Source organism: Pseudomonas sp. NPDC087614 (genome assembly GCF_044743485.1).
Classification (GTDB): Bacteria; Pseudomonadota; Gammaproteobacteria; order Pseudomonadales; family Pseudomonadaceae; genus Aquipseudomonas; species Aquipseudomonas baetica_A.
In genome coordinates this window covers 1-56,149 of sequence record NZ_JBIUWN010000030.1, presented here as the reverse complement: position 1 = coordinate 56,149, position 56,149 = coordinate 1, and the positions used below count along the sequence as shown (strand labels likewise).

The window sequence follows — 56,149 nt, the reverse complement described above, 5'->3', positions numbered from 1 at the left end:
GGATCGTCGACAGGCCCAGGTGTGACGGTAATTGCTTGGGGATCTGTGTCGAGCTGTCGTACCAGTGCTGGCCGTCACTGCCATTGATGCGCAGCGACAGATCAGCCTGACGGCTCAGTTCATCGGTCAGGCGCGCTTCGCGTTGGCCGGGTTGAACATCCTGCAGGGCGCGGCGCAGGCCGATGAGCTTGCCGTCCAGCAATTGCTGATCGAGTTCGACGAAGTGCGCCTCGCTGGCGTGGTTGAACAGGACCCCGGCACACAGCGACACCACGGCGGTACAAGCAGCAAACAGCAAGGCCAGTCGCGAGCTCAAAGACAACCGGCGCATCAGGCTGATCGATCTTCAAGCACGTAGCCCATGCCGCGCACGGTGTGGATCAGTTTATTGGGGAACTCGTCGTCGATCTTCAGGCGCAAGCGGCGAATCGCGACTTCGATGACATTGGTGTCGCTGTCGAAATTCATGTCCCAGACCTGCGAGGCGATCAGCGATTTTGGCAGCACTTCGCCCTGGCGGCGCAGGAGCATTTCCAACAGGGCGAATTCCTTGGCAGTCAGGTCAATGCGTTGGCCGCTACGCTCGACCCGGCGGCGGATCAGGTCCAGGCGCAGATCCGCCAATTGCAGGCTGGTCTCCTGTGCGGTGGCGCTGCCGCGACGCAACAGGCTGCGCACTCTGGCCAGCAACTCGGAAAAGGCGAAAGGCTTGACCAGGTAATCGTCGGCACCCAGTTCGAGACCGTGAACCCTGTCTTCCACGGCGTCTTTGGCCGTCAGAAAAAGCACCGGGGTGTCGAGACCCGCACTGCGCACCGCTTGCAGGATTTGCCAGCCGTTGCGCCCCGGGAGCATGACATCGAGGATCAGCAACGCATAGTCGCCGCTCAAGGCCAGTTGCTGGCCGCTGTCGCCGTCGGCCACCAGTTGGGTATTGAATCCCGCCTCGGTCAGGCCCTGGCGCAGGTATTGGCCGGTTTTTGCTTGGTCTTCGACGATCAACAGTTTCATGGGCGACTCGGGTTGATTCGGTGTGTAGGAACGAAAGCTTTATACCGTGGGGCATCTCGGTAAGCGCGAACCTGACAAAGTTGTAATCTGCCTGTCAGGTAGATGCCAGCGCAGGCCGGCTAAAGTTTCCCACAGGCTGAACCCTCTCTTGTTGGAGTACGACCATGTTTTTGCGCAAACCCGCTTTGACCGCGTGTCTGTTGACGTTGAGCTCGCCAGTGTGGGCCGCGCCGGCACACGCCTATGCCTTCGGCGAACCCGCGCCTGCCGCCAAAGCCACGCGCAGCATCGAAGTGGTGATGGCTGACCTGTCGTTCGACCCGAAGACGATCCAGGTCAAGGCCGGTGAGACCGTTCGCTTTGTGCTGGTGAATAAAGGCCAGTTGCTGCACGAATTCAACCTGGGCGACGCGGCGATGCATGCCAAGCACCAGCAGGAAATGTTGCAGATGCAACAAAGCGGCATGCTCACGCCTACCGGCATGAAAGAAATGTCCCACGACATGGCGGGCATGGATCACGGTGCGATGAGCCATGGCATGAAGCATGATGACCCGAACAGTGTGTTGGTCGAGCCGGGCAAAACCGCTGAGTTGACCTGGACTTTCAGTAAAGCCACCAACCTGGAATTTGCCTGCAATATCCCCGGCCATTATCAGGCGGGGATGGTCGGCAAACTGACTGTCAGTCAGTAAGCACTCAAAGGTGCAAGCAAAGGCTGTTAGAATCCGCTGATTCTTCAGTCAGGTTTCCGCCATGCATCCCGCAGCCGAACACTCGCCGCTGGGTAAATCCAGCGAATACATCGCCACTTACACGCCGTCGTTGCTGTTCCCGATTCCGCGCACCGCGAAATGGGCCGAACTGGGCCTGACCGCCGATACCCTGCCTTATAAAGGTGTGGATTTCTGGAATTGCTTCGAATTGTCGTGGCTGCTGCCCTCGGGCAAGCCTGTGGTCGCGATCGGCGAGTTCAGTATCCCGGCGGATTCGCCAAACATCATCGAGTCCAAGTCGTTCAAGCTGTACCTGAACTCGCTGAACCAGACGCCGTTCGCTGATGTGGCCACGCTTGAAGCAACGCTGGCCAAAGATCTGTCCGCTGCTGCCGGCAAACCGGTGGGCGTGCGGGTTCGCAGCCTCAAAGACGTAGAAACCGAAGGCGTCGTCGCGCTGCCGGGTGCGTGCATCGACGATCTGGATATCAGCGTCAGCAACTACGAGCATCCGCGGCCGGAGTTGTTGCGGTGCGATGAATCGCGGATGGTCGAAGAGAGCGTGCACAGTCATCTGCTCAAATCCAACTGCCCGGTGACCAGTCAGCCAGACTGGGGCAGTGTGGTGGTGGAGTACCGTGGCTCGGCGCTGGATCATGCCAGTCTGCTGGAATACATCGTCAGCTTCCGCCAGCACTCGGATTTCCATGAGCAATGCGTGGAGCGGATCTTCCTCGATCTGCAGCGGTTGCTGAAGCCGGAGAAATTGACGGTATTTGCGCGGTACGTGCGTCGCGGTGGGCTGGATATCAACCCATATCGCAGCACTGAGAGTGTGCAACTGCCGAACCATCGACTGGTGCGTCAGTAAGCATCCCGTTTGGTAACAGGCTGCATTTCAAATCGCGAAAACGAAAAAGCCCTGCCATTGCTGGCAGGGCTTTTTGCGTTTAGGGCGTCAGATCCCCATGCTGCCCAACGCATTAACGATGTTGCGCAGCGTGCCAGCGATCCCGGGGTGTTTGAGTTCAAAGCGTTCAACCGCCAGGGTCACGCCGTCGGCGATGTTGGAATCCTGGGTTTTGGTTTCGAGTTCAAGTTCCGCTTCGATCTGTTGCATCAGGTCGTGCAGGTTAGCGCGCTCATCTTCAGACAGCGGTGGATTCTGCTCCAGTTGCTCGCGCAGGGTATTGAGTTGTTCTTGCAGTTCGCGGGCGGGCATGGTGGTTTCCTTTTATCGAGAGGCATTGGCATAGACCGCGGCCGCGCGCCAAAGGTCTATGGCTGGCCTTTAGATTAATCCACTCTCGGCCAGCCTGCATGATCCCGATCAGGGCTTTTCGCCTTTGAGGCGACGCAGGCTGATGTCCGCCAGACAGGTTTGGAGCTCACCCAAATGATCGATCACCGAGTGCACGCCGAGTCCGAATAACTGCATGGTCGCCTTGCCGCGCAACTGCTCCCGTTCTTTTTGGCTCAAGGCTTGCCACTCCCCCGGCGCCAGGCCGCACAACGAGCCGCAGGAGGCGAGACCGATTGTCCATAACCCGGCATTCAGGCCGGCTTGCAACAGTCGTGGCTCGCCGCTGACCAGTACGCATCCGTCCAGACTGTGGACATTCAAATCCATGAGCGCTTGCCAGCAAGCGTTGGGCGCCGGCCATGGATTGATTGTTGCTGAATGTTGCGCGGGTTTGATCCAGTTCGGTAAGGCGGCTGACAGCGATTGCGCCAGGGCAGGGGACAGCTCATCCAGCCACGCGCATGGTATCTGCTGGCGCTGCAAGCTGTGCAGGCTATCGATTGCTCCAGGGGTGGCCTCGGCGTGCTCTGGCAGGATGGCCGCCTGTCGGCGGGCACGGGCACCGAAATCCACCAGACATCCGCTGAGGCCGAACAGCACGGCGGTCAGGCCGGGCGCGCTGAGGGGCAAAGTTTCGGCATGTGACATGGCAACGTCCCTGAAATAGCGCTAAGGCTAGGACCTGCCGATGACAGTTGGATGACAGCTGCGTTAAAGCCGTTGCAGGAATCGTCCTACAGGTCGCTTCATTCGCAGACTGCCCAAAAGACCTTTTGCGCTTATACTAGCGCTCTTAACGCCTAGGCCTTGAAGCCCGCGCCAGTATAAATCCAAGGAGTTTTTCTATGCGCTGGAGCAACCCGCTCGCTCAGCTTTGTGTATATGCCGGCCTGCTGCTGGCTCCGTTCGCCACTCAGGCTGCAACGGAAGAAGACCCTTGGGAAAGCGTCAACCGTCCAATTTTCCAGTTCAACGACTTCGTCGATACTTACGCGCTGAAGCCTCTGGCGCAGGGGTATGAGTTCGTGACGCCGCAATTTCTGGAAGATGGCATCCACAACATGTTCCGCAACGTGGGTGACGTGACCAACCTGGCGAACAACATTCTGCAGGGCAAACCGGCAGCGGCGGGCGTTGATACTGCGCGCCTGATCTTCAACACCACGTTCGGGTTGCTCGGCTTCTTCGATGTCGGGACCAAGATGGGGCTGAACCGCAGCGACGAAGATTTTGGCCAGACGCTCGGCTACTGGGGGGTTGGCAGTGGCCCGTACGTGATGCTGCCGCTGCTCGGCCCAAGCACACTGCGTGACGCGCCTGCTAAATACGTCGACGGCTATACCGGTCCTTACCCTTACATCAACGATGTGCCGGTGCGTAATTCAGTGTTCGGCCTGAACATCGTCGACACCCGTGCCAGCCTGCTGTCGAGCGAGAAGCTGATCAGCGGCGACAAGTACACCTTCATTCGCAACGCTTACCTGCAGAACCGCGAGTTCAAGGTGAAGGATGGTAAGGTCGTCGACGATTTTTAATCTCGACCGATAAAATGAAGAGGGCGGCCTGTGGGCCGCCTTTTTTTGTTTGCGCTTATTTCATCTGCAGAATAGTCAAACCGAGCTTTTGGCCGCCGCCATCCTGTGCCCGGACCCAGACCACTTCGGTCTCGGCTTCAAGCCCGCTGAGCGCGGCATGTTCGGAGTCGATGCGCACGCTCAATCGGTCGCCGACCGCAAATTGCCTAGGCGCCTCTACCTGCATGCCGCTGCTGGAGAGGTCGATGCATACCGCTGACACCTGATCACCTGCGTGAATCAATACGACATCGGCATCGACCCGCATACGGATGAAATCGCGCTTTTCGCTGTAGTCCCGACCGGTTTGACTCATGGCTTCGTCCTTCCATTGGGTTACGGTTTGAGCTGTTCTTATAACTCTCTGTGATTTGACAAGTAAAGTCGTCAAGCGACCATCGGCACATGCTTGAAACACCCCGCGGATGGGAGTACCGTCTGCGCCTTAGAAGGGCACCTCTGGTGTAATCGTCGTGCAGAGCAAACGCTCGAAAGCGATGCAGCAGAGAGGCTAGAAAGCGAATCCAGTAGTCAGTGCAGGGCTGTAGCCCCGCCCGCTACGCCAACCTAATTCTGGCGCCGTTTGCCCACATGCCAAAAACCAGTGCCACGCTGCTGATAATCGATGATGACGAAGTAGTGCGCGCGAGCCTCGCGGCCTATTTGGAAGACAGTGGTTTCAGCGTCCTGCAGGCCAGTAACGGCCAACAGGGTCTTCAGGTATTCGAGCAAGACACGCCCGACCTGGTCATCTGCGATCTGCGCATGCCGCAGATGGGTGGTCTCGAACTTATCCGTCAGGTCACCGAGCTATCGCCGCAAACACCGGTGATCGTGGTGTCCGGTGCCGGCGTGATGAACGACGCTGTCGAGGCCCTGCGTCTCGGTGCGGCGGATTACCTGATCAAGCCTCTCGAAGATCTGGCCGTGCTCGAGCACTCCGTGCGCCGGGCCCTGGATCGCGCGCGTCTGCTGCTGGAAAATCAGCGCTACCGCGAGAAGCTGGAAAAGGCCAATCGCGAGCTTGAGGCCAGCCTGAGTCTGCTCCAGGAAGACCAGAACGCCGGTCGCCAGGTGCAGATGAACATGCTGCCGGAAAGCCCGTGGAGCATTGACGAGCTCAGGTTTGCTCATCAGATCATTCCGTCGCTGTACCTGTCCGGTGATTTTGTCGACTATTTCCGTGTCGACGAGCGCCGGGTCGCGTTTTACCTGGCAGATGTATCAGGTCATGGCGCCTCTTCAGCGTTTGTGACGGTGCTGCTGAAGTTCATGACCACGCGTCTGCTGTTCGAGTCCAAGCGCAACGGCACGTTGCCGGAATTCAAGCCTTCGCAGGTTCTTGGTCATATCAACCGGGGGCTGATCAGTTGTAAGCTGGGCAAACACGTCACAATGGTCGGTGGAGTCATCGACGAGGAGACCGGTTTGTTGACCTATAGCATTGGCGGCCATCTGCCTTTGCCTGTGTTGTACACGCCTGACAGTGTTCGTTACCTCGAAGGGCGTGGTCTGCCGGTAGGCCTTTTCAATGAAGCCGCCTACGAAGATCACGTACTTGAGCTGCCGCCGACGTTCAGCCTGACGCTGATGTCTGACGGTATTCTGGACCTTTTGCCAGAACCTACGCTCAAAGAAAAAGAAGCGGCTTTGCCCGAGCGGGTGAAGTCAGCGGGCGGCAGCCTGGATGGTCTGCGGCAAGTGTTTGGATTGGCCACGCTAGGGGAGATGCCGGATGATATCGCCCTGTTGGTGTTGAGCAGGAACCTTCAATGAGTACCGGTAGAATCCAGTTCGCCGAGCAGGACGGCACCTTCGTCCTGAAGTTCGTCGGTGACGTTCGCCTGACCCTGTGTTCGGCGTTGGATGCGACTATTGAGAAAATCTTCACCGCGCTGAACTTCAACGCGATCGTGATCGATTTGACCGAAACCCGCAGCATCGACAGCACCACGTTGGGGCTGTTGGCCAAACTGTCGATCCTGTCGCGGCAGAAGGTCGGCCTGCTGCCGACCGTCGTCACCACCCACGATGACATCACCCGACTGCTGCAATCGATGGGCTTCGAGCAGGTGTTCAACATCGTCAATCACCCGGTGCCATGCCCGGAGTGCCTGGACGATCTGCCTGATCAGGACCAGTCGGAAGAGGTGGTGCGGATCAAGGTGCTTGAAGCGCACAAGATCCTCATGGGGCTGAACGATTCCAACCGTGAAGCTTTCCATGACCTGGTGAATGCCCTCGAACGCCATTGATCCTCTGAAATCAGGTTGCCTGGCCAGGCCCCTTCGCGAGCAAGCCCGCTCCCAATTTTGATCTGTGTCGAGCAAAAAAAGACCTTCGGGAGTTTGCTTGCTCGCGAAAGCGTCAAATCTGACGTTACATTTGCCAGTGCTGGTGCAATGAAAAAGGGCGAACCTGTTAGGGTTCGCCCTTTTTGCATTTCACTCAGTCAAATCACAGTTTGGCTTGCAACAGCGCCTCAAGCTTCTCCTGGTCGCGAGCGAACTGACGAATACCTTCGGCCAGTTTTTCGGTCGCCATCGCGTCCTCGTTGGACAACCAGCGAAATTGCGCTTCGTTCAGGCTCAGACGTGCTTCACCGGCATTGCCTGGCGCCAGTTTGCGCTCAAGCTTGCCAGAGTCCGCCGCCAGCTTGTCGATCAGGTCCGGGCTGATGGTCAGACGGTCGCAACCGGCCAGTTGCTCAATCTGGTTCAGGTTGCGGAAGCTCGCACCCATGACCACGGTCTTGTAGTCATTGGCCTTGTAGTAGTTGTAGATGCGCGTCACGGACTGCACGCCCGGATCGTCGGCGCCGGTGTAGTCGTTGCCGTTGGCCTTCTTGTACCAGTCGTAGATGCGGCCTACGAACGGCGAGATCAGGAACACGCCGGCATCGGCACATGCCGCCGCTTGAGCGAAGGAGAACAGCAACGTCAGGTTGGTCTGGATGCCTTCCTTTTCGAGGACCTCGGCAGCGCGGATACCTTCCCAGGTCGAGGCGATCTTGATCAGCACGCGATCGCGGCCAATGCCAGCCTTGTCATACAACTCGATCAAGCGATGCGCACGCTTGAGTACACCTTGCTGATCGAACGACAGGCGCGCATCCACTTCGGTGGAGATACGGCCCGGGATAACCTTGAGAATTTCCTGGCCCACCGCGACGCCGAAACGGTCGCTGGCCAGGCCGACATCACCCTTGCAGTCGCTGACGCAAGCATTCAGCAATTGGGCATAAGCGGGGATGGCTGCCGCTTTGAGCAGCAGGGATGGGTTGGTGGTGGCATCGACCGGTTTAACCCGGGCGATCGCTTCGAAGTCGCCGGTGTCGGCAACCACGGTGGTGATTTGTTTGAGTTGTTCCAGCTTGGAAGTCATGTGTGTGCTCTGTCCTGTGGGTTTGACGACATTACCCGAGCGCTGACAGCCACTCAAGGGCGGGTGCGTGTATCGACGGCCCCTGCGGCAACAACCTGAAAACGATTGTTTGAAAGGTAGGGCGCGGTATCGATGAGTTCGATAGCGAAACCGCCCACAGGTTCAAAGCAACCGACCTGTGCACAGATCGGTTACGCCACGCCTACTGAGCATTCAAGATCGTTGCGGCGGCCGTTTTCGCCGGTTTCGGCTGACCGCCCGAGGTCAGAAAACCGAAGTTCTTCTCGCGATCGTTGCTGCCCGAATCGCTGTTCTTCCATTCGTATATTGATGTCAGCGGGATGTTGAGCTTTTTTACATCGGTGATGAACGCACTGATTTTGCTGGCTTGTCCGGCGTTCCCACCGTTGGAGGTGAGTGCCGATATACCCCACTCACTGATAACGCCCGGCAAATGGAAGTTCTGTTGAATAAAGGCCTGCGCGTTGCTGATCTGCGCCGCCGTCATGCCGTAGGGGTGATAGGAAATGGCGTTCAGGCATTTGGGGTACTCACTGACGATGCGGTTTAGCGCAACGGTCGAAGCCGATCCCGCCGTTGGCGCGCGTGCGAAGCCGTAACCGACCCGTGGCGTGGATTGGGGTTTGCCTTGCAGGGATTTGCACACCGCGCTCATGAACGGCACAAATGTTGTGTCGAAATGGCGCGTCGGCCAGTAGGTTTCGAGGTCCGGTTCATTCCAGATTTCAGTCGCGACCAGTTGCGCGCTGTAGGCGTTTTCCAGGCCCGCCAACACATTGGCAAACGAATCGCCGGCGGCCTTCAGTTGACGGGTGTTGCCGGGCGTCGCGGTCAGCGGTTTGATCGCGCGCACGGTCAACAGGACCGGCAAACCAGCGGAACCGGCCGCCGCAAAAGCATCGCTGACCTGCTGCTGATACGCCCTGGCGCTGAGACTGTCGCTCCACACACCGAAACGCACAAAGCTGAAGCCTGCGGCTTTGATGTGTGCAGCGTCGTCGGCGGAAAAGTTCTGGATCTTCACCTGAACACCGATGGTCCTGGCGGGAAGGTTGGGAAACAGATCACTGGCCTGCACGTGAGTGGCGGCACTGAGCGCCAATAACGCCGAGGCACTGAATCGTATGAGATGGGCGGATTTCATGTCTGATCTCCAATGAGAAGTGACAACGGCGAATAGTGATCTCGTGACATTCGTTTTGAAACTAACAAGAGCGCTAAGTGCGTGAGTGTTATTTTTTGTCAGCAATTCATTATCTGAAAATCACAGTTATTTTTGGTCCGGTAATTCTGGTTGGGGCGCTTTTAGGGCTGTGGTACTTAATACGCTGTATTAACAGGGCGAATCTATTTCTGAGTGCGGGAAGATCTAGCGGGTTCATTTAAACCGCTCTAGATGTTGGCAGTTTGATATTACACAGGAAAGTACACCTTGTTCAGAAAGATCCTTGTCGTCTGCGTGGGCAATATATGCCGAAGTCCGACAGCAGAGCTCATGCTGCGTAACGCGCTGGCCCCCTCATCAATCACGGTTTCCTCCGCCGGCCTCGCCGCGCGGGTTGGCGAATCCATAGAGGCCTCGGCCCGTCAGGTGCTGGAAGACCACGGGCATTGCGCCGAGGGTTTCAAGGCGCGGCAACTGACCTCGGACATCGTTAATGAATCAGACCTTATTCTGGTGATGGAAAAAGAGCATGTAAAACAAGTATTGAACATGGCCTCTCATGCGAGAGGCAAAGTGTTTTTGCTCGGTAAGTGGCAGAGCGAGCGCGAAATACAAGATCCGTACCGTCAAGGCAAGGCCGCTTTTATTCATGCCCATGCATTGATTGAAGATGCTGTCAGCTCTTGGGCACAACGTCTCGCGCGTTGATGAATATTCTTCAGATCAATGAATGGTAAGAACAGACTTATGCAGTTACCGTCAGTAATCGGCACCCGAAGCAATGATCAAGACAGTATTGATCTGCTCGGCATATTCGGCAGTCTGATTGACCAGAAATGGTTGATTGGCGCACTGACCGGCGCCTTTATGGTCACCGGCGTTGCCTATGCGGTGCTGGCCACGCCCGTGTACCTGGCGAACGCGCTGGTTCAGGTCGAGCCGAAAAAGAACGACATGCTAGGTTTCGCCGATCTCAACAGCATGCTCGGTGGGCAATCGCCGTCGGTGACCGAAATCGGCATCATCAAATCCCGCGCCGTGATTGGCAAAACCGTCGACGATCTGCGTCTGGATATCGATGTCACCCCCAAGACCTTCCCGCTGATTGGCGCTTTTCTCGCTCGCCGTTATCGCGGCGAGACGGCGTTCAGCGTGGCGCCACCGCGTTTTGGCCTGAACAGCTACGCCTGGGGCGGTGAACGCGTGGAGATCGCTCGGCTCACGCTGCCGAACGCGTTGCTGGGCAAGAAGCTCACGCTGATCGCCGGCGAACAGCAGCGTTTCCAGTTGTTCGATGATAACGACAACCTGCTGGCGCAAGGCGTGGCTGGCGAAGCCTTCGTTGAAGAGGGCGTTGAAGGGCTGATCGCACAACTCTCGGCGAACCCCGGCACGCGCTTCGAAGTGGTGCGCAACCCTCGAATCGTGACCATCCAGGGTTATCAGGATGCGCTGGATATCTCCGAGCAAGGCAAGGAGTCGGGGATTATTCGTCTGGCCCTGGCCAGCTCCGACGCGCCCGAGGCCGTAAAAATCCTCAACAAGATCGCGGCGCTGTATGTGCAGCAGAACGTGCAGCGCACCTCGGCGGAAGCGGCGCAGAGCCTGGCCTTCCTGCAGAGCCAACTGCCTCAGGTCAAGCGCGATCTGGCCAAGGCCAGTGATGCGCTCAACGCCTATCAGACCCGCGGCAAAACGGTGAACATCTCCCTGGAAACCCAATCGGTACTCGGCCAGACCGTTGCGCTGGACACGCGCATCTCCGAATTGAAAATGCAGCAGGCGGAGATGGATCGCAAGTTCACCCGACAGCATCCGGCCTACCGTGCGTTGATGTCGCAGATCGCCGAACTGACCCAGCAACAGAAGTCGCTGGAGAGCAAAGTCGGCGATCTGCCGGCCACACAGCAGGAGTTGTTGAACCTGACCCGCGATGTTGAAGTCGCCTCGCAGATCTACACGCAACTGCTGAACAAATCCCAGGAGCTGGACATCGTCCGCGCGGGTGCGGTAGGCAACGTGCGCTTGATCGACACGGCGGACGTCGACCTGACCAGTCCGGTCAAACCGAAAAAAGCCCTGATTGTGCTCATCGCCACTTTCCTGGGCGCCTTTGTCGGCGTCGCGCTGGTGTTGCTGCGCAAGTCGCTGAGTCGCGGCCTGGAAGGGCCAGAAGCCATTGAACAACTCGGTTTGCCGGTGTACGCGTCGATCCCTTACAGCACGCTGCAGCAGGAGGAGGACGGTAAGAAAGGTCGCGCGCGTGATGGCGTCGATATACCGGCGTACCTGTTGGCCCTGCGCAACCCCACGGACCTGTCCATCGAGTCGATCCGCAGCCTGCGCACCTGCCTGCACTTCGCCGGGCTGGATTCGACCAACAACCGCATCATGATTTCCGGGCCGAGCCCGCAAGTCGGCAAGACGTTCGTCTCCTCCAACCTCGCCGCAGTCATGGCCCAGAGCGGTCAGCGTGTGGTGCTGATCGATGCCGACATGCGCAAAGGGCATTTGCACAAAACCCTCAATACCCCGATCAGCAATGGTCTGTCGGACCTGCTGGTCAAGCGCTGCAGCATCGAGCAGGCGATCAATAAAATCGAAGTCGACAACCTGCACTTCATCAGTCGCGGGCAGGTGCCGCCCAATCCTTCCGAGCTGTTGATGCATGTCAACTTCCGCGAACTGCTGGCGCAACTCAGCGAGATGTATGACGTGGTGATCATCGATACGCCGCCGCTACTGGCCGTGACCGACGCGGCGATTGTCGGCCGTGAAGCCGGCATCAGCCTGATCGTCACGCGCTTTGGCGTGAACCCGGCCAAAGAGATCGAGTTGACCATTCGCCGCTTTGCCCAGAACGGTATCGAGTTGAAGGGCGCGGTGTTCAACGGCGTCGAGAAGCGCGCAGCCAGTTACTACGGCAATGGCGGCTACGGCTATTACAACTACGAATACGCGTCCGACAAATCCTGAGTTGTCCTTACATGTTTGAAGTGGGTGAGTTGTGAAGAAAATACTGCACGTAGCAGAGACGATCAAAGGTGGCGTTGCGACCGTCATTCGGACGATCTCGGCATCGCCCGAAGGCGACGCGGCGAACTACCAACGGGTTTACCTGGTCCCGCAGGATCAGGAAAAAGAATTGCACGGCATTCCCGCGCCTCAGATTCGCACCTTCGCCCGAACCGGACGCAATGTGTCGTCGCTGCTGCGTTTCGCCTGGCGTCTGGCCCAGGTGATGCTCAAGGAAAAACCCGACGTGGTGCATTTGCACAGCACTTTTTCCGGGGTGATCGGCCGTTGCGTGTGCGTGCTGTTGAGGCCATGGCGCAAGCCGAAAATCGTTTACTGCCCGCACGCCTTTTCGTTCCTGATGGAAAGTTCGCCAATCAAGCAGAAGGCCTATGCGTGGATTGAGCGCGTGCTGCAGAAGGTCACCGACGTGATCATTTGCGTGAGCCAGTACGAGCTGGATAGCGCCGCGAAATTTGGCATCGAGCGCAAGCGCATGACGCTGATCTACAACGGCATTCATCAACGCGACGAAGTACCGAAAGTCGATAGTCCGGAGCCGATTCATCTGCTGTTTGTTGGCCGTCTCGACTACCAAAAAGGCTTCGACGTATTGCTCAAGGCCTTCGCCAAGGTGCAACGCAGCGATTTGAAACTGACGGTGGTCGGCAGTGCGGTTAATGAAGATTCGGTCGAATGCCCACCGATGGACGCCGTTGAGTACCTGCCTTGGGTCACGCCCAGCGAAGTTCAGGCGCTCTACCAGAAAGCCGATGCGCTGATTGTGCCCAGTCGCTGGGAAGGGTTTGCCATGGTGCCGCTGGAAGGCATGGCCATGGGCTTGCCGGTGATTGCCAGTAACTGCACGTCACTGCCCGAACTGGTTACCAACGAGGTGTCCGGTTACGTCTTTCCGACCGGAGATCACCAGGCCCTGGCCGATGTGCTGGGGAAAATCCAGAAGCCCCGATTGCTCGACCTCGGCAACGAAGGTCGCAACATCGTGCGTGAGCGCTTCAGCGCCACGTTGATGATCCGCCAGACCTACGACGTGTATTGCGCCCCCACTTATTAAGTAGAACTCAGCTTATGAACGTAACGATTTTGCATGGCTACAGTGCGTCCAACTCCGGTGACGGCCTGCTCGTGGATCTGGCGATTGCCCTGGTGCAGCGCAACTTTGGCGACGACACGGCGATCAGTGTCGTGGCTTCCGATCCCGAGTCCTTCAGCTACCTGCCGCACCCGCGTTTTGACGCGCCAGTGATGGCGGCCAAGGGATTGGGGCGGGTCAAGCAAGCGGTGTTCCTAAATCAGTCTTACGCAGGCCTTGCTGACCTGCTGAAGAAAACCGATCTGATTGTCGGCGTCGGCGGTGGCTACATGCGCTCCAAAAGTGCCTTCGAGCACATCAAGTTGAAACTGGGCCACGCCAAGCAACTGGAAACCGCGATCCTCAGTAACGTCCCTTCGATTTATCTGCCGCAAAGCATTGGGCCCTTCCATGGCGAGAGCCGCAAGATCGTCGAGCACTACGCCAGCGCCGATGCGGTGTTCGTGCGCGACAACCGCTCCTCGGCGATGTTCGACGCCTGTGCAAACGTGTACCGCGCGCCGGATCTGGCGGTGCAGTCATTGGCCAGCAAAATCCTGCAGCAGCCGAAATTCACCCGTTGCGCGTCGTCGCCGGCAACCGTCTGCGTGGTGCTGCGCAAGCCGCCGCAGTGGAGCAAGGAAAAGAAAATCGCCTACGTGGCCAACCTGAAGTTGTTGCTGCAGCGGTTGAAGGGCAAAAGCAAAGTCGTCTGCGCCGTCCAGAGCGCCGTTCGCGGCAACGATGACGGCGCGTTTTATCGCGAACTGGGCATTACCGAAGACCTGCTGCCCTTGAAGGCGACGCTGGCCAAATATCAGCCGGATCTGGTGATCTCCGTGCGTTTGCATGGCGCCATCGAATCGCTGCTCAGCGGCGTTCCGGCGTATCACATCAGCTACGAGCGCAAAGGTTTTGGCGCCTATCAGGACATGGGCGTGGAAGACTGGGTGATCAACGGTGGCGACATCAATGTCGACACCATCCTCGACACGGTTTACGCGCCGAACGCACTGGCGAATTTTGGCAAGCGCCTGACTGACACCTGCCGCGAGATCGAGGCGAAAACCGTGGCCATGGACGACATCATCAAAGGTGTCGTTCGATGATATTTCGGCTACTGCTTCGCGGCGGAGCATTGGGCGCGAAGTTTTTGCTGGTGCTGGCCATCACCCATTTCCTCGGTTACGAGGCGTTGGGTTTTTACGGCGTGGTCATGGCGGCCTCGTTGATCGCGTCGAAGTTCTACAGCGTCGGTTTCAGTTCCGAGATCAATCGGTTGATCAGCGTGGGTGGCAGTTCGCGCCGGGTCGTCGACAAGGTCTTGCTGCTGTATCTGGCGGTGGGGCTGGTGTTGTCGCTGGTGACCGTGGGGATTTATTCACTGTTCCAGCAGGTCGAGGCGACGAGCGCGCTGATCCTCTGCGTGACGCTGGTGTTGCTCACGGAACACCTGTCGTTTGAACTCAACGCCTTCGTGTTTTCCGCGCAGAAAGCCACGGCGGGCGCGCTGCTGTTTTTCATCAAAACCGGGCTGTGGGCGGTTTTGGCGGTGGGCGGGATGATGCTCGGCTGGATCTCGGGGATTGTCAGTGTGTTGTGGCTGTGGGTTGCCGCCAACGTGCTGGTGATCGTCGCCGGTTACCTGATAGTGGTGAACGTTCACAAAGGCCGGACGAGCGGCACGCTAGCCACGGCCACCGTGTGGAAGGCCGGGTTGCCGTTTTATCTCGGCACCGGATTGATCGCGTTGAGTCAGTACGCCGAACGCTTTCTGATCATTGATCTGGAACCCTACGCCAGCCTCGGTAAATACGTGTACGCGTGGTCGGCGGCCAACACCTTGCAGGCTCTGTCTTACGCGGTGGTGGCGGTGGTGGGCATTCCGGTACTGGCCAAGCGGTTTCAGGCCGATCAACAGCCGTTCACGGTCAAGCAATTGTTCGTGAACAAATGGGTGATGCGCTCGCTGCTGGTGTCTGCGGCGGTCGCGGTGGCGATTTATCTGTTCTTTAACGTGGTGCTCGATTACGTCGCCACCCCTGTGCCGCGTCCAGACAACGCGATCCTCGTCGTACTGATTTTTTCCTTTGCGTTGCGCGCCATTGGCGACATCGTCTGGGGTGGTTTGATCGCTTCGAAGAACAGCCGCGTATCACTGCTCAGTGCAGCCATTTGCCTGTTGATTTCGGTGCCGGTCAGCTACGTGCTGATCAAGCACTATTCGATCTACGGCGCCGCGTGGGGCAACGTCTTTGCGGTCATCGTTCAGCTCGGCGTCATTGCCGTGTTGACCCGTGTGACCCGGGCGAAAAAGGCCGTGCTGTCATGGGCCTGAAGCTGCCGTGCATCGAGTTTCGTGGCAAGAAACTCGATTCGTCGATCTCGTTCCTGATTTTGTTCACCGGGTTGTTTCTGTCGGTGGCCATGCCGCTGCTGATCCCCCGCGATCCGGGGCCGGATGCGATGACGTTGTGGTCGTCCTACGCCCGTGCCGACAACTGCAATTTCTGGAACCCGTTCTCGCCGGATCGTTCGTCCTACGAATGTTCGGCGTTCCTGCTGCGGCCCACCGGGATCAACCTGACCAACGCCTGGGCCTACGGGATGTTCTGCAATTTTTTCCTCACGGCGATTCCGGTGGTGGTGTTCCGGCGCATGCCGCTGGCGATTTTCGGCACCCTGTGTCTGTGGGGCATCGTTCGCTCGTTTTTCCTGGAAAACCTGACCAAGGAAATCATCGTGTCGGTGGCCGTGTTGAGTATTTTGCTCAGCTCGTTGACGCGCAAATACCGTGGCGGGTTTTTTCTGTCGGCGGTGATCTACGGCGTGCTGATCCGGCCCTACTGGATTCTGTTTTCGCTGTCCTGGGTCGGCGTCTGCGTGATGAAGAAGTACGTCTCGCGCTTCACTTTTTTCCTGATGCTGTTCCTGTTCTACCTGGCCGTTGCGATGGCCATTCAGGTGGCGCTCGGGTTTCCGGTGTCGTCGATCCGTGCCAGCAACAACGAGTTGCGCACGGCGGGCGAGGAGGGGTCGAAATCGTTGATCGTGTCCTGGCTCAGTGGCGGTGACTTCGTCTCGCAGGCGCTGGACTCGATGATCATCTTCTTCCGGCTGTCGTTCCCGGTGGAGTTGATTCTGTTGTCCGGGCCGGGGCAGGTGATCTTCGTCGCATTGATGATCATGACCGCGCTGCTGCTGTTCAAAGTCATCACTTCGACCGACTACAAAGGTGCGCCGATCCAGACCAAACCCAAGGAGCTGATCGCGATACCGCTGGCGTTTTTGCTGGTGCAGGGCCTGTTCGAACCGGACTTCGGTTCCTTCGCCCGGCACTTCTCCATGGTGGTGCCGGTGCTGTTTGTCGGTCTGGGATTGATGCTGCGGGCCAACAAACCCGTGCAGGTCGAATCAAGAATTCTGAATTGAGGCAGGTGCTTTATGTCGAGCAAGAAAAAGTCCCTGGAGATCGAAACCCTGCGCGGCCTGGCATGCCTGCTGTTGGTGCTCTATCACGTCATCGGTCCGTTGGGCGGTGGTTTGAAAATAGACATCGGCTCGCCGTTTCGAGTGATCGCCGACTCGATGGTGTATGTGCGCATGCCGCTGTTCACCTTCATTTCCGGGTACATCTACGCCCTCTACAAAATTCGCGGCAATGACTTTTCCGCGTTCTTCGCCGGTAAGGTGCGGCGGCTGATCGTGCCGTTGTTCTGCGTGGGCGTGCCGTTCTCGGTATTGCAAGCGGTGGGGCCAGGGGTCAACAAGGACGTTGGTGTGATCGACGCGTTGTTGTCGTTCTGGGTGCCGATCAACCACTTCTGGTTCCTGCAGGCGGTGTTCATCATTTTCATGTTCGTCGGCTTGCTGGAGTGGCGTGGCTTGCTGCGTTCGGCAACGCGCTTGTACCTGCTGTTTGCTTTCGCGGCGGCGGTGTTTTTGCTGCCGCCGTTCACGTTCGATGCCTTCGGCATCAATGGCGCCCTTTACCTGTTGCCGTTTTTTGTGGCGGGGATGATTGGTCAGGCAAACGTCAGCCAGTTGAAGCAGACATTCAAGGTGATCGGCCCGCTGGTGTTCGTGCTGATTTCGCTGGCCTTGCTGTACGTGGCGGCGGAGGACCGGGCGTTGATCGTCGACCGTCGCAGCCTGATCGGGTTGACCGTCGGCTGCGTCTCTTGCTTGGCACTGTTGTCGAGTGACATGCGCTCGAAGTGGCTGACGTGGTTGGGCGGCTATTCCTATGCGATTTTCCTGTTCCATGTGCTGTTCGCCGCCACGTCGCGGTTCGTACTGGGACGGTTGGGCGTGAAGGATGAAAGCCTTCTGGTACTCGGCGGCGTTGCGTGTGGCTTGCTGGGGCCGGTGGTGCTGTCGCTGGTTTTCAGTCGATTCAACTTCACGTCTGTGCTGTTTTTGGGTGAGCGGGCGGCGGTGAAGAAACCGGTGGCGACCATCGCACCGGTTGCGCAGATCAATCGCTAGAAGCTTCGCGGGCATCTCAGACTGAAGGAATTGATCCATGGTTGCAGTCGATGACGGCCAGCCTGTTGCGGCGTCGGTGATAGAGGTCGGTGATGCGCGCGAGCGCTTTGCAAAGTGGCGAGAAGGCCAGGCCGGCAAAGTGTTGTCGGTCTCGGTGATCGGCGACAGCTACAGCGCCGGGCAGGATTTCTATCTGAACAAACTGGTGCAACGAGTAGCCGGGGAGGTCGGTTTCGCCGGGCCTGGCTACGTTGGTTTCAACCATGGCGCAGCACTGGGCGGCACGCATTTCAAATACACCCGCCGCAGTGAAAAGTACTTTGGTGGTGACTGGCGGGTGTCTGGCCTCGGCCAGGCCAGCCCGGATAGCCGCACCCTCACCGGCCGGCCCGGTTCATGGCTGCAAATAGACGCCCGCCCGACACCGGCCATCGATACCGTGATTACTCAGGCAAAGTTGCTTTACCTCGGCAACGGTCAATCCAGTGAAATCCGCTACCGCTGGACGCCATCCGAGAACTGGCGACCCTTGACGCTCGCAGGTGTCGGGGTTCAGGAGGTGCCATTGCCGGGCACACCGGCCGCGGCTGATTGGGCATTCAAACTGGAAGTGGTGAAAGGCGCGCCCACGCTGTTCGGCGTCTGGATGGGCAATGATCAGAACGGCATTCGCGTCTCCAAACTGGCCGCGTCCGGCGCAGCGTCCGCCGATTTCTATCACCGCGATCCACAGTGGCAGATGCAGTGGAAAGCCGTGGTGGCGAAGATCCCTGCCGATATTTACCTGATCATGCTCGGTGGCAACGATCAGGGCTTTGGTGTGACGCCTGCGCAGTATCTGCAGAACGTTCAGGGCCTGGTGGGGATGATCCGCGAGATTCAACCGGCGGCGAGCATCAACCTGATCATGCGGCAGGACACCACGCGCTCCAGTGCCTATCCGATGTCGGCTTACGCACAGGTTTTAGCGCCTTGGGCACGGGAACAGCATCTGGGTTACGCCAACCTGCAATGTGCGTTCGGCGCCGACGTCAAACGTTACGCCGCTACGATGATCGGCCCGGACAAGATCCATCCGCAGCCCGCCACGGGCGGCAAGGTGATTGCCGATTATTTCTACCGCTGGATCGTGGGTGGCAGGGAAGGCAGCTGCAACGAAGCACCTGCCCTGTAACCCACTTGGATCAGCTTGAAACGGAGGGTGTTCAAGCTTTTTCGAACGTGTCCAACTGACTCAACAGTTCGGCGGTTTTCTGCGGCATCAACCGCGTATCACAACGGGTTTCCACGTTGATGATGATCCCCGGATCGTTGCAGCAGATGCGTACGCGAAAGCGCCAGTCGCTGAGTATCACTTTCAGGCCATCGCGGTCATCCATCTCCAGTGCCTGCTCACCATAGATGCTTTTCAAATGCGCGAGCAGGGGATAGGGATCGGACATCGACCGGCGAATATCACCGGACGAAGGAAACATGCCGATGCGCTCAACCAGCAAAATCGTGCCCAGCCACGACTCATTGGCGCTGGGCAATGGCTGATGGCGTGACAACCAGCTCATCACCCCTTGGTTGCCCACTTCTCGTTCAATGTCTGCCGAATGTTGTGCAATGTTCATGGTTGTCTGCCTGAAGTGGAGAGTGGGCGGGGGATGTGGCCGGTTCAGCGGCCCTTGAGGTACACGTTTTCGTAGCAGAAGTTGGTCGCCTGCAGATACCCTTCGGCGTCGCCGCAGTCAAAGCGCAAACCCTTGAATTTGTAGGCCAGCACGCAACCGTTCTGCGCCTGTTTCATCAACGCGTCGGTGATCTGGATCTCGCCACCTTTGCCTGGCTGGGTGTCGGCGATCAGGTCGAAGATGTCCGGTGTCAGAATGTAGCGGCCGATGATCGCCAGGTTCGAGGGGGCGTCCTGCGGCGCAGGTTTCTCCACCATGTTGTTGACCCGGTAGATGCCATCGGAAATCAACTCACCGGCGATCACGCCGTACTTGTGCGTCTGGTCGGCCGGGACTTCCTGGATGGCGACGATCGAGCAGCGGAATTTTTTGTAGAGCCGGATCATCTGGCTGAGTACGCCGTCACCTTCCAGGTTCAGGCACAAGTCATCGGCCAGTACCACGGCGAACGGTTCGTCGCCGATCAGTGGCCGACCGCTGAGAATCGCGTGGCCCAGGCCCTTCATTTCCACCTGGCGGGTGTAGGAGAAGGTGCAGGTGTCGATCAGCGCTCGGGTGCCGGCGAGGAATTTTTCCTTCTCGGTGCCGCGAATCTGGTGTTCGAGTTCGTAGCTGATGTCGAAGTGGTCTTCCAGCGCACGCTTGCCGCGGCCAGTAACGATGGCCATGTGTTGCAGACCGGCGTCCCGCGCTTCTTCAACGGCGTACTCGATCAACGGCTTGTTGACGATCGGCAACATTTCCTTGGGCATCGCTTTAGTGGCCGGCAAGAAACGCGTGCCATAGCCGGCAGCGGGGAACAAACATTTACGAATCATAAAAGTATCCTGGACAGTCATGGAACACAGGCGACGATGGCAGGCCATAACAAATGGCTGCAAGTTTCAATGATGATTGAAGGTCTACTTTAATACCTGAGTCAGGTTGTTAATGGCAATGAATCGAGGGGGTAAAACATGGCAATGTTATGAGATGTCGGTCAGCGCGTTATTAGTTATTTTTAGTCGGTATCTGTTGATAGTGACAAGCACACTTGCAGTGCTAATAAGTACCGGGCAATAGAGTGTGACCTGCAAAGATATTTATTGCCAGTCATTGAACCAGTTTTGTTTTCGGTTGTTGTCGCCTTGTTTGTGTGGTGTACCACACAAAATCCAACAATGAGGCTTGACACGCTACTTGGCACTTATTCAATAACGGACCGCGCTATGAAAATTCTGGTAACCGGTGGTGCCGGCTATATTGGCTCGCACACCACACTTGCGCTGCTTGAAGCAGGTTATGAAGTTGTCGTGCTGGATAATCTGTGCAACAGCAGTGAAGCGGCGTTGCATGCGATAGAAGCCATCTGCGGCAAAAGTGCCTGGATGATTCGAGGCGATGTCTGTGACAGAGCCTTGCTCGACCGGATTTTCCGCGAGCACGCGATCGAGGCCGTGCTGCATTTTGCCGGGCTCAAGGCGGTGGGCGAGAGCGTGCGCAAGCCGCTTGCGTATTACGAAACCAACGTCAGCGGCAGCATCACGCTGTGCCAGGCGATGGCAGCGGCGGGGGTGTTTAACCTGGTGTTCAGCTCATCGGCCACGGTGTATGGCGAGCCTGAGCAAATGCCGATCCGCGAAGATTTCCCCACCGGCAATCCGACCAATCCCTACGGCCAATCCAAGCTGATCGTAGAGAACGTGCTGCGCGACCTGTGTCAGTCCGAGCCGCGCTGGAGCATCGCCCTGTTGCGTTACTTCAACCCGATCGGCGCCCACGACAGCGGCCATATGGGCGAGGACCCCAGCGGCATCCCCAACAATCTGCTGCCCTACATCAGCCAGGTGGCGGTCGGTAGCCTGCAAGAGTTGTCGATCTTCGGCGACGATTACCCCACCGTCGACGGCACGGGCGTGCGCGACTACATCCATGTCGTCGATCTGGCGGACGGGCATTTGAAGGCCTTGCAGTCCATCACCGGGCGCACCGGCATTCATACCTGGAACCTGGGCACTGGTGACGGTTACAGCGTGCTGCAAGTGCTGCACGCCTTCGAGCAGGCGAGCGGGCAGCCCGTTCCGTATCGGGTCATGCCGCGTCGCTCGGGCGATATTGCCGAGAGCTGGGCCGATGCCTCCAAGGCGGCGAGAGAACTGGGCTGGAAAGCCACGCGCAACTTGCAGGACATGGTCACCGACACTTGGCGCTGGCAATCGAATCATCCCAAGGGTTACTTGCGATGATGGCTATTTAACCCAATGTTATTTTCAGTCAGGTTGTTAGATAACGTCGGGAAATTACACTGGCAATGCTTATTGCAAGTCCGTAGATATAAACCTGCCGTTCGACTTTTATCAGTTGGGTAAGACTGTGAAAGAACAACGGATCTTGTTCGCGCTTTTTGCGGACTTGAACTCTACCACCTCTAGCACACACCCGATTTCGATCAGGTTGAATGTTAGAAAGGAGTTGATATGAAAAAAGTGATGGCAATTGCCCTGTTGACGATGTTGAGCAACTGGGCAGCCGCCGCTGAAGCGCCGCTGACAGCGGTAACCAATGTAGGTGGCAATGTAGCGGCTTCTCAAGCGCCTGCAGCCAGTACTGCAATGGTTGCCAGTGCTGTAGCGGCGTCCAACAGCGGTGGCAGTGCCAACGGCGGTACCACCGGTACGACGGGTACCACCGGTACCACCGGTACGCACAACTAACAGGAACATTTGTTAGTGCAGTACAAGGTCGCCCGACGTAAGTCGGGTGACTTTGTTTTTGGATTCGCCCTTGAATAGCGTAGTGCCATTATGACTCGTAGTTTTTCTCTTTTAATGTTGGCAAGTCTCGCTTTGCAAGGTTGCATGTTTTCCCCCGGCCAATACCTGAGCACCGGTGACATCACCCGCCAAGGGGCCAGTGAAAGTAGCCGGGTCGAGCTGATTCCGATCACCCCCAAACTGATTGCCATGAACCGCGCCACGCAAAAGCGTGAGCCGGTGCCGGCGGCACTGTTGGCAACGCCGTCCGAGTACCTCATCGGCAACAACGATGTCTTGTACATCACGGTGTGGGATCACCCAGAGCTGACGGCCCCGTCCGGCGCGCAACAACAGATCGACGCCAATGGCCGTCTGGTGCGTTCCGATGGCACGCTTTATTACCCCTACATCAAGGAAGTCCAGGCCGCCGGGCGAACCATTCAGCAACTGCGCTCAGACATCGAACAGCGGCTGTCGGCCTTCATCGCCGAGCCGCAAGTGGATGTCGCGGTGTTGCGTTTCGCCAGCCAGAAAGTCGTGGTGACCGGCGCGGTGACCAAGGCCGGCCCACAAGCGATTTCCACCACTCCACTGAGTGTGGTCGAGGCCCTCGGCTCAGCCGGCATCGACACCAACAACGCTGACTTGTCCGGCCTGTTGCTGACGCGCCATGGGCAAACGTATCCGCTCAATCTCGACTCGCTCAACCAGCCGGATTCCGAGTTGCAGAACGTCTACCTCAAGGGTGGCGATAAGCTTTATCTGCCGTACAACGACAACAAGCGCATCTACGTCATGGGAGAGGTCAATCAGCCCCGTGCACTGAGCTTCAAGACCGCGACCATGAACCTCTCGGACGTGCTCGGCTCGGTCGGAGGCTTGAGTCAAACCACCTCCAACGGCAACGCGGTTTACGTCATTCGCGGGGTGGAAAACCTCGATGTCGAGCCGGCGAAGATCTACCAGTTGGAGGCCCAATCGCCGACCGCCATGGCGCTCGCTTCGCACTTCCAGGTGCGTCCTCAGGATGTTGTTTATGTCGGACCTGCCAACGTGACTCGCTGGAACCGCTTCATCAGCCAATTGGTGCCATCGGCATCGATTGTCGGTACGGGCGCTTCCGCTGCGAAGAACTGGAGCGAATACAGTAACAACACCAAATAAGGCCGCCGACTGTGAACACCTTGAAAGTGGGCGTCTGCCTGATAGCGGCCACGTTGTTGTGTGGCTGCAACCCGTTGATGAGCGCTTCGTTGAACAACCTCAAAGCGGCGGTCATCGGCCCGGATGAAGTGGACGTGTCGGCGGCCGAAGTGGCCGGGGTCAATTATCCGCAACTCAAACTGACCACGCCGTCCGGCTCCGGGGTGCTGGCGCTGGTGCGCGAGCGTGAGGATCTGCAGTTCTGGGTCGCCTCCGGCAAGCAGGTGTTGCTGCTTCGTAACGGCCTCGCCGTGCGCAGCGTTGGCCTGGGCTTGGAGGGCGATTTGGATGGCATGCGTCAGTCCGACGATTCGCCGTTCAAACAAGGCCTGCATCAGGTTGCGGACGGCTACACCACGCGGCGCTGGATCGACCTCTACAAAGGCCAGGAGGTTGGCGTCATCGTCAACAGCCGCTTCTCCCGCCGATCCACGCAAACCCTCAGAATTCTTGATAAGGACTACACCGTGCTGCGTGTCGATGAGCAGATTGATGCCCCGGCCATCGGCCTGCGGGCGACCAATCGTTATTGGGTCGATCCGCGTGACGGTTTCATTATGCAGAGCGAGCAACAACTGACCTCGCAGTTACGCGTGAAGATTGTGCAACTGACGCCTGACCGCAGGCACATCCCGTGAAGCGGCTCGGTATGTTATCGGCGAGTCTGATGTTGATCAGCGCAATGAGCCACGCCGCCGTCACCGTCAGTGGCGATGTCGCCAATCCCGGGCCGGTCGAGTTGCCGGCGAATGGGCGCTTGCTCGATGTGATCAACGAGGCCGTGCCCAATGCCGAGGGTTATTGGCTGGCGGGTGTGCTGCTGCGTCAGTCACTGCTGCAAGAGCAGGCGCGGCTCAAGGCCGGTGTGCTGTTTGATCTGGATGTGTTGCGGCGTATGGCCTTGCTCTTCGATCGACCGGGTCGCGCAGCGCTGGCTGCGCGGTTGATCGAGGACGTCCGGCAGATGCCGGTCACTGGCCGGCAGATCGCCGATCTCGATCCGGTGGCATTGGAAGTTGGCTTTGCGCGCAACATTCGTCTCGACAACGGTGATCGGCTGATCTACCCGAAGCGGGTCGACGAAGTTGAAGTGCTTGGTGCAGTCGCCGAGCCTTGCCACTTGCCGTATCAGCCCTTGCAGGAGGCTCGCGACTACCTGCAAGACTGCACGATTCTGGCCGATGCCGAGGCCGACTATCTGTGGCTGATCCAGCCCAACGGCACTTCGCGGCGCGTTGGCATTGCCCACTGGAATCGCGAAAGCGGCCAGCTTCCCGTTGCCGGCAGCAAGATTTTTGTACCGGTAAAAAATGATGATCTTGATCCGCCTGTTCCTGAGCTGAATCAGCAGTTGGCTGAATTGATTGCCACGCAGTTGGTTGAGGTGGTTCGTTGAATTTACGGTTTGCAGCTGTGTTGTTATTGCCATGCGGGTTGGTTCATGCCGAGCCGCGCATTACCCAGAATGACTTCGGTGGCACGGGGCTGTTGCAAACGCCGACGGCGCGCATGGCGCCGGCCGGCGAGTTGAGCGTCAACGCCAACCGCACCGAGCCTTACAGCCGCTACAGCGTTTCGTTGCAGCCGCTCGATTGGCTCGAAGGTTCCTTTCGCTACACCGCAATCACCAACCGGCCATACGGCTCCGAGGCGCTGAGTGGCAGCCAGAGCTATAAGGATAAGGCGGTCGACGCCAAGGTCCGGCTGTGGCAGGAGAGTCATTGGGCGCCCGAAGTGGCGCTGGGCTTCCGGGATATCGGGGGTACGGGTTTGTTCTCCAGTGAGTTTTTCGTCGCCAACAAGCGCTACGACAACTTCGATTTCAGCGCCGGTATCGCGTGGGGCTATATCGGCAATCGCGGCGACTTCGACAACCCGTTGGGCTACGCCGATGACCGTTTCAAAACCCGCCCGGCAACTGAAGGTACTGGTGACGTCAACGCCGGTTCGTACTTTCGCGGCAGCCCCTCGCTTTTTGGCGGCGTGAGCTACCAGACGCCCTGGGATCGCCTCAGCCTGAAACTCGAATACGAAGGCAACGATTACAAAAGCGAACCGAAGGACAACGTGATCAAACAGGACTCGCCGATCAACCTCGGTGCGGTGTTCAAGGTCACCGATTCGATCGACCTCAGTGCAGCGTGGGAGCGTGGTAATACAGCGATGTTTGGCGTGACGTTCCACACCAATTTCGTCAGCCGCAAAGCCCCGGCCAAAACGTACGATCCCACTCCAGAGCCGTTGCCGGCAAAAATGCCGACCACGTCGATGGAACAGGTCAATTGGGCCGACGTGTCGCAACGCCTGCAGCAGAATGCCGGCTATAAGGTCGAGCGCATCAGCCAGCGCGATCGCGAGTTGATCGTGTATGGCGAGCAACAGCGCTACTTCCATTCGTCCAAGGCGGTCGGCCGTGCGAGCCGGGTTCTCGACAACAGCGTCAACGACGACATCGACTGGTTCACCCTGGTCAACAAACGCTACGACCTGCCGCTGGAAGAAACCAGCGTACCGCGCCAGACCTTCCGTGAAGTGATCAACAACGAAGAGCCGCTGGAGTCGTTGCACCGCACCACCGAGATCAACCCGGCGATGCCGCGCAACGAGAAGACTCTCTACACCGAAGCACCGCAGCACTTCAGTTATGGCGTTGGATTGGGCTTCAAACAGAACGTTGGCGGCCCCGATGGTTTGCTCTATCAGTTCAGTGCCGATGCGGACGCCGAATACCGCTTCAACCGCAACACCTGGTGGAGCGGCCTGCTCAGCGCCAACCTGGCGAACAACTTCGACAAGTTTTCCTACGATGCGCCGAGCGGCTTGCCGCGCGTGCGCACGGATTTACGTCAATACCTGACCACCTCCGAAGTGACCATGCCGTTGTTCCAGGTCAGCCATGCCGAACAGTTGGATAAAGACCTGTATGGCATGGTGTACGGCGGGTATCTGGAGTCGATGTTTGCCGGGGTTGGCGGGGAAGTACTGTTCCGTCCGACGGGTGAGCGTTGGTCGGTGGGAGCGGATCTCAACTACGTGCGTCAGCGCGATTTTGATCAGGGCTTCGCGCTGCGTGACTACTCGGTAGTGACCGGGCACATCACGGGCTACACCGACCTGCCCTACGACACGCTGGCGGCCGTCAGCGTCGGCCGATACCTGGCCGGCGACTGGGGCGGCACGCTGGACATCTCGCGTGAGTTTTTCAACGGCGTACGCTTTGGGGCCTGGGCGACGATCACCACCGCCGGCAGTGCCGAGTACGGTGAAGGTAGCTTCGACAAAGGCATCTACCTGTCCATTCCGTTCGACGAAATGATGAGCATGTCCACCATGCGCCGCGCCAACCTGGTGTGGGCGCCACTGACTCGTGACGGTGGCGCAAGGCTCAATCGCAGCTATCAATTGCACTCAATGACCGATAGCCGGGAAGGGGACATGTTCTATCGCAACTTCGAGAAGATCACCGAGTAACCCTCGCTAAACCGGTGGGACCCCCTGTGGAGCAGGCTTGCTCGCGACGGCGTCGGCACATCCAGCATTAATGTTGCCTGACCCACCGCCATCGCGGGCAAGCCACGCTCCCACCGTGTTATCTGCCGAACCCCGACCCCGCTGCCCGCCGAGACTCCCTGTGGGAGCGGGCTTGCTCGCGAAGGCGTCGGCACATTCAACATCGATGTCGCCTGCCCCCCCCAAAAAAACAACAGGCACAAAAAAGGGGACTTTCGTCCCCTCGCGGTGTTAAGCCCTCAACCTCAGTAAATATCCTTCGACAGCAGTGTAAACGGTGTCTTCACCAGGATCTTCAGATCCAGCCACAATGACCAGCTATTGATGTATTGCAGGTCGATCTCAACACGCTTTTGCATCTTGTCGATGGTGTCCGTCTCGCCTCGGCAGCCGCTGATTTGAGCAAGCCCGGTGATCCCCGGTTTAATCCGGTGACGCGCCATGTAGGCAAGGATCTTCCCCGAGTAAAAATGGTTGTGCGCGACAGCATGGGGACGCGGCCCCACCAGGGCCATATGCCCTTGCAGCACGTTGAACAATTGCGGCAACTCGTCCAGCGATGTGCGACGGATAAAGCGGCCGACCGCCGTAATACGCGAGTCGTTACGGCTGGCCTGTTTCACTTCATGGTCATCGTGCATACGCATCGAGCGGAACTTCCAGACCTTGATCACCTTGCCGTTCCAGCCATGGCGATCCTGCTTGAAGAACACCGGGCCGGGCGAGTTGAGTTTGACCGCCAGCGCAATGACCAGTAGCACCGGACTCAGCAGGATGATGGCCAGCAGCGCCACACTTTTCTCCATCAGGCTTTTGCTCAGGGCCGCCGTCGGGCGGCTGGTCAGCGGGCTCTCGTTCAGGTAGATCGCCGGCAGACCGTCCACGACTTTCACCGAGTGATTGAGCAGCGTCAGGCTGTTCAGATCCGGCACCCAGACAACGTCCACGTTGGCCCCCAGTAAATCGACATACATCGCTTCGATTTTCGCCGCTTCGCACAGCGGCAGCGTGATGTACAAGCGGCGGATGTCATGGGCCTCGATCAGCGTCAGCAACTCTTCCTGAGCGCCGACGATGCGCGGTGCGTCCGAGTCCAGGGCCGGCAGATCACCGTTGCTGACCAGACCCACCAACGGCAGGTTCTCCAGTTGGTTGAGCTTCTTCGCCAAGCCCAGTGCCAGTTCGCCTGTTCCTACAATCAGGGTCTTGTGCTCGCTTTTACGCGAGCGCTGATAGAACTTCGAAAACGCATGCAGCGGCGCGTACAGCAGTGCCTGACCCAGGAAGCCATACACCGCCCAACTCAGAATCACCTGTCGTGAGAACAGTTCATCGGCCTTGCAGACAAAGGCGATGAAGGCCAGCGCCGCCATGGTCATGGACCAGCCCATCAACAGCCGACCCAACCCGGTCAGGTAATTGTCGCGTTTGCGATAAACGCCGCTAAACGTGTAAGCCGGGACCGAGGCCAATACCGCCAGCGTTGCGCACATTCGGTAGTAGAACGCCACGGTACCGGTGTGCTGTTCAGCGAGCATGAACAACAGCGTTACAACAAAGCCCTGTGCCAGCGCCCATTGGCCCCAAAAGGTCAGTCCTTTGAGGCCTGCGCTTCGATTGATACTAAGAGAAAGATCCATACGATATCCCCAAAAGACGTCCATTCAGGTTTCAACAGTTGAAAACCGAGTTGTTAGTCAGAGTTATTGTTTTTGTTTTAACGAGTGTCCTGAGGTAACAACGTCGATAGGCCGAACTGTCGTCAATCAATAGACTAAGTTATTGTCGGGGATGGTGTCTGACGAGTTCTAACAAGGTGGCATAGTGCCAACTTTTTAATAATTAAATAGAGGGGTGTTAGAAAAGGTCGTGGAGGAGGGGGTGAATAGGTGATGTCGTTTTTGTTACTGTTGTCGGGTGGAGGCAGGGATGTCTTATTTGGCGAAGGGAGGTAAAGTCAAACAGAGTGCTCTTCTTGTTTTTGTAATCGCACTGTTATCTGTTTGCTTTGTATGGAGCGGTCGCCGTGTTTACGCGACGATTTCCTGGATGAGGCAATAACCGCGATTTCTTACGGCACGGAACAATCGCTCACCCTTGCTGGCGCTTTTGAATTTGTCTTGCAGGCGACTCAGGCACATTTCCAGGCCGCGATACTGCTCCGGCTCTCGGCCGATGCTGAGGATCAGGTCATCGCGACTGACAACACGCTCTTCATGGTTAAGCATTTTCTTGACCAATGTTGTTTCCAGGCCAGTCAGACTGATTTCGACGCCTTCTTTGCTCAGTGCGCCCTGATCATCAAGATGCCAGGTTTCGCTGCAAGGCGTGTCGTCCATGATGACTGGAGGCGTGTTTGCCGGAACGCTGTGAAATGGATTCGCCGACTGTGCAGCCAGCCATTCGGACTCAAGAGTGGCCAATATTCGCTGTGTGTCATGTTCAATCGTGCGGGCGACGTTTCTTCGGGTGCCGTTTGCGTAGGTGAACTCCATCAGCATGGGGGCGGAAGAGGGCGAAGTAGCACCTTCAATAAACATTTGTGCCTGAGACGTACCAAACGAATTGAAGCGCTTGCTGGACAGCATGCTCTCAAGTTCACGCTGAGAACTTGTACTGTGAGTCACGACAACAAAATATTTTCTTGGGAGGGTTGTACTAGTTTCCATGTCTCTCTCCTAAATACACACCAAAAATGGCTAAAAGATAAATCGGCAGGCGAGCAATGACTTCCTTGGAAGTAATCGATAGGCAGGGTCTGGGCCCAATGATAGCTCTCGATGAATTCCACTCGATCTGCTGCTATGTTGTTGAATTTATTATTATGTTGGCGTGCTCATTCAAGCGCTTTGTTATTAGTAGGCGTGAGGTATAACTAGAGCTATATGGTTGCATCAGACGATCCTTCGTAAGTATGCAAAAGGGAGGGTGCCCTTGAGTCAGGCAGTCGATATCAGACCGCGCATCAGGCGATAGCCGTAGCCGCGGATGCTCTGAATCGCGTTCGTACCATACATGTCCTTGATTTTTCCACGCAAGCGGCTGATTGATTTTTCCAGCGCCCTGGGATCGTAGAAATTGGTATTGAGCCCCATGATATCGGCGATTTCATCGTGGCTGAGGATGTGATTACTGGTTTGCGCAAAGGCTTCCAGGATCTTCATTTCAGCGAAAGAAATATCCAGCTTCTTGCTGGTATCCATCAGGCAGATACGAGTGGGGTCGAGTGTCAGATTGACTTCTCTTTGCCATTCTTCACTGTTGAAGAATTCGCCAAGTGACTCGGCGCCATCGTCGCAAGGAGTGTTGACCTTGATACAAAAGTCCGCCCCGGCTAGAAAATACTTGATCTTGTTGAAGGCGCCGCGACCGGTGATGACCGCACAAATGATAGGTTTCAAGTTGTCGGTGCGCAGGCTCTCCACCAGCGCAAGATTCTCTTCAAGAGCCTGGGGGCTGTCGATGACAATGAAGATGGCTCGATACGAACCAGGGTGTTCATTCTGCTCATATAAACTAGTGTAGGCGTTGGCATCCAGTGCCATATCGCTTCGTATGTGCCGGGCGATCAGCGCTCTAAAGTGTTCAGCCACGCCACGGGTTCGACCCAGAGTGAGAACGCCGGGTTCGTCGTTTGTCGGGCGCGGACTTCTAGTCGCCAAGTTCCCTGAGAGCATCATGCATTGACTCGAATTAAGTGCTGACATCGGGATGTTAAAGCACTAATTCTCATCTGTGACTGACAATTGGTAACATTCACGCGATTTTTAGACGTGGCTCCCGAGTTTTATAACAATAATTAAGCATTCCATGCTTTTAGTTGATTTTCTCGAGGTGCTGAACTAGCTGCCAGATGGTGGCAATATGAAATTGTGCCACTATTTTGAATCAGTGGCCATTACTGGCTTGTGTCCTTTTGCCATTATCTAGCCATCGAAGAGAGTGTGATATTGATCACACTTTTCCCGGTTGGCAAACTTTTTCTATTAAAGTGCCTGAATATTTTTCGAGTAGTTCGTACGCGGACGATTACTAACATGGCTTGAGTGTGTCTTTTGATAAGGCATATTCTGCGTCGCCTACTCAGCAATGGGGCGATAAGGCAATTGTTTCAATACCGATACTCAATTTCTGAGTGCAGTTTTAACGGGTCGCTCGCCACGAGCACTCTGACGGAGGATTAATGGATTTCTGGACCCTTTTCCAGGTGTTGATATTAGGTGCGGTAGAGGGCCTGACCGAGTTCCTGCCTATCTCAAGTACCGGCCACCAGATTATCGTCGCCGACTTGCTGGATTTCGGCGGCGAACGTGCGATGGCCTTCAACATCATTATTCAACTGGGGGCCATTCTTGCCGTCGTCTGGGAGTTCCGGCCGAAGATCTTCGCCATCGCCAAAGGATTGCCCACTGAGCGTAATGCTCAGCGCTTCACCCTCAACTTGTTGATCGCCTTTCTCCCCGCCGTTGTACTGGGAGTATTGTTCGCTGACAAAATCCATCAATACCTGTTCAACCCCATCACCGTCGCTGTGGCTTTGGTCGTCGGCGGTGTTGTGATGCTGTGGGCCGAACAGCGTAATCACGTCGTGAGTGTCGATCACGTCGACGACATGCACTGGTCTGACGCGCTAAAGGTCGGTTTCGTACAATGCCTGGCGATGATTCCAGGCACCTCGCGCTCCGGCTCGACCATCATCGGCGGCCTGCTGTTCGGTCTGTCGCGCAAAGCCGCCACCGAGTTCTCGTTCTTCCTCGCCATGCCGACCATGGTCGGCGCCGCCGTGTACTCTGGCTACAAGTACCGCGACCTGTTTCAGCAAAGTGACCTGCCAGTCTTCGCCCTCGGCTTCGTTACTGCGTTTGTTTTCGCGATGATCGCTGTGCGCGGCCTGCTCAAGTTCATCGCCAACCACAGCTACGCCGCGTTCGCCTGGTATCGGATCGCGTTTGGCTTGCTGATACTGGCAACGTGGCTGTTCGGCTGGGTGAACTGGACGGCGGCAGCGGCGGGATGAGGATCAAGCCAGGCGAATCAGCTCGCCTGGCCAGTTTGAGGGGAGGGCATCAACGGCCTTCAAGCAACTCCGCCGCCTGATCCAGCAACGCCAGCGGATCCTTGGCCTTGTGAATATCCACCGACAACAACTGACGAAACTTGCGCGCCCCCGGGAACCCGGTGCCCAAGCCCAGCACATGCCGCGTGATGTGATGCATCGAGCCACCGGCTTGCAAATGCTCGGCAATATAAGGCCGCAACTGCGCCAGCGCCTCAGCGCGGCTGATCACCGGCGCTGAACTAGCAAACAACTGCTGATCCACCTCCGCCAGCAAATACGGATTGTGATAAGCCTCACGCCCTAGCATCACCCCGTCGAAGGTCTGCAAATGCTCATGGCAAGCCTCTATCGTCTTGATCCCGCCGTTCAGCACAATCTCCAACTCCGGAAAATCCGCCTTCAACTGTGCGGCAACGTCATAGCGCAACGGCGGGATGTCGCGATTTTCCTTCGGCGATAACCCCTCCAGAATCGCAATCCGCGCATGCACTGTAAAACTGGTACACCCGGCATCCCGCACCGTCCCGACGAAATCACACAACTGCTCGTAACTGTCGCGCCCATTGATCCCGATCCGATGTTTCACCGTCACCGGAATCGACACTGCATCGCGCATCGCCTTCACACAATCGGCCACCAGTTGCGGATGCCCCATCAGGCACGCACCGATCATGTTGTTCTGCACACGATCGCTTGGGCAGCCGACATTGAGATTCACCTCGTCATAACCGTGTTCCTGGGCCATCCGCGCGCAAGCGGCCAGATCCAGCGGAACGCTACCGCCCAACTGCAACGCCAGCGGATGCTCGGCTTCGTTGTGACGGAGGAAACGTTCGTGATCGCCGTTAAGGAGCGCGCCGGTGGTGACCATCTCGGTGTAGAGCAGGGCGTTCTTCGACAGCAGGCGTAGGAAGAACCGGCAATGGCGGTCAGTCCAATCCATCATCGGCGCAACGGAAAACCGCCGAGATAGCGCAGGGCTTGAGTTTACTGGGCTGGAGTGGGTGTTTGGTACCATTTGGCTCAACGTATTTATAGCGTGTTTTTAGGCGTTTTCAGGCGTTTTTTCGATGACGCTGGTACAATGTACCAATCACTTTCGGAATTGTACCAGTCGACTATGGCAACGATCAGAGCACGAAAACGCACCGATGGCTCAGTCAGTTACACGGCACAGATACGCCTGTTTCGCGATGGAGCGCAAGTCTACCAAGAGAGCCAGACCTTCGCCCGGAAACAGGCGGCACAAGCGTGGGTGCGGCGACGTGAGGCAGAGCTAGATCAGCCTGGTGCGATTGAGCGGGCGAACCGCAAGGGCGTCACCGTACAGGACATGATCAAGCAGTACCTGGATGAAATGGAGAAAGTCCGGCCGTTGGGTAAAACCAAGGAAGCCACTCTAAATGCTATCGCGGCGACGGAGTTTGGCCAGACCGTTGATTCCGCCATCAACAGCCAGCGATTGGTGGATTTTGCACTCTGGCGTATGAGCAAAGAGGGCGGCGGTGTCCAGCCGCAGACGGCAGGCAACGATCTGGCGCACCTTGGGGCTGTCCTATCGATTGCACGGCCAGCTTGGGGATATGAGGTCGATATCCACGCGATGGCAGATGCTCGAAAGGTGTTGAGAAAGCTGGGTTACAACATGAAAAGCCGCGAGCGGGATCGGCGGCCGACCAAGGACGAGCTGGATAAGGTTCTGGAGCACTTTGTAGGTATTCAGCAGCGTCGCCCTAGTTCGATCAATATGCTCAAAGTCACCGGCTTTGCGTTGTTCTCCACGCGTAGGCAAGACGAGATCGGCCGAATGCTTTGGGAGGACGTCGATGAAGAGCGTCAGCGGGTGATGGTGCGGGACATGAAGAACCCAGGCCAGAAAATTGGCAACGATGTTTGGTGTCACCTCCCGGATGAAGCTTGGCGCATTCTGAAGAGCATGCCAAAGGAGCGTGCAGAGATTTTCCCCTACAACTCGTCATCGATCGCCACTGCTTGGGCAAAGGCGTGCAAGTTTCTGATGATTGAAGATCTGCACTTCCACGATCTGCGGCACGACGGCGTGAGCCGGTTATTTGAAATGGACTGGGATATCCCGCGAGTGGCCAGTGTTTCCGGGCATCGGGATTGGAATTCATTACGTAGATACACCCATCTGCGCGGACGAGGTGACCACTATGCCGAATGGCCGTGGTTAGAGAGGACCATTCAGGCGCCCGTGAAGCTGGGCGCCTGGGGTAAGCAGTGAGTTAACTGGCTCGGCGGTATCCGTTGAGCTGGTTGAATTCTTTCACCGCAGCTTCCCGTTGCAGATCAAGGTAGGCCGCCAGATCAGTGATGTGGATACCTTTGGCGCTTTTCTGGCTCGACTCCAGCCGAGTGATCGGGATTTTGATCTGTCCGGCCATGACCTTGCGCTGGAACATATCGGTGATCAGGTGCGTGAAGTAGTCCTTGCATACCTGCTCCAGCGGGATAATGGCCCGGCCATTGTACTGGGCCATAAGAATGAAAGCTGTGTTCATTCTATCTCCTCGCGCATGGATACTTTGCTTCTGCTGGCCGCAGATAGGTCTGGCAGTAGTGCTGGTGCTGGCCTAACAGTAAAACAGGTTCCACCTATCTCGACTGTTTGAACGCCCCTAAGAAATCCAGTTATGTCGATATCAATGCCATTCTTTAAACGACGTTGATGAGCCGCCACCAAGTGTAGTATCGGTCGTTTTCGTCCTGTCTCGGTCAGCGGTACTGATCTCGCGTACAGCAAGGATTTAATCTGCTCGGGCATTGAACCCAGGCGAGCGAGGCAGTTGGATTCACGGGCCTCAATAGTCCAGCAGTAACGGCTGTCGGCTATGAATTGCAAAGCAATGGATGCTCTGGCTTCACGATCTTTTAGTTCCTTTTCTGGCGTGGTGAGGTCGTAACTGGTTTTGTACCGGCCAGCGATTTCAAAGCGTTGTTCACAGGCGACAACTTTGCCTTCTTTCGTTATGCAAAAGAAAGAACGTTCACCCTCGATAAAATCATTTTCCGCTGCGGCTATTATTATTTCATACAACTGTCCACCCGAACGTTTGTGCCATGTCTTGGGCAGACCGGTAACTTTTCGGATATATGTGGTTTGAAAAAAACCACCATATTCATCGGGCGGGGCTTGTCGTGTTCTGGTAAACCCAATGCATCCCAGTGTAGGTAAAGGGTCATTGGTAACATCGAATTCCCAATCTCCAAAGCCGGTTGTGCTTGGCGCGATGATGAATCTGTCGTTGCTTGGAATATAGGGACCGATTCTTCTGATGAGGCCCATCCGCTCATTAGTAAGAGTATTTGGGCCGGCCCCTTTATTTTTTTTGATTCTGGTTTCAAAACAGGTGATCAAGGCTGCGGCGACAGAGTCTTCAAAAGAGTCAGTTGTCCAGAGATCTAGGTTGTCTGAGCTAATGAGTGTCATTGAAGTTCTCCTTGCTGTGCGACGCTGAGGCCCAACCGGTAGCCTGCTGCATGGATCTTTCCGGCTAGTTTTCGACCGACGCCGGTAATGGTCATAAGCTCCTTTATTTCGCTCATAGTTTGAGTGTGCGAGGTGGTTTTATACCCCACGACAGGCTGCGCGAGCGGGCGTTTCTGAGCGTTTAGCGTTGCATCAGCGAGCGCTGCCCCGCGCAGCTTTTCGTGGGGTATAAGCGCCTCGGCAGTGGCGCTGACCTGATGGTGTATTGCCTGACGGTAGGCGGCGCCGAGATTCTGCACTACAGCATCGACGCGGTGCTGCACATGAAAGGTGCCGGCCCGGAAAATGATGCGGCACTCGCCGAGGCGATCAAGCGGCTGGAAGCCTGGATCAACCCGCGTCGGCGGTTAGGGCTTGAGGTGGCGCGTTCCGGGGTCGATGCGCAACTGCATGTCGCGGGCGTTGCTCGGGTCGAGCTCAAGAATTGGCAGGATCTGGCCCCTACTAAGGCGCAGGCCGCTTACTGCACTGGATACCACGTCGTGCTGGGAGGGTGACATGCGCAGTCTTTTACCGCTCAACAGCACGCCACTAGAGCGCGCTATTGAGGCGACATTCGTTGAACAAACGCTGATCCCGCTGCGTACGCTGTACAACCCCGATACCTGTCCCGTGCATCTGCTTCCGCACCTGGCCTGGGCTTGGTCGGTCGACCGCTGGGATCCGGACTGGTCGGAGCCGGTCAAGCGGGCTGCGATCAAAGCCTCGTTCTACATCCACAAACACAAGGGCACCATCGGCGCACTGCGGCGGGTGGTCGAGCCACTGGGTTATCTCATAGAGGTGCTGGAGTGGTGGCAGACCGTGCCTTTGGGGATGCCGGGCACTTTCACCCTGAAGGTCGGTGTGCTGGACACCGGTATCACCGAGGAGATGTATCAGGAGCTGGAGCGCCTGATTGACGATGCCAAACCCGTCAGTCGACAGCTGAACGGCTTGGCGATCAGCCTCGAAACTCAGGGCAATTTGAACATTGCCGTTTCCCTTTTCGAGGGCGACGAAATCGACGTTTACCCGCCGGTGATGCGTGACATCGAGGTCACGGGCCGCTTTGGCGTGGTCGGTCGCGAACACTCCATAGACACCCTGGACGTTTATTATGATTGATGCGAATTCGCAGTTTTTTGCGATCCTCACGAACGTGGGGGTTGCCAAGCAGGCGAACGCCGACGCGCTCGGCATTCCCTGGAAGATCACCGACATGGGCGTGGGGGATGCCAACGGCACCGACCCGATCCCCAATGCCGCACAGACCGCGCTGATACATGAATGGCGGCGCCGTCCGCTGAATCAAATCAAGATCGACCCGAACAACCCGGCGGTGATCATCGCCGAGCAGATCATTCCGGCCGATGAGGGCGGTAAGTGGATTCGCGAAATCGGTCTGTACGACGCGGACGGGGATTTGGTGGCGGTGGCCAACTGCGCGCCGAGCTTCAAGCCAGTCCTGACGCAAGGTTCTGGCCGCACGCAAATCGTGCGCATGAATTTCATCGTCACCAGTGCCGGCAACATCACGCTGAAGATCGATCCAGCGATTGTTCTGGCCTCGCGGGCCTACGTGGATGCGGCGATTCTGGAGGTACTGCCGGCGAACAAGACGCCCGGTGTGTACCGGCGTGTCACCGTCAACAATCGTGGGGTGGTGGTGTCGGGTGATAACCCGGAAACGCTGGCTGGTTTCGGGATCAAGGACACCTACACTAAACCCGAAATCGAGTCGATGATTGCGCAGGCCTCGGCGTTGCCGGTCGGCGCGATGGTGGCCTTTCCAAAAGCCGTGGTGGCGCCGGGCTTCCTTGAAGTTGATGGCAGCGTGCAAAGCATTGCGACGTACCCTGATTTGTTCGCGTATCTGGGCACGACGTTCAACACGGGAGGCGAAGGCGCGGGCAACTTCCGTCTGCCTGAATCGCGGGCCGAGTTCCTGCGGGGCTGGGACCATGGGCGCGGGGTGGATGCTGGCCGAGCGCTCGGGAGCTGGCAGGCTGATGACAACAAGGCGCACACCCATAACAACAACTCCGTAGGAGGCCCGGTAGGTTCGCGTCAAGATACTTTGTCAGCGGGGTCCGGTATTTTCATTGGTAGTAGTACAAGCAAAGAAACCGGATCGTCTGGAGGCTCTGAAGCTCGCCCGCGAAACTTGGCGGTGATGTGGTGCATCAAGGCTTGGAACGCGCCGATCAATCAGGGAAATATCGACATTGCAGCTCTGGCGGCGCAGGTTGCCGTGGCGACCCCTCAGGGCCATTTGTCTGGCTTCTGCCTTGTGATGAACGGCGCCGCTCCGGCTACGACAGTCGACGTTGGCCCCGGTGCAGCGCGAAGCCTAGGAAACCCGGTCTTTTCGTCTGTGACTATCAGTGGTGTATTACAGGCGGCAGGCGCATGGTCGGCAGGAACTGGTGGCAATAAGCTTGATACTGGCGTCCGGGCGGTTAGCGCGTGGTATCACGTTTTTGCATTGCGCCGTATTGCCGGTGGCGAGGCTGATGTGCTGTTTTCCCTGAGCCCTACGGGGCCACAAGTGCCGGCGGGCTATGAGCTGATTTGCCACATAGGGAGCTTGGGAACGGATGCGGGCGGGGGTATCCGTCCTTTCTTAATGGAAGTGTCACGAGGCCGTCGCCGCTTTCGTTGGGTTACGCCGATTTTGGATGTGAACGAAGCTTCGCTCAGCACCGCCGCCATTTCCTACAAGCTGTCAGTGCCAACCGGTATTGCGGTGGATGCTGAAATGAATACGTTTGCATGGGCAAACAATGCGATGGTTTATTTCAGCGCTCTCGATACGGCTGATTTGGCCCCAGCAAATAGTACTGGCTATCCAGGGTTTACCTGCGGTTATGGGTCTATCGCCGACTCTGCAACGGACTCTTCCGGCGCGCAGCTTTCCATCAAGACAAATGCCAACGCTCAAATTCGGGCGAGAGCAAACGTTGCTGTAAAAGTTTCGGTATTAACGCTTGGTTGGGAGGAATAGTTATGCCATTTGTGCAGCGAAATGAAGCGGGATATGTAACAGGTCGGTTCGCCAACTCTCAGCCTGGTTTCGCCGAAGAGTATTTGCCGGACGATAGTCCAGATTTGTTTGCGGTAGAGCCATCCACGCTTGTAATGATTGAGCGTGAATGGCGTGACGGTGCGATGTCGGCGGTGCTGTGGTTGCGCAAGCGTCACCGGGATCAGTTGGAAATCGAGGTAGGCACCACGCTTTCCGCTGAGCAGTTCAACGAGCTGTTGGTTTACATGCAGGCCCTGCGCGACTGGCCTCAATCTCCAGACTTCCCTGATAGCCAGCACCGGCCAGCGGCGCTGGTGTGGATCGCCGAACAGACCCAATAAACCGCCCGCACTGACGGGGCGTTTTCTTTTCCGTTACGCGTAACACGAACATCCCTGACAGCCTCGCTCACGCGGGGCTTTTTCTTTTCTGGAGATTGAGCCTTATGAGTTTCTTTCACGGCGTCACGACCACTTCGGTCGATGCCGGCGCACGCACTATCACGTTGCCGTCGTCCTCGATCATCGGGCTGTGCGACACCTTTACCCCTGGCATCCTCGGCGGCGGCACGGCCAAAGCCGGCGAGCTGAAGCTGATCACGACCGAGCGCGAAGCCATTGCCGCATTCGGCGCCGGTGCGGCCATCACCAAGGCCTGTCAGGCGATCTACGCCAAGGCCAAGGCAGTGATCGTCGCCATCGGCGTGGCCAAGCTGGAAGACCCCGCGCTGCAGACGTCGGCGATCATCGGCGGGGTGTTGGCCTCCGGTCAGCGTACTGGCCTGCAGGCGCTGCTCGACGGCAAGAGTTTGTTCAACGCGCAGCCGCGACTGCTGATCGCGCCGGGTCATTCGGCCACCCAGGCGGTGGCCACCGCCATGGATGGCCTGGCCCAGAAACTGCGAGCCATGGCCATCATCGACGGCCCTGGCACCACCGACGAAGCCGCCATGGCCTACGCCGATAACTTCGGCAGTCGCAACCTGTTCATGGTTGACCCGGGGGTGCAGTTCTGGGACACCGACGCCAGTAAGACGGTCGATGCCCCCGGCTCGGCCTGGGCGGCGGGCCTGTTCGCCTGGACTGACGCCACCTACGGTTTTTGGGCCTCGCCGTCGAACAAGGAGTTTGTCGGCATAACCGGCACTACGCGTGCTGTGGAATACCTGGATGGCGACGGCACCTGCCGGGCCAACCTGCTGAACAACGCCAACATCACCACGATCATTCGCGACGACGGTTTCCGCCTGTGGGGTAACCGCACGCTGGCCAGCGATCCGAAGTGGGCATTCGTTACCCGCGTTCGCACGCTGTTCATTCTCATGGATGCCGTGCAGGCCGGCCACAAATGGGCGGTCGACCGCTCGATCACCAAGACCTACGTCAAGGACGTCACCGACGGCCTCGAGGCGTTCATGCGCGACCTGAAGAACCAGGGTGCAGTGATCAACTTCGAGGTGTACGCCGACCATGAGTTGAACACGGCCAGCCAGATCGAGCAGGGCAAGGTGTACTGGCGTATCCGATTCACCGACGTGCCACCGGCCGAGAACCCGAATTTCCTGTTCGAAGTCACCAATGAATGGATGACTGAAGTGCTTGAAACCGCCTAAGGAGGCCACCTGATGATTCCTGAAGTTCTGTCCAACTGCGCCGGGTTTATCGACGGCGTCAGTTTTTCCGGGGAGATGCCGAGCCTCACCCTGCCCAAGGTCGTCCTGAAAATGGACACCTACCGCGGCGGCGGCATGGCCGGCGAGATCGAGATTCCGACCGGCGTGGAAAAGCTCGAAGCCGGGTTTACCACTAACGGCGTGCGACGCGAGGCATTGAAGTGGTTCGGCCTCTCCGACCGCACTGCGTGCAATGCCGTGTTTCGTGGCTCGTTCAAAGGCCTTAAGGGCAGGGTGACCCCGGTCATTGTCACCATGCGCGGCGGCCTCAAAGAGGTCGACATGGGGGACTGGAAGCCCGGTGAAAAGGCGGAGAGCAAACACAACATGGCGCTGACCTACTACAAGCTCGAAGTCGATGGCCGGTTGATCTACGAGATCGACATGGTCGGCATGGTGCTGGTGGTCGACGGCGTCGATCAACTCGCAGAAGAACGTTCGGCCCTGGGCCTGTAAGGAAAAAAACATGACGCAAACAACGGCAAAAGACGCACTGCCCAAGTGGCTGCAAATCACCGAAGAGGGCTTTCGTATCACCCTCAAATACCCGACCGAGTTGAGCGGTGTGCTGGTCGACAATATGTCGATTCGTGCTCCCTGCGTACGGGATATCCGGGCCGCGCAGGCCACCTGCAACGGCGATGAGGAAAAGCGTGAGATGTCGCTGTTTTCGTCGCTGACCCAGACCCCGGAGGCGGACCTGATGGCGCTCAAGCTGGTCGACTACATGCGTTTGCAGGCCGGCTATTTTCGTCTGGTCCAAGACGACGGCGTTTGATGCGACCACGTTGAAAACTCTGGCCAAGCGAGTGGCCAAAGAGACCGGGTTCTCGGCGGCCGAGATCCTGGTCATGCCATTCAACGAACTGGTGTGGTGGCTCACGGATTGAGCCACCGTTCATTTTTCCGACGCATGGGGCACGCACATGGCGAACAAACTGGCGCTCGGCTTTGTCATCGGCGGCGCCGTCGATGCGACGGTGGGCAAAGCGTTCAAGGACGTCGAAAGCAAGATCAAACATCTGGACACGGTCGGTACCAAAGCCCGGGTATTGCAGAACACCATCGGCGACACGATTCGCCTGCGCGAGGAGTGGCGCAAGGCGCATATGTCCGGCGCCGAAGGCGCGGGCAAGCTGCTGACTAAACTGGAAAAGAACCTCGACCTGCTGAAGAAACAGGGCGTCGAGGTGGGTCGGCTCAACAAGGCCTACACCTCAATGGGCCGGGTCGCCGCCGGGGCCGAGGTGAAGGCGTTGGGCCATCGACAGTTGGAGGAAGGGCGGCAAGGCCTCAAAAGTAGTATCGGTCAAGCTGGGGGCATGGTGGCTGCGGCAGCGATCCCGACCAAGGTCAGCGCGGACTTCAGCGCAATCATTCGTGACATCGCAATCAAGGCCAATATTGCCAACGATCCTAAAGAAACGCAGATGTCCAAGACGATTATCGACACGTCTCGGGACACCGGCATGGCGCGCAACCAGGTGGCCGAGGTGGTCAACGCATTGGTCGGCGCCGGCATGGAGCTGGATAAGGCCCTGCAGTACGCGCCGACGGCGGCCAAGTTTGCCATTGGGCAGGGATCGGACGGCACCGAAACGGCGCGCATGATCAACGCCTTGGGCCAGAACGCCAAGATCACCGATCCGGCGATGATGCAAAAGGCCCTGGAGGCGATCGCTTATCAAGGTCAGGCCGGCAGTTTTGAAGCGGCCGACATGGCCCGCTGGTTCCCTGAGCTGCTCGCCGGCATGGGTAAGCTGGGCATCACCGGCATGGACTCGGTGACGCAACTGGGCTCCATGCTTCAGGTGCAGATGAAAACGGCGGGTGGCTCCGATGAGGCGGCGAACAACCTGAAAAACTGGATGGAAAAAATCGGTTCGGGGGAAACGGTCGATGCGTACAAAAAGGCCGGCATTGATTACCAAGCGTCGATGACCACTGGCTTGCAAAACGGTATGTCGACCCTGGAGTCGAGCTTCGCCCTAGCGCAAAAGTACATTGCGGCGACCGATCCGAAGAAAGCGGCGGCCATGGCAGAAGCCACAGCCAAGATCAGCAAAGAGACTGACCCGGTCAAGGCTAAGGCCATGATCGCGTCCCTGGAGCAGGCGTTACGTACCGGGGATCTGTTTGCCGACATGCAGGTCAAGGCGGCTCTGACTGCCTACACCCAGAACAAGGATCTGTACAGCAAGCTGAAAAACGACTCGGCGCAGGCGGTCGGCATTCTCGATAAAAACCTGGCGGAACGCCGGCAAACGTCTTCGCAAAAATGGGCTGAGATGGCCCAGAGCATGGACGATGGCATGCGCAGCATCGGCGATGCGTTGCGGCCGGTAACGGATGCCGTGGCCGAGGGCATCACCAGCGTGGCCCGCCGCCTGACTGAGTTCTCGGATGTTACCCCACGTCTGGTGACCGGTATCGGTGCTGTCGTGGCCGGGTTGGTCGCCCTGAGTAGCGTGGTCAGCACCTTCAAAATGGCCAAGGGCCTGATGAACATTGGACGCGGCAGTTTGCTGGGCAACCCGAATATTCCGCAAAAAGTGATTGTCACCAACCTGCCCGCCATAGGGGGCGGTCTGGATGCGGGTGACTTGGATGTCGGTGATGGCAAGGGTAAGAAGGGCGGCAAGGGCGGCGGCGGTGGTCGCGGTGGCAGTATCGGTGCGGGCATGAAGGGGCCGGCCTTGCTCGCGGTGGTCGATGCCGGATTCAAGGCCGTCGACACCTACAACAACGCCGTGACACAGGATGAAAAAGCCGAGGGCTACGGCCAGGCGGCCGGTGGGCTGGCGGGTACGTTGGCCGGTGCGGCGGCGGGTGCCGCCATCGGTACCGCCGTGCCGGTGATCGGCAACATCGTCGGTGGGTTGATCGGCGGATATCTCGGGTACATGGGCGGTGATGCCTTGGGTGGTGTGGTCGGTAAGTCGATGTTCGGCACCGACGAATCGCTGAAGACTATGCCCGCCGCCGGGCCGCTGATGATGGCCAACGCCGGGCAGAACCTCCCGCCGGTGATGGGCGATATCGCCCGTTCGTTTGCGCCATCTAAAGCTGCCTCCGCGCCGGGCCTGTTGCCGGAACGGGACGCCGATAGCCCCGGGCTGGGCGATGTCACCCGGTCATTGAGCAAGCCTGCGACACCCAATGTGCCGGCGTTGCTGGCACCGGTTTCTGCGGCACCCAAAGCCGAGCCGCCAAAGATCGAGCAGCGGGTGGAGATCCAGGCCCCGCTGCACATCACCGTGCAGGGCGATGTGAAAGATCCGGCGCAACTGGCGCGGGAGCTGCAGCCCTACATTGATCAGCAATTACGCCAGTCCACCCAGCAGCTGCAGAACCGCACGCTGTATGACGAACCGCATGTGTAACGAGGAGAGCCAATGGCTTATATGGAGCAACTGCAGTCAGGGCTGAAATACCTGGCGACAGCCGGCGAGAGCGGTCGTCGCAGCCTGGACGGCATGCTGGGACCAGTCAACGGCGCCATCAGCGAAATCAGCGGCGCGGCCTCGGAGTTGGAAGGCGTGCCGTTCGTGGGCCCCGTGATCGGGCAGAAGCTGCAACGGGTGATGCGCGGGGTCAACGCGGCTCAGGCCAAAGTGGGCCAGGTGGTGGCCACCTACAACAAGGCCTCGCGCGCCGTGTCGCAGATCGATGAACGCATGGGCCAGTTGAAGGAACAGGCCGCCCGGGCATCCACGGCGATCAACAAGATCGCGGGCAAGGTCAGCCCTTCGCTGGCCAACATCGTTCCCACGGGTTCGTTGGCCGGCGATACCACCCCTATGCCGGAAGCGGTCAAACCGTTTCCGCACCTGTTGATCGTCCAGCCGCTGGACCCCAAGGCGCCGCCTTATTACTTCACCCACTGATGAGGTGGTGATGTTGTGGGGCTGATACCGGCCCGTAGAGCATCACCCCTGACATTATTTTGCCCGCCGTGTACGGGCTTTTTTTGGACAGAACCATGACCCCAGCCTTTCGCGTCGTGGCCGACGGCGCCGACATCACGGCCCTGATCAATGATCGGCTGCTGCAACTGAAAACCACTGATAAGCCCGGCATGGAGTCCGACGAGTTCGAGTTGCGCATTGATGACCGTGACGGCGCCGTGGCTCTGCCACCACGCGGAGCAGGCATTGAAATTTTCTTGGGTTACGCCGAAACGGCATTGACCCGTATCGGTCGCTACGTCGTCGATGACGTTGATTTCGACGGACCGCCGGACACCCTGGTGATTTCCGGCAAAGCTAGCGACATGCGTGGCAGCGGCAAGACCACGCGTAGCGGCAGTTGGGAAGACGTGCCCTTGTCGCGCATCGTCGCCGATCTCGCCGCGCGTAATGGCTGGCAACCGGTGTGCCCAGTGCAGACCAAGGTGCCCCGGGCGGACCAGCTCAATGAGTCAGACTTCAACTTCATCACTCGCCTGGCCAAGCAGTACGACTGCACCGCCAAGGTAGCCGACGGCAAGTTGCTGGTCATGCCACGTCAGGGTGGCGAGAGCGCCTCTGGCAAGGCCTTTGGTGTGGTGGTGATTCATCGCCGTGACGTCAGTCGCTTTAAGTTCCGGCTGGGAGACCGCAACACGCACAAGGCGGTGTCGACCAAACACCAGGACAAGAAGAGCGGCAAGCTCGCCGTGGTCACCCTGGACAACGACGACTCTCCAGACGGACTGCCACCGGTACACACCGATCGGCATATCTACCCGAACAAGTCCGCAGCGGAGGCGGCCGCCAAGGCGCGACTGGCAGCCTTCAATCGTTCAACTGCCGAAGTGCGTCTGGAAATGACTGGGCGTACCGATCTGTTTGCCGAACGAACGATCGATGCTCAGGGTTTCAAGGTCGGCTTCGACGGTGAGTACCTCGTCGACTCGGTGGAGCAGGTGTACACCCAGTCGGGCTGGAGCACGACGGTTGAATGCAACGGCGGCAAAAAGGGCAAGGCGAAAGCCAAAGGCAAAAAGAAAAAAACGGCGAAGGATCTGAAGGTCGTTCAGCTCTAGCAGTAGCGCCGTAACCACCACCAAAATGGAGACCCGCGATGTCACTGACAGAGCAACAGCTACAACGCATCATGCCCAACGCCCGCCGCCAAGCGGGCGTATTTGTTTCTGCCCTCAATGCCGCCATGGCGCGCCGGCAGATCACTACGCCGAAACGACAGGCTGCCTTCTTGGCTCAGATCGGCCACGAGTCCGGACAACTGCAGTACGTGCGCGAACTGGGTGGCGAGCAGTACCTGAGCAAGTACGATACCGGCACCCTGGCCACTCGGCTGGGCAATACCCCGGAGGCCGATGGTGATGGCCAGCGCTATCGAGGTCGCGGTCTGATTCAGATCACCGGTCACAGCAACTACCTGCGCTGCAGCTTGGCGCTGTTCGGTGACGAACGATTGCTGCGTAGCCCGGCGCTGCTCGAGCTTCCGGAATGGGCCGCCGAGTCGGCCGCGTGGTTCTGGTGGGTGCGGGAGCTGAACGGGTTGGCGGATCGGGATGAGTTCGAGGCGATCACCCGCAAGATCAATGGTGGTCTCAATGGTCTGGCGGATCGGTTGCAGCTGTGGGAGCGGGCGAGGGCAGTGCTATGCGTCTCGTCGACCTGATCCCTGCACCGTATCGGCTGCTCGCGGTGGGCGTGTTATTGGCCGTGCTGGTCGGTGGCTCTGCCGCGATCGCCTGCGGGTTCAAGACTGGCGTTACGGCCAGCAGCTCGAACAACAAGCCCGCCTACAGGCCGAAACTCTCAACCAACTGGCCCTAGCCGTGGCTGCACAGCAGCGTGCCGAGCAAGACAAACGCCTGGCGCTCGAGCAGCGACTTTCAGCCAGCGAACAAACCCATTACCGAGCCATGAGTGATGCCCAACGTGATCAAGGTCGCCTGCGCGACCGCCTTGCCACTGCTGATGTGCGCCTGTCAGTCCTACTCGACGCCACCGATGCCGGCAGCGGCTGCGCAGTGCCAGCCACCACCGCCACCGGCAGCATGGTTCATGGCCCCGCAAGAGCCCAACTTGACCCAGCGCATGCTCAACGAATTATCGGCATCACCGATGCCGGCGACCAAGGACTGATCGCATTGGCGGCCTGTCAGGCCTACGCCAAAGAAGTCTCGACATCGAAATGAAAAAAAACGGCCGGGATGGCTTGCTCCACGACAAGTTTGGCGTAACACCGGCCAGTGCTTTTTTCAAACCGCGTTAACACTTCTTCCCACACCGTTTCGTCTCCCTGACTGATGTTTTGAGTGATTGCAAACGAGATCCTTGGAAGGGGGGTCAGGGCGAAATGACGGGTTTGTTATTGCTTAACAGAGCTTCTGACTTGTATATCTTTAGACGGCCTAGGTCGCAGGCGACCGTGAAGCGCTGGTTGTCGAAGGTGCCTTCGCTGGAGAGGAGCATACGGCTCTGGCGATCCAGCTTGTAGCCCTCGGCGGTTTTCTCGTCGGTTTTCTTTACCCGTTTTTCGAACTCGTCGATAGGGAGGAAGCCGACAGCATCTCGGGTATCCAAGATCAGGTAATCTACCGGTTTGTCGCAATACTTGCCTGCCGGGGACAGGTTGTTCCATGCAACGGAGACACACGTTTCAGGGTAACTGAGTGCGTTGATTGCCGATGGTGCCGTGAAATCAATGAAGATATGTCCGGGCTTGCGACCATTACTGTGTTCCTCGATGCAACTTACCGTAGAGGATGCGAGGCTCATGTCATTGCGCGAGAAGGCTTCTTTGATGAAGTAGCTAAAGTGGTTGTTAGGGGAGGGGCCTCTATCGAACCCCTGCTGGACACTGCTGAGGTTTTCAAATTCATCCTCAGCACGGCCGGCAACATCAGCCAGCATCAGGATGATTAGCGTGCCAAATAAGTAAACAGCCTTTGGTGAGCTCGCGTATCCGGTGATGCCGAGCAGGATCAGGAACGAGACGCTGGTGAAGTACGTGCCGATGCCGGTAACGCTTTTCACCGAGAGTATTAGGTATGTGGTTGCCAGCGTGACAGCGACCAGTATGGCGACAAAGTCGGCACGGCAGGTCCTGTTGCGGATGATCACGACCAGCCAACCTGCGGCGAGCACGGCCATTACAACCGCATTAGTCAGCCTTCTGAAAGCACCCAGGTAAAAGCGCTCGATGGGATTATCCGGGCCGGACGGGACGCGGGTCACTTCGAGGTAGTGCTGCAGAATGGCAAGGTAATCGGTCCAGATCTGCGGCTTGAAAGGAATAAGCAAGAACAGTGGATTGGTCAAAATGCCCAAGGCCAGCAGGAACACGACTGCCGGGATGATCAGTACCGGGAGAATCTGCCTTCCCTTTATTCGTCGCAGCACCAGGAAGAGGGCCAGTGGGGCGATCAGCAGTCCGCTCAGCTTGATCGCACCGGCGACTGCAAGGCTCAGGGCTACGCGAACTGTCCCGCCGACTGTTGCCCGCTCGTAATTCAGGGCTAGATAAACGGTAAGCAGCGAGAAAAACGTTACCGCATTGACCGTGCCAAAGCGCAGCGAAAAATAGCCGAGAGAAGGGAAGAGGACAAACATCAGTACCGCGCTAGCGCAGCCCCACTCGGCAACCTTCAGATGCTTTAGCGTCTTGCGCATGACGATCATGCTCAGGACCGCGAACAGCAAGGAAATCTGGCGAGGAGCGACGATCAAGGGCCAGTCTACGGAGAAGGCGTGGCTGATCATGAACAGGGGGTAGGTGATCAAGGCCAGTGGCGCCCAGAATATCCAGCCGTACGCGTAGTCGTTGATCGAGAACAGTTGCTCCAGGTTGCCAGACTGCAGACCCAAGTGAACCTGGCGCAGGGTCGATTGGAACGCAACGTCATCGATTGCCCGGAAGCCGAGTATGGAGAAGCTGCTCGAGAAGGTGAAGTTTTCGAGAAAGAGGACGGCGATAATGGCGCCGGCGATGGCATAGCAGGCGATCGTGTAAGTACGGAATGAGCGTTCGGTCGTCATGAGGGGATCGTCAGTGAGCTTTGATAGCTTGGGGAGTTATTTCGTCAGCTGTATGCGGTAGCGTTCCGCGTCCCAGTTTAGGAGTCCGCAAATGTCGTCCTCGGAAAGGGAGGAGAGCAGTGCGTCAGCATCCTGGCGGGCGAGGACGTCGTAGTAGCATCGGATTTGTGCTTGCTTGCCGGTATTGAAGGTAGGGAGGGTAAACACACCCTTACCGCGAATGAATACGACATCCGGCATCGGGGTGGCCCTGGCGAGGGATGAAGGTAGTTCGGCCTCGTCGTTCACCGTCACCGCACGAGCGCCCATAAAGACCACGTGATCGGGGTACAAGGCCCAGTCGTCGAGTAGGCGCTCGAAGAGTACTGGATCGATAGCTAGTTGGTGAAGTAGTGGATCACCGATGGGTCCCCAGGAAAGGGTTCCGTCGCTGCTGATGGGGGCAGTGGGCAATTTGGCTGGAACCGGCGCACGCGGTGCGGTGCGGAAAATGCCTGTCAGTGTGAGGAGGGTGGCGTTGGCTTCGGCAATGCTGTCTGCTCCGATCACGACCCCGTGGTTCTGCAAAAAAACTACGTTCGAACCAGGAGTCTCAGCCAGGGCTTCTGCCACGCCAGTCGCCAAGGCGGCGCCTGGCTTGAGATACCCTACGCAGGTCCAGGTAATTCCCGGAGCAGATGCATGGCTGAGGGTCTCGCGAAAGCCTGCTCTGACCAAATGCGCCAGTACCTCGACGGCGTGGACATGGACAACGATCCGGTGGGGCATCAGGGCGTGGAGCAAAGTCTCGATTGATGGACGGAGGGGAGAGTCACCGCGGATGAGGGGCGCCACCTCGAAGTTACCGACTTTGATTGCTTCTCGCAGGAGGGCCAGGTCGGCGGGTACAAAGATATCCTTCTCGGCAGCATCGGCGAGCCAAGTGCCGGACGCCTTGACCCAAAGGGTGTCGCCATCCTTCCAGGATATGTTGCCGCCGGCGCCCTGCACCAACAGGGGGTCAGATCCGATGGATGCGCAGTAGGCGCTGACCTCCGCTCGGAGGTCGCTTTTGTCGAGGTTCATCGTTTATCTCCCAGATTAGCAATGAACTTTCTCAGGACGTTGAAGCTCTTGAACGAGGCATCTGGTGTGTTTTCTCCTTCGCCGAGCGCTGAGCCCGAATGGATTTTCTGCAGAGTTACTGCATTGATCTTTTGCCGTGCCCCGCGAATGTCATTCACTGGATTGTCGCCTATCATCCAGATGCAGTCCCCCACTGGCCGCATTTTCTCAAGTGCGATCTGAAAGGGGGCCTCATGGGGTTTGTCGAAACCGGCTTCTTCGCTGGTTACAATGTAATCGAAGTAATGATCGAGCCCGAAATAGACCACCTTGCGGAACTGGATCTGAGCCGTCAGGTCGGTCACGATCGCGGTCGGGATACCCAACAAGCGCAGGTCGTCCAACAGGTCCTTGACCTCGTCGAACAGCACGGCATTGCTGAGGAAGGTGCGCCAATAGGTCTGTTCAAAGTCCAGTGCCAGCAGAACCTGCGAACCCAGGCCCATGATTTCGAGCATGCGCTGCAGGTACAGAAGACGGCTATGGGAAGACGCGGTGTGTTTCAGGCGAGTTTTGACCTGCTGGCGTGCTTCCTTGAACGCGTTGTCAAACACTTCCGGCTTGATCGAGAAGGTATTGACCACTTTATCTCTGACCGCCTGCTGTGCCGCGGAATGCGCCGGGTCGTAGGGATACAGCGTGTTATCGGTGTCGAACAGGATGGCGTCGGGGAGGCGATTGAATCGCTCGGGTGCAAAAATCTTCACTATATGAACCGTTTTGTCAGTGCTTGGTTGATATGGGAGAGGGTAATCAGTTGCATTAGCCCCATGACGCCGTCTTGCCATTGCGGTTTGAGGTCGAGGAATTCGAAGACGCGCGGGCAGATCATCCGCGCTGCCATTTCGATGTCCTGGGCCGACGTTTCACCCTCTATGGTCAGTTCGACCTCATTCGCGTCGTTACGAGTTGACATGTCAACATGCAGACCGCAAACACCGACCAGTACTCGGGTGAGCGAGAGTTCGTTCAGGCCGTTGCGCGAGCGCGCCACGATCTTGAAGTGCAGAGGGTGGTTTTTGCCGGCTCCCTCCAGAATGCGCGGATGAATGGGTTGCAAGGACAGCACCAAGTCTGCATAAGCTGCTTGTGGGCGAATAAAGCGTGCCGAGTCCGGCTCTCTGCGTTCGAAGGAGGCCAGCACCTTCTCTTCGGTGTGCCCGCGCTGATGTACATCGCGCTGGAGCTTGAAGTGGCGTCTCAGGCTTTCGTCGATGTCGAGGTAAACACTCAGGTTGTAGCATTCACGAAGGATCGGCATATATAGCGCGTGCAAGCCGCTGGCTATGACAAAGTCATTACTCTTGATCATGAACGGGCGGCTCATGCGGCCGGTTTGATGATCGTAGTGCCGGGAGTGGATGTTCTTCGAGTCGGTCAATGCCACCAGGTCATTTGCGAAGCCTTCAAGGTCGTTGGCCATGGGGTTGAGGTGAGTCATTACCTGCCACATGGGTTTCTGACGGTCCCACAAGTGGTAATCATCACCCGAAAGGGTGGCGACTGAGTGGCCACCAAACAGCCCTTTTATCGCATCCGAATAGGTATCCTTGCCTGCACCAGAGTCGCCGGCGACGCCGACGACGAATGGTTTGCGGCTGAGACGAAAGTAATCGTTGCGGCTGACCGACTCTCGCCAGATTCGAATGGCCAGAACTACACCTGTTGCGACCATCGCTGTATGGACCAGCGACGACAACTTGTCGGCGAACAACCATTGGCTGGCCGCTTGCGGCAGCCATGATGCCTGCTCGACCATCAGTTTGGCGTCAGGGGTAGTCAGCAGAGCGCTCACCACATAGAGCAGCGAGAAGATCCCGGCGATAGCGACCGCAACCCGGTTGCTGGCTGCCTGATAAGCCACCAGGGGTGTGATGGCCCAGATAAACCATCCTGGCGACGTCGGCGTCATCAGGACCACGAGCAGGAACACCAGGCCGAGCATGGAGTGAAAGAGCTCGAAGTTAGGGCGTTTGATCCGCCAGGCCGCATAGAGCATCAGCAAGTAGGCGAGGGGCACCACGTACAGGAGGGTGGTATCGCCGATGCTGAATGCCAGCTTGTAGACTTTCCCTATTTCCGGGTTGTTGAAGAGCATGCTGACGCCTGCGCTGGACAACAGAAATGGCAGAACGGTCACGACGGCGCCCACGCCCAGACCGATCAGCAGGTGTGGCAGGTGCTGGCGCAGAGGGCGGTTGTGTTGCAGGTATATCAGGAAGAACGGGAGTGCCAGCACCATGCTCAGCTTGGCTGAGATCGCAGCAACAAACACTAGGCCCGTCAGGATCAACCGCGCACGCTTGAGGAAGTAAAGCGACTCGGCAAGCAAAAGCACCGGTATCAGGTCGTTGAACCCGAGTAGGTAACTGCCGACGATCACGATAGGCGATAGCCAATACGCAGCAATCAGCAATCGATCACGATTGGGAACTATTTTTCTGAGTACCGCCAGAAGCAGGAAGTCTGCGCCGATCAGTGTCAGGCCGTAGCCGAGTATCAGAGGGAGTGAGAGCGCCTTGCATAGCAAAATCGCGGGCAGGAAAGCCACCCACATGACATAGCCATAGGGAAACGCAGTAATTTCGCCGCCTTGATCCAGCCACGTCCCCCACGGGTTAAGTGTCAGCGTGTTGGTGCTGGTGTCCAGGAATGGCAGATACCACTCGGTCACCGGTGTGGGGGCTACCCATAGTACAAGTACAAGACGAAGTACCAGCCCGATCAGAAAGGTCGGGTGGCAGAGAAACTTTATATTCATGCGTTCGCAGCCAACGTTTCCCAGAGGTCCGGTCGTTTGGTGCAAACCGCTTCGGCAATGATATCCCGCTCGGCCAACAGTTTCGCCAGCATTGGAATCTCGGTTTCGGCGTTACGGCCCTGGAGTTCGGGGGAAACCAGGCACAGTTTGAACCCCGCATCTTGTAGTTGCTTGGCGTCGTCATGGCTGAGTGGGAATTGGGTGAAGCAGTCGACCCATACCCAATCAACTTTGCCTGCCAGCGTCAGTGCCGTTTCAATCGATTCGAACTCGGACACACGGACGGCGCAACGGCGTTCGCCGGCTTTGGACCACTTGATCAGGAACGGAAAGGACTGATCAAGGAAGAAGTAGTCTTCGATTCCCTTTTCTTTCATTAAGGCGATCAGGCGTGCTTCCAGGCCTTCTTCCTTGACGTTCAGAATCAGTGTGCCGTGCTGATAGTCGGCAATCCACTCGTCAAACGATTCACCCGGGACGCAGGGGTCGTGGTGGATAATCAGGTCGTTACCGTAGCTGCGGATATCGACTTCGATGCCATATTTTCCATCTGTGGCATTGAGTTCCTGACGGGTGTTACGCCGATGCGAGATGAGTTTCATGTCCTTAGACTCTTCTTAAGTTGCAAACTGAAATCGACAGTTCTGCGGATGAATTTTCTTTTGGCTGCCCAGTTGACGTTCCAGTGTGAAACGCCGTGGGCGCGCTCACCAAAACGCACAGCAAATCGATAAACTTTCAAACCCTGAATGTGGGCTTGGTAATACGCATACAGGTCAAGTGCAAAGTCCGACGGGGCAGCCTGCCAACGCTGGAAAAAAGCCTTGGAGAACATGGTGGGTTGAGCGTTTATATCCCACATCGGTTTACCGAGCAGAACCGTTTCGAAAACGCTCATGCCGAAGGTGAACACAACATCTGCCAATGGTCGGCCGAAGCGACGCCCTTTTACAAAAATGTCTGACCCGTGCTGATCAAAGAACGCAAGCCCACGCAAGGCGTCCATTGGGTCGGTTTGCAGGTCTGCATGGGTCCAGCCGAGAATCTCGCCTTCAGCTGCACGCAGGCCGGAAATAATGCCGTAACCATAACCATGATTGACCTCGACCCGTACGCTTCTGCATCCGGGGTAGGACGGCAACAGGCGCTCTAAAACCTGCGGGCTGTCGTCGGTGGAGCCATTGTCGACCAGAATCACCTCTACGCCAGCTTGTTCGACCAGGCCTTTGCAGCGTTCCAGCAGCAGTGGCAAATTGGCCGACTCGTTGTAGCAGGGGATGATGAGCGAAAATTTCATGACTTCTCCGTAAGATTGCTGGCCTTGAACACGAACAACTTCATTCCAAGGAAGTTGAGAGCGGCCGATACACCCGTGGCAATCAAAAATGCAACCGGGACTGCAATGGACAGTGTACTGAGCAGCGCCAGGCAACCGGCGTTGACCAGAACGTTGGCGCCCAATGTGATTGCATACAGCAGGACGAAGCGCCATACGCTGCCAGGCGCATGCTCCTGCTGGCCAAAAGTCCACACCTTGTTGGCAAAGTACGCAAACAGCGTGCCGGTCAGAAAGCCGATTGCTTTGGCCTGATCGACAGTCATCCACTCTGTCCAGACCAGGCCGCGATAGGTCAGGAAATCGATCAGGACAGTCAGCGAGCCTACGACCAGAAAGACTGCAAGCTCACGCTTGATCATGCTGTTGTGCCTGGTAAAGCGGGCACCATTGCTTGATAGCGAGACTCCAGTCCGGCAACCGCGTCCTGCGGGATTCGATCATCGTTCTGCAGCCGATAAGGGTGACCTGCCCATTTGTGGAAACAGGACTGCCAGTATTCGAAAGTGCGCAGGTCGTTCGGGGTGCCCCATGACAGGAAACTATCGACTTCGAACAGTTCGCAGCGCAGGCCTGATTCGATGGCATCGTTAATAGTCGAGTCAATGTAGAACTCGCCATTGATGCGACCATCACGCTGAATCAACCGCGAAACCACTTGGCGGAAGTCTTCCGCGCGGCGGAATGTAAAGGTTCCCAGTACGATCGGATCTGTCGCCGGGGATTCCAGTGGGGTCTTCACGGAGATTCGACGAATCCGACCGTTCTCAGCATCGATCCAGCCAAACATTTGCGGATGACGGATGGCATTTGCATGCCCCCTCACGCCCCACACAATGACATCTATCTCTGGATTGTCGACCAGGGCCCGGAATGCCTGTTCATCATAAAGGGCGCCATTGTCGCAGGCGCCAAAGGTAATGGGGCCTTGAACATCCGTGATGGCGCGTTCCAGAGCCTCCAGTCCGAGCAGCGCAGTGCAGGCCTGGCCTTCCGTTACTTGCGGGATTGTTTCAATCACGGTGGCGGGGAATACACGTTCAAGCTCTTTGGCTATCTCTGCGTAACCGGGCATGTCTTGGCGAAGAACGAAGGCGTGGTGCTCGGCTTTGGGCAAGTCCTCAGTGGCTTGGGTGACCATGGGTTTGCCTGACACCGGGATCAGTGGCTTGGTCAGTGCATAACCTTCTGTTGCAAAGCGCTGGCCCATTCCCGCCATCGGGATGACCAGGGCGCCAGTCGGGGAAGTCTGCGAACGTTTTGATTGCCCGTTCATTGTTTCGAAAGTCGCCGACCAGCCATTGTATTCCCGGACATCGTCCGGTGTGCCCCACTGCATGAAGTGCTGGAGTGGGTAAACCGCGACAGGTTGGTTTTCTGCAAGCAGAGACTTGTAGGCCAGGCTGACGTAATACTCGCCACCGACGTTGAGTTGTTGATCCATGGTATTGCGGAACGCTTCGCTCATGGTCTTGCCCGAGTCGAAGTAGTAAGTCCCGCTGGACGCGAACTCCTCCATGCGATTGTCGGTGTAGGGTTGCTTCTCTTGAATGTCCTGCACCCAACCCTGCGTTTCGCGGATGTAGGCATAATTCGTGCTGCCGAGGGTGTGCGGGTGAAAGCCTTTGTAGGCAGGGATTGCACCCACACATGCCGTAGCCTTCACGAACTGTTTGAAGTGTTGCCAATCCCAGTAACAGGTGAAGTCGCAATAGTTGATGATCACCGGGGTGTCAGCGGCAATCAGATGTTCTACCTGTCGTACGGCATGGATCGGGCCGAGTTTATGAGCAGGAATACCGACGATCTGACCGGTAGGGCAGTGGTCTTGCAGAATGGACGCCATGCGGTAATCAGGATTGTCCAGATGGTCCTGATTGCAAATAAAAATAAAATCGGTTTCACCCGGAAACATATCAATGACGTGGGCAATAATCGGCTTTCCGTCTATTTCAATAAGTGGTTTGGGGACTGAGTAGCCTGCTCGACGGAAGCGCTCGCCGAAGCCTGACATTGGAATAATTATCTGCACTAAATACTCGTTCACATACGGTGTTGACGTTAAGGTTGTGCACAGCCAGTGTGCCGACCACGCGACCACGCGACCACGCGACCACGCGACCACGCGCAAATGGGCGGCATTTTAGCCTATAGGCAGGTGCAGGGTCAGTCTTAATTTATGGGTTGTGTTCGTCGATTTTGAGCGTGTGGGCGTGATGATGGACGGGCTTCCGCTGACCAGTCGAGCATGGAGCGAGCTGCGGCGCAGTGGTTCTGTGAGGAGCCAGGTGAAATGTCATCGATGGAAAATCCTGAGCCCCATTCGATTCCCGCCTCCTTCAAAGCCCTTATTTGATCCAAGTTGATGATTTTTCCGGGTATGACCAATCCTTATGCTCTGTTTATTTATACAGTGATTCAGAAGGAGGTGAGCAGCAATACCCTGGAATTTGTATGTATGGTCAAATCAGGTGGTACAAAAGTGGTACGGGAGAAATCTGCTCTGACTAGAAGTCATATTTTTAAGGGCTCTAGAGATTAGTAGGCCCAATCCATCATCGGGGCCACGCTGAAGCGGCGAGACAGCGCAGGCATTGATTTTACTGGGCTAAGGCTCTGATTCTGTACCATTTTACTCAACGTGTTTTCGGCGTGTTTTAGGGCGTTTTCAAGCGTTTTTCAGGTCTCGGTGGTGCGATCTACCACTTCAAAACCGCCCCCGGTGTCAGGATAGTTGTCGCCTCTCCGGTTTTTCCAAAAAAAGCATATCGGGGGCGGAAAGAGACTGGTCGTGCCGTACTATTCACCTGA

General features: G+C 57.4%; 53 protein-coding genes and 3 pseudogenes (1 of these 56 cut by a window edge). 33 read left to right on the top strand and 23 right to left on the bottom strand.

The annotated features are described in order from the left end of the window. Together ACIOWA_RS13635 and ACIOWA_RS13630 are read right to left on the bottom strand one after the other, a co-directional pair. Positions 1 to 331: the 5' end (the start) of a heavy metal sensor histidine kinase gene (locus ACIOWA_RS13635; protein WP_401160249.1), read on the bottom strand. The gene continues 1,019 nt to the left of window position 1, outside the view; only the first 331 of its 1,350 coding nucleotides appear in the window; its start codon is at positions 329 to 331; its stop codon lies beyond the left edge, outside the window. Beyond that, a complete protein-coding gene (locus tag ACIOWA_RS13630) occupies positions 331 to 1,011 on the bottom strand; it encodes a heavy metal response regulator transcription factor (protein ID WP_401160247.1) in 681 nt (226 codons plus the stop codon). Before ACIOWA_RS13630 ends, ACIOWA_RS13635 begins: the two co-directional genes overlap by 1 nt. Before the next feature lie 164 nt (positions 1,012 to 1,175). Here ACIOWA_RS13630 and ACIOWA_RS13625 point away from each other — a divergent pair, with 164 nt between their 5' ends. Both ACIOWA_RS13625 and queF read left to right on the top strand, forming a co-directional pair. Next, complete coding sequence (locus tag ACIOWA_RS13625; RefSeq protein WP_401160245.1) at positions 1,176 to 1,706, top strand: plastocyanin/azurin family copper-binding protein; 531 nt, start codon at positions 1,176 to 1,178, stop codon at positions 1,704 to 1,706. Positions 1,707 to 1,767: 61 nt separating this feature from the next. Continuing rightward, positions 1,768 to 2,598: an NADPH-dependent 7-cyano-7-deazaguanine reductase QueF gene (gene queF, locus ACIOWA_RS13620; RefSeq protein ID WP_401160243.1), complete on the top strand. Its 831-nt coding sequence runs from the start codon at positions 1,768 to 1,770 to the stop codon at positions 2,596 to 2,598. An 87-nt stretch (positions 2,599 to 2,685) separates the two neighbouring features. Here the strand turns inward: queF and ACIOWA_RS13615 are convergent, their stop codons facing one another. Further along, positions 2,686 to 2,949, bottom strand: coding sequence for a DUF4404 family protein (locus tag ACIOWA_RS13615; protein WP_339495355.1), 264 nt, complete (start codon positions 2,947 to 2,949; stop codon positions 2,686 to 2,688). Between the two features lie 108 nt (positions 2,950 to 3,057). Continuing rightward, positions 3,058 to 3,678: an HAD family phosphatase gene (locus tag ACIOWA_RS13610; RefSeq protein ID WP_401160241.1), complete on the bottom strand. Its 621-nt coding sequence runs from the start codon at positions 3,676 to 3,678 to the stop codon at positions 3,058 to 3,060. Between the two features lie 197 nt (positions 3,679 to 3,875). Here ACIOWA_RS13610 and ACIOWA_RS13605 point away from each other — a divergent pair, with 197 nt between their 5' ends. After that, positions 3,876 to 4,565: a VacJ family lipoprotein gene (locus ACIOWA_RS13605; protein WP_221733205.1), complete on the top strand. Its 690-nt coding sequence runs from the start codon at positions 3,876 to 3,878 to the stop codon at positions 4,563 to 4,565. Between the two features lie 55 nt (positions 4,566 to 4,620). Here ACIOWA_RS13605 and ACIOWA_RS13600 read toward each other — a convergent pair whose 3' ends face one another. Beyond that, on the bottom strand, positions 4,621 to 4,920 hold the full coding sequence (locus tag ACIOWA_RS13600) for a PilZ domain-containing protein (protein ID WP_221733204.1): 300 nt from the start codon (positions 4,918 to 4,920) through the stop codon (positions 4,621 to 4,623). A 275-nt stretch (positions 4,921 to 5,195) separates the two neighbouring features. Here ACIOWA_RS13600 and rssB point away from each other — a divergent pair, with 275 nt between their 5' ends. Continuing rightward, positions 5,196 to 6,380 carry a two-component system response regulator RssB gene (rssB, locus tag ACIOWA_RS13595; protein WP_221733203.1) on the top strand — a complete coding sequence of 395 codons (1,185 nt, stop codon included), beginning with the start codon at positions 5,196 to 5,198 and terminating at the stop codon, positions 6,378 to 6,380. Continuing rightward, positions 6,377 to 6,859 (top strand): anti-sigma factor antagonist RssC, encoded by a 483-nt coding sequence (gene rssC, locus ACIOWA_RS13590; protein ID WP_401160239.1) that lies wholly within the window; start codon positions 6,377 to 6,379, stop codon positions 6,857 to 6,859. Before rssB ends, rssC begins: the two co-directional genes overlap by 4 nt. Positions 6,860 to 7,061: 202 nt before the next feature. Here rssC and tal read toward each other — a convergent pair whose 3' ends face one another. After that, positions 7,062 to 7,988 carry a transaldolase gene (tal, locus tag ACIOWA_RS13585; RefSeq protein WP_339433364.1) on the bottom strand — a complete coding sequence of 309 codons (927 nt, stop codon included), beginning with the start codon at positions 7,986 to 7,988 and terminating at the stop codon, positions 7,062 to 7,064. A gap of 202 nt (positions 7,989 to 8,190) precedes the next feature. Further along, positions 8,191 to 9,153, bottom strand: coding sequence for a glycosyl hydrolase family 5 (locus ACIOWA_RS13580; RefSeq protein WP_401160237.1), 963 nt, complete (start codon positions 9,151 to 9,153; stop codon positions 8,191 to 8,193). Between the two features lie 288 nt (positions 9,154 to 9,441). Between ACIOWA_RS13580 and ACIOWA_RS13575 the strand changes: the two genes are divergently transcribed. The 8 genes from ACIOWA_RS13575 to ACIOWA_RS13540 are packed head-to-tail and all read left to right on the top strand — an operon-like array spanning position 9,442 to position 18,944. Then, positions 9,442 to 9,882 carry a low molecular weight protein-tyrosine-phosphatase gene (locus ACIOWA_RS13575; protein WP_339433362.1) on the top strand — a complete coding sequence of 147 codons (441 nt, stop codon included), beginning with the start codon at positions 9,442 to 9,444 and terminating at the stop codon, positions 9,880 to 9,882. A 39-nt stretch (positions 9,883 to 9,921) separates the two neighbouring features. Continuing rightward, the gene (locus ACIOWA_RS13570) at positions 9,922 to 12,150 is read left to right on the top strand and encodes a polysaccharide biosynthesis tyrosine autokinase (protein ID WP_401160234.1); all 2,229 of its coding nucleotides are present in this window, start codon (positions 9,922 to 9,924) and stop codon (positions 12,148 to 12,150) included. 31 nt (positions 12,151 to 12,181) lie between these two features. Continuing rightward, positions 12,182 to 13,264, top strand: a complete 1,083-nt coding sequence (locus ACIOWA_RS13565) for a glycosyltransferase (RefSeq protein ID WP_339466205.1) — start codon at positions 12,182 to 12,184, stop codon at positions 13,262 to 13,264. 14 nt (positions 13,265 to 13,278) lie between these two features. After that, on the top strand, positions 13,279 to 14,391 hold the full coding sequence (locus ACIOWA_RS13560; RefSeq protein WP_339433359.1) for a polysaccharide pyruvyl transferase family protein: 1,113 nt from the start codon (positions 13,279 to 13,281) through the stop codon (positions 14,389 to 14,391). After that, complete coding sequence (locus ACIOWA_RS13555) at positions 14,388 to 15,620, top strand: polysaccharide biosynthesis C-terminal domain-containing protein (RefSeq protein WP_401160232.1); 1,233 nt, start codon at positions 14,388 to 14,390, stop codon at positions 15,618 to 15,620. The genes ACIOWA_RS13560 and ACIOWA_RS13555 overlap by 4 nt, the downstream gene beginning before the upstream one ends. Continuing rightward, complete coding sequence (locus ACIOWA_RS13550; RefSeq protein WP_339433357.1) at positions 15,611 to 16,714, top strand: hypothetical protein; 1,104 nt, start codon at positions 15,611 to 15,613, stop codon at positions 16,712 to 16,714. Before ACIOWA_RS13555 ends, ACIOWA_RS13550 begins: the two co-directional genes overlap by 10 nt. A gap of 12 nt (positions 16,715 to 16,726) precedes the next feature. Beyond that, entirely contained in the window at positions 16,727 to 17,770 is a 1,044-nt protein-coding gene (locus tag ACIOWA_RS13545) for an acyltransferase (protein ID WP_339433356.1), read from the top strand. A gap of 37 nt (positions 17,771 to 17,807) precedes the next feature. Beyond that, the gene (locus tag ACIOWA_RS13540) at positions 17,808 to 18,944 is read left to right on the top strand and encodes an SGNH/GDSL hydrolase family protein (protein WP_401160229.1); all 1,137 of its coding nucleotides are present in this window, start codon (positions 17,808 to 17,810) and stop codon (positions 18,942 to 18,944) included. Between the two features lie 31 nt (positions 18,945 to 18,975). On the opposite strand, the gene ACIOWA_RS13535 is transcribed toward ACIOWA_RS13540, so the two are convergent. Together ACIOWA_RS13535 and galU are read right to left on the bottom strand one after the other, a co-directional pair. Next, positions 18,976 to 19,386, bottom strand: coding sequence for a mannose-1-phosphate guanylyltransferase (locus ACIOWA_RS13535; protein ID WP_401160227.1), 411 nt, complete (start codon positions 19,384 to 19,386; stop codon positions 18,976 to 18,978). Between the two features lie 44 nt (positions 19,387 to 19,430). Further along, positions 19,431 to 20,264, bottom strand: a complete 834-nt coding sequence (gene galU, locus ACIOWA_RS13530) for a UTP--glucose-1-phosphate uridylyltransferase GalU (RefSeq protein WP_339433353.1) — start codon at positions 20,262 to 20,264, stop codon at positions 19,431 to 19,433. 390 nt (positions 20,265 to 20,654) lie between these two features. On the opposite strand from galU, the gene galE reads away from it, so the two are divergent. From galE to ACIOWA_RS13500, 6 genes are all read left to right on the top strand, one after another. Continuing rightward, on the top strand, positions 20,655 to 21,671 hold the full coding sequence (gene galE, locus ACIOWA_RS13525; RefSeq protein ID WP_339433352.1) for a UDP-glucose 4-epimerase GalE: 1,017 nt from the start codon (positions 20,655 to 20,657) through the stop codon (positions 21,669 to 21,671). A gap of 231 nt (positions 21,672 to 21,902) precedes the next feature. Continuing rightward, entirely contained in the window at positions 21,903 to 22,139 is a 237-nt protein-coding gene (locus tag ACIOWA_RS13520; protein WP_129394762.1) for a hypothetical protein, read from the top strand. Between the two features lie 144 nt (positions 22,140 to 22,283). After that, a complete protein-coding gene (locus ACIOWA_RS13515) occupies positions 22,284 to 23,345 on the top strand; it encodes a polysaccharide biosynthesis/export family protein (RefSeq protein WP_339433351.1) in 1,062 nt (353 codons plus the stop codon). Positions 23,346 to 23,356: 11 nt separating this feature from the next. Then, positions 23,357 to 24,022 carry a YjbF family lipoprotein gene (locus tag ACIOWA_RS13510; RefSeq protein WP_339433350.1) on the top strand — a complete coding sequence of 222 codons (666 nt, stop codon included), beginning with the start codon at positions 23,357 to 23,359 and terminating at the stop codon, positions 24,020 to 24,022. Beyond that, positions 24,019 to 24,780 (top strand): capsule biosynthesis GfcC family protein, encoded by a 762-nt coding sequence (locus ACIOWA_RS13505; RefSeq protein WP_401160224.1) that lies wholly within the window; start codon positions 24,019 to 24,021, stop codon positions 24,778 to 24,780. Before ACIOWA_RS13510 ends, ACIOWA_RS13505 begins: the two co-directional genes overlap by 4 nt. Beyond that, positions 24,777 to 26,855, top strand: coding sequence for a YjbH domain-containing protein (locus ACIOWA_RS13500; protein ID WP_339433348.1), 2,079 nt, complete (start codon positions 24,777 to 24,779; stop codon positions 26,853 to 26,855). The genes ACIOWA_RS13505 and ACIOWA_RS13500 overlap by 4 nt, the downstream gene beginning before the upstream one ends. A gap of 284 nt (positions 26,856 to 27,139) precedes the next feature. Here the strand turns inward: ACIOWA_RS13500 and ACIOWA_RS13495 are convergent, their stop codons facing one another. The 3 genes from ACIOWA_RS13495 to ACIOWA_RS13485 all read right to left on the bottom strand — a co-directional run bounded on the left by ACIOWA_RS13495 (position 27,140) and on the right by ACIOWA_RS13485 (position 30,574). Continuing rightward, a complete protein-coding gene (locus ACIOWA_RS13495; RefSeq protein WP_339433347.1) occupies positions 27,140 to 28,534 on the bottom strand; it encodes an undecaprenyl-phosphate glucose phosphotransferase in 1,395 nt (464 codons plus the stop codon). A gap of 390 nt (positions 28,535 to 28,924) precedes the next feature. Beyond that, positions 28,925 to 29,563, bottom strand: a complete 639-nt coding sequence (locus ACIOWA_RS13490; protein ID WP_401160222.1) for a helix-turn-helix domain-containing protein — start codon at positions 29,561 to 29,563, stop codon at positions 28,925 to 28,927. Between the two features lie 270 nt (positions 29,564 to 29,833). Then, a complete protein-coding gene (locus ACIOWA_RS13485) occupies positions 29,834 to 30,574 on the bottom strand; it encodes a winged helix-turn-helix domain-containing protein (RefSeq protein ID WP_401160220.1) in 741 nt (246 codons plus the stop codon). A 503-nt stretch (positions 30,575 to 31,077) separates the two neighbouring features. Between ACIOWA_RS13485 and ACIOWA_RS13480 the strand changes: the two genes are divergently transcribed. After that, on the top strand, positions 31,078 to 31,911 hold the full coding sequence (locus tag ACIOWA_RS13480) for an undecaprenyl-diphosphate phosphatase (RefSeq protein ID WP_339466211.1): 834 nt from the start codon (positions 31,078 to 31,080) through the stop codon (positions 31,909 to 31,911). Between the two features lie 49 nt (positions 31,912 to 31,960). On the opposite strand, the gene dusA is transcribed toward ACIOWA_RS13480, so the two are convergent. After that, a complete protein-coding gene (gene dusA / locus ACIOWA_RS13475) occupies positions 31,961 to 32,971 on the bottom strand; it encodes a tRNA dihydrouridine(20/20a) synthase DusA (protein WP_401160218.1) in 1,011 nt (336 codons plus the stop codon). 102 nt (positions 32,972 to 33,073) lie between these two features. Here dusA and ACIOWA_RS13470 point away from each other — a divergent pair, with 102 nt between their 5' ends. Further along, on the top strand, positions 33,074 to 34,198 hold the full coding sequence (locus tag ACIOWA_RS13470; RefSeq protein WP_401160253.1) for a site-specific integrase: 1,125 nt from the start codon (positions 33,074 to 33,076) through the stop codon (positions 34,196 to 34,198). 1 nt (position 34,199) lies between these two features. Here the strand turns inward: ACIOWA_RS13470 and ACIOWA_RS13465 are convergent, their stop codons facing one another. Both ACIOWA_RS13465 and ACIOWA_RS13460 read right to left on the bottom strand, forming a co-directional pair. After that, a complete protein-coding gene (locus tag ACIOWA_RS13465) occupies positions 34,200 to 34,475 on the bottom strand; it encodes a pyocin activator PrtN family protein (protein ID WP_401160216.1) in 276 nt (91 codons plus the stop codon). Next, positions 34,472 to 35,404, bottom strand: a complete 933-nt coding sequence (locus ACIOWA_RS13460) for a hypothetical protein (RefSeq protein WP_210688958.1) — start codon at positions 35,402 to 35,404, stop codon at positions 34,472 to 34,474. The genes ACIOWA_RS13465 and ACIOWA_RS13460 overlap by 4 nt, the downstream gene beginning before the upstream one ends. A gap of 269 nt (positions 35,405 to 35,673) precedes the next feature. Here ACIOWA_RS13460 and ACIOWA_RS13455 point away from each other — a divergent pair. The 12 genes and pseudogenes from ACIOWA_RS13455 to ACIOWA_RS13400 all read left to right on the top strand — a co-directional run. Continuing rightward, a pseudogene (locus ACIOWA_RS13455) lies at positions 35,674 to 35,961 on the top strand (baseplate assembly protein); the annotation flags it as partial. A 1-nt stretch (position 35,962) separates the two neighbouring features. Then, positions 35,963 to 36,571, top strand: a complete 609-nt coding sequence (locus ACIOWA_RS13450) for a phage tail protein I (RefSeq protein ID WP_401160214.1) — start codon at positions 35,963 to 35,965, stop codon at positions 36,569 to 36,571. Beyond that, on the top strand, positions 36,564 to 38,450 hold the full coding sequence (locus ACIOWA_RS13445; RefSeq protein WP_401160212.1) for a phage tail protein: 1,887 nt from the start codon (positions 36,564 to 36,566) through the stop codon (positions 38,448 to 38,450). Before ACIOWA_RS13450 ends, ACIOWA_RS13445 begins: the two co-directional genes overlap by 8 nt. A 2-nt stretch (positions 38,451 to 38,452) precedes the next feature. Then, on the top strand, positions 38,453 to 38,812 hold the full coding sequence (locus tag ACIOWA_RS13440; protein ID WP_401160210.1) for a hypothetical protein: 360 nt from the start codon (positions 38,453 to 38,455) through the stop codon (positions 38,810 to 38,812). Positions 38,813 to 38,916: 104 nt separating this feature from the next. Next, positions 38,917 to 40,083, top strand: coding sequence for a phage tail sheath subtilisin-like domain-containing protein (locus tag ACIOWA_RS13435; RefSeq protein WP_401160208.1), 1,167 nt, complete (start codon positions 38,917 to 38,919; stop codon positions 40,081 to 40,083). A 12-nt stretch (positions 40,084 to 40,095) separates the two neighbouring features. Continuing rightward, a complete protein-coding gene (locus ACIOWA_RS13430) occupies positions 40,096 to 40,599 on the top strand; it encodes a phage major tail tube protein (protein WP_401160206.1) in 504 nt (167 codons plus the stop codon). A 10-nt stretch (positions 40,600 to 40,609) separates the two neighbouring features. After that, positions 40,610 to 40,921 (top strand): phage tail assembly protein, encoded by a 312-nt coding sequence (locus ACIOWA_RS13425; protein WP_401160204.1) that lies wholly within the window; start codon positions 40,610 to 40,612, stop codon positions 40,919 to 40,921. Positions 40,922 to 41,069: 148 nt separating this feature from the next. Beyond that, entirely contained in the window at positions 41,070 to 43,526 is a 2,457-nt protein-coding gene (locus ACIOWA_RS13420) for a phage tail tape measure protein (protein ID WP_401160202.1), read from the top strand. A gap of 12 nt (positions 43,527 to 43,538) precedes the next feature. Further along, positions 43,539 to 44,021 (top strand): annotated as a pseudogene (locus ACIOWA_RS13415) (phage tail protein); the annotation flags it as partial. Positions 44,022 to 44,125: 104 nt separating this feature from the next. Next, positions 44,126 to 45,169 carry a phage late control D family protein gene (locus tag ACIOWA_RS13410; protein ID WP_401160200.1) on the top strand — a complete coding sequence of 348 codons (1,044 nt, stop codon included), beginning with the start codon at positions 44,126 to 44,128 and terminating at the stop codon, positions 45,167 to 45,169. A 38-nt stretch (positions 45,170 to 45,207) separates the two neighbouring features. Beyond that, positions 45,208 to 45,771, top strand: a complete 564-nt coding sequence (locus ACIOWA_RS13405) for a glycoside hydrolase family 19 protein (protein WP_401160198.1) — start codon at positions 45,208 to 45,210, stop codon at positions 45,769 to 45,771. Next, a pseudogene (locus ACIOWA_RS13400) lies at positions 45,753 to 46,294 on the top strand (lysis protein). Before ACIOWA_RS13405 ends, ACIOWA_RS13400 begins: the two are co-directional and overlap by 19 nt. 151 nt (positions 46,295 to 46,445) lie before the next feature. On the opposite strand, the gene ACIOWA_RS13395 reads toward ACIOWA_RS13400, so the two are convergent. Genes ACIOWA_RS13395 through ACIOWA_RS13360 form a run of 8 tightly spaced genes read right to left on the bottom strand, consistent with a single transcriptional unit; the run spans position 46,446 to position 55,370 of the window. After that, entirely contained in the window at positions 46,446 to 48,137 is a 1,692-nt protein-coding gene (locus ACIOWA_RS13395; protein ID WP_401160196.1) for a hypothetical protein, read from the bottom strand. A gap of 36 nt (positions 48,138 to 48,173) precedes the next feature. After that, on the bottom strand, positions 48,174 to 49,202 hold the full coding sequence (locus ACIOWA_RS13390; protein WP_401160195.1) for a class II aldolase/adducin family protein: 1,029 nt from the start codon (positions 49,200 to 49,202) through the stop codon (positions 48,174 to 48,176). Further along, complete coding sequence (locus ACIOWA_RS13385) at positions 49,199 to 49,948, bottom strand: HAD family hydrolase (RefSeq protein WP_401160193.1); 750 nt, start codon at positions 49,946 to 49,948, stop codon at positions 49,199 to 49,201. The genes ACIOWA_RS13390 and ACIOWA_RS13385 overlap by 4 nt, the downstream gene beginning before the upstream one ends. Then, complete coding sequence (locus ACIOWA_RS13380; protein WP_401160191.1) at positions 49,948 to 52,002, bottom strand: hypothetical protein; 2,055 nt, start codon at positions 52,000 to 52,002, stop codon at positions 49,948 to 49,950. Before ACIOWA_RS13380 ends, ACIOWA_RS13385 begins: the two co-directional genes overlap by 1 nt. Beyond that, positions 51,999 to 52,604, bottom strand: a complete 606-nt coding sequence (locus tag ACIOWA_RS13375) for a phosphatidylinositol-specific phospholipase C/glycerophosphodiester phosphodiesterase family protein (RefSeq protein WP_401160189.1) — start codon at positions 52,602 to 52,604, stop codon at positions 51,999 to 52,001. The genes ACIOWA_RS13380 and ACIOWA_RS13375 overlap by 4 nt, the downstream gene beginning before the upstream one ends. Continuing rightward, complete coding sequence (locus ACIOWA_RS13370) at positions 52,601 to 53,299, bottom strand: glycosyltransferase family 2 protein (protein ID WP_401160187.1); 699 nt, start codon at positions 53,297 to 53,299, stop codon at positions 52,601 to 52,603. Before ACIOWA_RS13370 ends, ACIOWA_RS13375 begins: the two co-directional genes overlap by 4 nt. Then, the gene (locus tag ACIOWA_RS13365; RefSeq protein WP_401160185.1) at positions 53,296 to 53,700 is read right to left on the bottom strand and encodes a GtrA family protein; all 405 of its coding nucleotides are present in this window, start codon (positions 53,698 to 53,700) and stop codon (positions 53,296 to 53,298) included. The genes ACIOWA_RS13370 and ACIOWA_RS13365 overlap by 4 nt, the downstream gene beginning before the upstream one ends. Next, complete coding sequence (locus tag ACIOWA_RS13360) at positions 53,697 to 55,370, bottom strand: sugar phosphate nucleotidyltransferase (RefSeq protein ID WP_401160183.1); 1,674 nt, start codon at positions 55,368 to 55,370, stop codon at positions 53,697 to 53,699. The genes ACIOWA_RS13365 and ACIOWA_RS13360 overlap by 4 nt, the downstream gene beginning before the upstream one ends. Positions 55,371 to 56,149: the final 779 nt, after the last annotated feature.

What these genes read in the sequence shown, in the direction of transcription:
- ACIOWA_RS13485 (WP_401160220.1), bottom strand. Translation starts at nt 30,574, where the DNA reads ATGATGCTCTCAGGGAACTTGGCGACTAGAAGTCCGCGCCCGACAAAC.
- ACIOWA_RS13395 (WP_401160196.1), bottom strand. Translation starts at nt 48,137, where the DNA reads ATGACGACCGAACGCTCATTCCGTACTTACACGATCGCCTGCTATGCC.
- ACIOWA_RS13580 (WP_401160237.1), bottom strand. Translation starts at nt 9,153, where the DNA reads ATGAAATCCGCCCATCTCATACGATTCAGTGCCTCGGCGTTATTGGCG.
- ACIOWA_RS13610 (WP_401160241.1), bottom strand. Translation starts at nt 3,678, where the DNA reads ATGTCACATGCCGAAACTTTGCCCCTCAGCGCGCCCGGCCTGACCGCC.
- tal (WP_339433364.1), bottom strand. Translation starts at nt 7,988, where the DNA reads ATGACTTCCAAGCTGGAACAACTCAAACAAATCACCACCGTGGTTGCC.
- ACIOWA_RS13540 (WP_401160229.1), top strand. Translation starts at nt 17,808, where the DNA reads ATGGTTGCAGTCGATGACGGCCAGCCTGTTGCGGCGTCGGTGATAGAG.
- ACIOWA_RS13605 (WP_221733205.1), top strand. Translation starts at nt 3,876, where the DNA reads ATGCGCTGGAGCAACCCGCTCGCTCAGCTTTGTGTATATGCCGGCCTG.
- ACIOWA_RS13560 (WP_339433359.1), top strand. Translation starts at nt 13,279, where the DNA reads ATGAACGTAACGATTTTGCATGGCTACAGTGCGTCCAACTCCGGTGAC.
- galU (WP_339433353.1), bottom strand. Translation starts at nt 20,264, where the DNA reads ATGATTCGTAAATGTTTGTTCCCCGCTGCCGGCTATGGCACGCGTTTC.
- ACIOWA_RS13630 (WP_401160247.1), bottom strand. Translation starts at nt 1,011, where the DNA reads ATGAAACTGTTGATCGTCGAAGACCAAGCAAAAACCGGCCAATACCTG.
- ACIOWA_RS13480 (WP_339466211.1), top strand. Translation starts at nt 31,078, where the DNA reads ATGGATTTCTGGACCCTTTTCCAGGTGTTGATATTAGGTGCGGTAGAG.
- ACIOWA_RS13625 (WP_401160245.1), top strand. Translation starts at nt 1,176, where the DNA reads ATGTTTTTGCGCAAACCCGCTTTGACCGCGTGTCTGTTGACGTTGAGC.
- rssB (WP_221733203.1), top strand. Translation starts at nt 5,196, where the DNA reads ATGCCAAAAACCAGTGCCACGCTGCTGATAATCGATGATGACGAAGTA.
- ACIOWA_RS13405 (WP_401160198.1), top strand. Translation starts at nt 45,208, where the DNA reads ATGTCACTGACAGAGCAACAGCTACAACGCATCATGCCCAACGCCCGC.
- ACIOWA_RS13435 (WP_401160208.1), top strand. Translation starts at nt 38,917, where the DNA reads ATGAGTTTCTTTCACGGCGTCACGACCACTTCGGTCGATGCCGGCGCA.
- ACIOWA_RS13535 (WP_401160227.1), bottom strand. Translation starts at nt 19,386, where the DNA reads ATGAACATTGCACAACATTCGGCAGACATTGAACGAGAAGTGGGCAAC.
- ACIOWA_RS13555 (WP_401160232.1), top strand. Translation starts at nt 14,388, where the DNA reads ATGATATTTCGGCTACTGCTTCGCGGCGGAGCATTGGGCGCGAAGTTT.
- ACIOWA_RS13470 (WP_401160253.1), top strand. Translation starts at nt 33,074, where the DNA reads ATGGCAACGATCAGAGCACGAAAACGCACCGATGGCTCAGTCAGTTAC.
- ACIOWA_RS13615 (WP_339495355.1), bottom strand. Translation starts at nt 2,949, where the DNA reads ATGCCCGCCCGCGAACTGCAAGAACAACTCAATACCCTGCGCGAGCAA.
- ACIOWA_RS13365 (WP_401160185.1), bottom strand. Translation starts at nt 53,700, where the DNA reads ATGATCAAGCGTGAGCTTGCAGTCTTTCTGGTCGTAGGCTCGCTGACT.
- ACIOWA_RS13375 (WP_401160189.1), bottom strand. Translation starts at nt 52,604, where the DNA reads ATGAAACTCATCTCGCATCGGCGTAACACCCGTCAGGAACTCAATGCC.
- rssC (WP_401160239.1), top strand. Translation starts at nt 6,377, where the DNA reads ATGAGTACCGGTAGAATCCAGTTCGCCGAGCAGGACGGCACCTTCGTC.
- ACIOWA_RS13460 (WP_210688958.1), bottom strand. Translation starts at nt 35,404, where the DNA reads ATGACACTCATTAGCTCAGACAACCTAGATCTCTGGACAACTGACTCT.
- ACIOWA_RS13490 (WP_401160222.1), bottom strand. Translation starts at nt 29,563, where the DNA reads ATGGAAACTAGTACAACCCTCCCAAGAAAATATTTTGTTGTCGTGACT.
- galE (WP_339433352.1), top strand. Translation starts at nt 20,655, where the DNA reads ATGAAAATTCTGGTAACCGGTGGTGCCGGCTATATTGGCTCGCACACC.
- ACIOWA_RS13545 (WP_339433356.1), top strand. Translation starts at nt 16,727, where the DNA reads ATGTCGAGCAAGAAAAAGTCCCTGGAGATCGAAACCCTGCGCGGCCTG.
- ACIOWA_RS13600 (WP_221733204.1), bottom strand. Translation starts at nt 4,920, where the DNA reads ATGAGTCAAACCGGTCGGGACTACAGCGAAAAGCGCGATTTCATCCGT.
- dusA (WP_401160218.1), bottom strand. Translation starts at nt 32,971, where the DNA reads ATGGTACCAAACACCCACTCCAGCCCAGTAAACTCAAGCCCTGCGCTA.
- ACIOWA_RS13370 (WP_401160187.1), bottom strand. Translation starts at nt 53,299, where the DNA reads ATGAAATTTTCGCTCATCATCCCCTGCTACAACGAGTCGGCCAATTTG.
- ACIOWA_RS13495 (WP_339433347.1), bottom strand. Translation starts at nt 28,534, where the DNA reads ATGGATCTTTCTCTTAGTATCAATCGAAGCGCAGGCCTCAAAGGACTG.
- ACIOWA_RS13380 (WP_401160191.1), bottom strand. Translation starts at nt 52,002, where the DNA reads ATGAATATAAAGTTTCTCTGCCACCCGACCTTTCTGATCGGGCTGGTA.
- ACIOWA_RS13440 (WP_401160210.1), top strand. Translation starts at nt 38,453, where the DNA reads ATGCCATTTGTGCAGCGAAATGAAGCGGGATATGTAACAGGTCGGTTC.
- ACIOWA_RS13445 (WP_401160212.1), top strand. Translation starts at nt 36,564, where the DNA reads ATGATTGATGCGAATTCGCAGTTTTTTGCGATCCTCACGAACGTGGGG.
- ACIOWA_RS13450 (WP_401160214.1), top strand. Translation starts at nt 35,963, where the DNA reads ATGCGCAGTCTTTTACCGCTCAACAGCACGCCACTAGAGCGCGCTATT.
- ACIOWA_RS13520 (WP_129394762.1), top strand. Translation starts at nt 21,903, where the DNA reads ATGAAAAAAGTGATGGCAATTGCCCTGTTGACGATGTTGAGCAACTGG.
- ACIOWA_RS13420 (WP_401160202.1), top strand. Translation starts at nt 41,070, where the DNA reads ATGGCGAACAAACTGGCGCTCGGCTTTGTCATCGGCGGCGCCGTCGAT.
- ACIOWA_RS13570 (WP_401160234.1), top strand. Translation starts at nt 9,922, where the DNA reads ATGCAGTTACCGTCAGTAATCGGCACCCGAAGCAATGATCAAGACAGT.
- queF (WP_401160243.1), top strand. Translation starts at nt 1,768, where the DNA reads ATGCATCCCGCAGCCGAACACTCGCCGCTGGGTAAATCCAGCGAATAC.
- ACIOWA_RS13425 (WP_401160204.1), top strand. Translation starts at nt 40,610, where the DNA reads ATGACGCAAACAACGGCAAAAGACGCACTGCCCAAGTGGCTGCAAATC.
- ACIOWA_RS13430 (WP_401160206.1), top strand. Translation starts at nt 40,096, where the DNA reads ATGATTCCTGAAGTTCTGTCCAACTGCGCCGGGTTTATCGACGGCGTC.
- ACIOWA_RS13390 (WP_401160195.1), bottom strand. Translation starts at nt 49,202, where the DNA reads ATGAACCTCGACAAAAGCGACCTCCGAGCGGAGGTCAGCGCCTACTGC.
- ACIOWA_RS13410 (WP_401160200.1), top strand. Translation starts at nt 44,126, where the DNA reads ATGACCCCAGCCTTTCGCGTCGTGGCCGACGGCGCCGACATCACGGCC.
- ACIOWA_RS13515 (WP_339433351.1), top strand. Translation starts at nt 22,284, where the DNA reads ATGTTTTCCCCCGGCCAATACCTGAGCACCGGTGACATCACCCGCCAA.
- ACIOWA_RS13465 (WP_401160216.1), bottom strand. Translation starts at nt 34,475, where the DNA reads ATGAACACAGCTTTCATTCTTATGGCCCAGTACAATGGCCGGGCCATT.
- ACIOWA_RS13550 (WP_339433357.1), top strand. Translation starts at nt 15,611, where the DNA reads ATGGGCCTGAAGCTGCCGTGCATCGAGTTTCGTGGCAAGAAACTCGAT.